This is a genomic window from Sphingomonas sp. LT1P40, assembly GCF_036663835.1.
In the GTDB taxonomy this organism is placed as follows: domain Bacteria; phylum Pseudomonadota; class Alphaproteobacteria; order Sphingomonadales; family Sphingomonadaceae; genus Sphingomonas.
In genome coordinates this window covers 910,402-965,775 of the sequence record NZ_JAXOJT010000002.1, presented here as the reverse complement: position 1 = coordinate 965,775, position 55,374 = coordinate 910,402, and the positions used below count along the sequence as shown (strand labels likewise).

Below are 55,374 nucleotides of genomic sequence, written 5' to 3'. Positions count from 1 at the left end.
GCCGATCGACTATCAGGACGCCTATTATTACGCCGAGCCCAAGGCGAAGCCGAAACTCGGCAGCCTCGACGAAGTCGATCCCGAAATCCTGCGCGTCTATGAAAAACTCGGCATCCCGATCGAGGAGCAGAAGATGCTCGCCGGGGTCGAGGGCGCACGCCGCGTCGCGGTGGACGCCGTGTTCGACAGCGTCAGCGTCGCCACCACATTCCGCGCCGAACTCGAATCCGCCGGCGTCATCTTCCGCTCGATCAGCGAAGCGATCCGCGAATATCCCGACCTCGTCCGCAAATGGCTGGGCAAGATCGTGCCGATGCACGACAACTACTTCGCCGCGCTCAACTGCGCGGTCTTCAGCGACGGCACGTTCGTCTACATTCCAGAGGGCGTCCGCTGCCCGATGGAACTCAGCACCTATTTCCGCATCAATGCCGAAAACACCGGCCAGTTCGAGCGCACGCTGATCGTCGCCGACAAGGGCAGCTATGTCAGCTATCTCGAAGGCTGCACCGCCCCGATGCGCGACGAGAACCAGCTCCACGCCGCCGTGGTCGAACTGGTCGCGATGGACGACGCCGAGATCAAGTACAGCACGGTCCAGAACTGGTATCCCGGCGACGAAAACGGCCTGGGCGGCATCTACAACTTCGTGACCAAGCGCGCCTTGTGCCAGGGCAAGAACAGCAAGGTCAGCTGGACCCAGGTCGAAACCGGTAGCGCGATCACCTGGAAATACCCAAGTTGCGTCCTCGCGGGCGAAAACAGCGTCGGCGAATTCTATTCCGTCGCCGTGACCAACAACCGCCAGCAGGCCGACACCGGCACCAAGATGATCCATCTTGGCAAAAACAGCCGATCAACGATCATCTCCAAGGGGATCAGCGCGGGCCACAGCGACAACACCTATCGCGGCCTCGTCCGCGTCGGCCCCACGGCCGAAAACGTCCGCAACTTCACCCAGTGCGACAGCCTGCTGCTCGGCGACCAGTGCGGCGCCCACACCGTCCCCTATATCGAGGTGCGCAATCCCAGCGCGCAGATCGAGCATGAAGCGACCACGTCAAAGATCAGCGAAGACCAGATGTTTTACGCGATGCAGCGCGGGTTGGATCAAGAGGCCGCCGTCGCGCTGATCGTCAACGGTTTCGCAAAAGAGGTGCTGCAACAGCTTCCAATGGAATTCGCGGTCGAAGCACAGAAGCTGCTGGGGATCAGCCTTGAGGGCAGCGTGGGATGACCGTTCAGTTCCCCCCCGTCACCCCGGCCTTGAGCCGGGGTCCCGCTTCTTCTCACGCGGCGCAAGGCAGCGGGACCCCGGCTCAAGGTCGGGGTGACGAAGGAGCGTTGCGTTGAGCCTTTTCCTTGGTCTCCTACTCGCCTCCCCGCAATCAGCCGCCGCCGCTGAGCCGGAATATGAGGAAGTCGTCGTCACCGCGACCGCGGGCCGGGTCGCGCTGATCTTCGACAAGGGCCGCGACGGGCGGCTGCGCAATTGCCGCGTGTTCGTCTCCAGCGGCGTAAAAACCGTCGATGCCAAGGCGTGCGCCGCTCTCCCCGACTGCATCACCGCCAGCACTGGCGAGCAATATTGCGGCGACGGCAGCGCCGGCGCATCGCTGCTGACGATCGACCCCAAGGTCAAATCGGACACCCCCCCGACATTCGGCCTCGGCAAGCTGCTGACGCCCGAACCACCCAAGACCCCCGCCATCGGCCCGCTCGTCCTGACGCCCAAGGAAGACGCCCCCGACCGCCTAGGCAAACTCCCGCCCCCACCCAAGGACGAAAGCGGCACCCCCGCGATCCGCCTGGGCGACGGAGTGAAAGCGGAGGAGCCACGGTGGTGATTGTTGCCCTCTTAGCGGCTACGGCCATTCCCGTGCAGATTGTGCCGGACGATCGCGCCGAAGAGGTTGTTATCCTCGGACGGAAGCTTGCCGGCTGGCGCGGTTCGGCTCGCATGAAAGACGGTCGCTATACCTGCCGCATTCGCCAATCGAGTGGCGACAAGCAAATCGATGCGATTGGCTGCATGGCAATGGAGCGCTGCATGACGCAGGTCCAGCCAAAGGTTTCGGCTATGCTCGCGACCAATCCATCACGCGAACAGCGCACTGTCCTGTTCGAACCGATCAACCGAGAAATGAGCGGCTGCATGAAGCAAGTTCATGACAGCGAACTCGAACGTCTCGCCGACCGCCGCGCTGCGGCCAGAACGGAATAAAATGCTCCATATCAATAACCTCCACGCCGAAATCGACGGCAAGACCATCCTCAAGGGCCTGACCCTCACCGTGAACGCGGGCGAGGTCCATGCGATCATGGGCCCCAATGGCGCAGGCAAATCGACCCTCGGCTACGTCCTCGGCGGCCGCCCCGGCTATGAAGTCACCCAAGGCTCCGTCAGCTTCGACGGGCGAGACCTGCTCGACCTCCCCCCGCACGAACGCGCCGCCGCCGGCCTGTTCCTCGGCTTCCAGTATCCGGTCGAAATCCCCGGCGTCTCCAACGTCCAGTTTCTGCGCGAAAGTCTCAACAGCCAGCGCCGCGCGCGTGGCGAGAATCCGCTCTCCGGGGGTGAGTTCCTGAAGCTCGCCCGCGCTCAGGCCGCCGCCCTCGAAATGGACGCCGAAATGCTCAAGCGCCCGGTCAATGTCGGCTTTTCCGGCGGTGAGAAGAAGCGCAACGAGATGGTCCAGATGGGCATCCTCCACCCCAAATTCGCGGTGCTGGACGAAACCGATTCCGGCCTCGACATCGACGCCCTGCGCATCGTCGGCGACGGCATCAACCGCATCATGCGCGCCCCCGACAAAGCCGTGCTGCTGATCACCCACTACCAGCGCCTGCTCGATTACGTGAAGCCCGACTTCGTCCACGTCCTCGCCGACGGCCGCATCACTCGCACCGGCGGCCCGGAACTGGCGCTTGAGCTCGAAGCGCAAGGCTATACGCAGGTGGCGGCATAACCGCATGACCACCCTCACCCTCCCCACCACTCGCGAAGAAGCATGGCGCTGGTCCGACATGGCCACGCTGCGCACCGCTGCCGACACCGCGCCTGCCGCGACCGGTATCGACCCGACGAGCCTGTTCCTCGACCTCCCCGGTCCGCGCCTGACCTTCATTGACGGTGCGTTCGAGCCAGCACACAGCCGGCCCGGCCCGGTCCAGCTCACCCGCCTCGAAATGACCGGCACCCACCCGCTCGGAGCACTCGCGCAAGGCGAAGGCTGGGTCCTCAACCTCGACGACCGCGCCGCCACCGATCCGGTCCAGATCGTCCATATCAGCACTGGCGGTGAGAGCCACGTCCCCGCCCGCATCGACCTGGCCGCAGACGCCGTCGCCACCGTCATCGAAACCTATGCCGGTCATGGCTGGAGCAACCGTTTGCTCCACGCCTACCTCGGCAAGGGTGCCCGCCTGATGCGCGCCGTCCGCCTGCTTCAGGACACCGGCTTCGTCTCGATCCGCGACGAAGCCAGCATCGGCGAAGCCGCCAGCTACGTCGCCACCATCCTCGGCTCCGGCAACATGGGCAGCCGCATCGACGGCTTTCTCAGCCTCGACGGCCCCGGTGCCTTCGCTGAAATGGGCGGGGCGCTGCTTACGCGCGGCGATCAGCGTCAGGAATGCGCCGTCGCCGTCCACCATGCCGCGCCGAATGGCAGCAGCCGCCAGATCTGGCGCGCCGTCGCCGCCGACGCCTCCACCGTCAGCCTCGCCGCCCGCGCCGAAGTCGCCCGCCACGCGCAAAAGACCGACGGCGAACAGTCACTGCGCGGCCTGCTGATGAAGCGCACCGCGACGATCAACCTGAAGCCCGAGCTCGAAATCTTCGCCGACGACGTGAAGTGCGCGCACGGCGCGACGGTCGGCGAGCTCGATGCCAAGGCGCTGTTCTACATGCAGTCACGCGGCATCCCCGAGCCGCAGGCCAAGGCGCTGCTGACCCACGCCTTCGTCGCCGACGCGATTGGCCGGATCGGTGACGAGGCCGTGCGCGACGCGTTCATGGCGGATGCGGACACGTGGCTGGGGACAGCACTGTGACCACCACGCTCGACACCCGCCCCCTCGATGTCCTCGCAGACTTCCCCGCAATCCCGGCGGGCTGGGCCTATCTCGACACCGCCGCCACGTCGCAGAAACCACAGCCGGTGATCGACGCGATCACGCGTGGCTATGACACGAGCTACGCCACCGTCCATCGCGGCGTCTATCAGCGCTCCGCCGACATGACGCTGGCCTATGAGGCCGCCCGCCGCCGCGTCGCGCAGTTCATCGGCGGCCAAGAAAACGAGATCGTCTTTGTGCGCGGCGCGACCGAGGGGATCAACCTCGTCGCCGATTGTTGGGCGGCGACGAACCTCAAACCCGGCGACCGCATCCTGCTCAGCCAGCTTGAGCATCACAGCAACATCGTGCCGTGGCAGATGGTGGCTGAACGCGTCGGCGCGCATATCGACGTCATCCCGCTCACGCATGACCACCGCATCGATCTCGACGCGATGGCGGCGATGCTGACGCCGCAACACAAGCTCGTCGCGCTCGCGCATGTCTCCAACGTCCTCGGCTCGGTCCTCGACGCCAAACGCGCGGCGAAGCTGGCGCACGCGGTCGGCGCAAAGATCCTGATCGACGGCTGTCAGGCGGTCCCGCGCCTGCCCGTTAACGTCGTCGATCTCGACTGCGACTTTTACGTCTTTTCGGGCCACAAGCTCTACGGCCCGACCGGCATCGGCGTGCTGTGGGGTCGCTACGACCTGCTCGACGCGATGCCACCATGGCAGGGCGGCGGATCGATGATCGACCGCGTGACCTTTGCCAAAACCACTTACGCCCCCCCGCCGGGCCGGTTCGAAGCGGGCACGCCGCACATCGTCGGCGTCCTCGGCCTCCACGCGGCCATCGACTATGTCGACGGCATCGGCCTCGACCGCATTCACGCCCATGAAACCGCGCTGGTGACACAGACCCGCGACGCGCTGGCAAAACTCAACAGCGTCAGCGTCTTCGGTCCCGCCGACAGCGCCGGGATCGTCAGCTTCGCGGTGGAGGGGGTGCATCCGCACGACGTCGCCACCATATTGGATGAAGGCAATGTCGCGATTCGCGCGGGCCATCATTGCGCGCAACCCTTGATGGACTCGCTGGGCGTCGCGGCCACCGCACGCGCCAGCTTCGGCGTCTATAACGGCGCGGCGGACATCGACGCGTTGGTCAAGGGTATCGAGAGAGTGACGAGGATCTTCGGGTGAACGAGCAAAGCAAGATCGAAGTTGAAACCGTGGACGCGGTCGCAGCGCCGCCGAAAGCGCGGGTCGAAGACGTAAGGGAGACCTTCGAGCGTAAACGCGACTATCTCGACGGCTTCCTGTCACAAAAACCCGCCGAAGCGCCTGTCGGTGGCGCAGGCGGCGCCACACAGGAAGCGATCGTCGATGCCCTGAAGGAAATCTTCGACCCCGAAATCCCGGTCAACATCTACGACCTTGGCCTGATCTACAATGTCGAGGTCACGCCGGACGGCCACGCCGTCGTCACCATGACCCTCACCACCCCGCACTGCCCGGTCGCCGAATCCATGCCCGCCGAAGTCGAACTGCGCGTCGGCGCGGTCCCCGGCGTCGGCCATGCCGAGGTTAATCTGGTCTGGGATCCACCGTGGGATCCGATGAAGATGAGCGACGAAGCCCGCCTCGAACTGGGGATGCTGTGATGAGCGACGTCAAGACCCGCATCCGCCCCGCCGCGATCATCCTGACCGCCACTGCCGAAGCACGCATCGCCGACCTGATGTCACGCGCGCCCGCCGACGCGATCGGCGTCAAGCTCTCCACCCCGCGTCGCGGTTGCTCCGGCCTCGCCTACTCGGTCGATTACGTCAGCGAAGCGGTGGCGATGGACGAACGGATCGAGACCCCCGGCGGCACGTTTTTCGTCGATGGCAGCTCCGTACTGTACCTGATCGGATCGACGATGGACTGGGTCGAGGACGATTTCACCGCCGGTTTCGTGTTCAACAATCCCAACGCCAAGGGCGCGTGCGGCTGTGGCGAGAGCTTCACTGTCTGACGAACCCCCCAAGTCGAACACCGCCCGCAACGCCGCCATCGCCGCAACGGTGCTGCTCGCGCCCGGCGGTTTTATCCTGGGCGGCATCCTGATCGCTCGCGCGCTTCAGAAACGCCGCGCGGAGAAAGAAGATTAGGTAGCGAACAACTGCCCGATATCCCGAAACGCCTTGAACTCCAGCGCATTGCCCGCCGGATCGTAAAAGAACATCGTCGCCTGCTCCCCCGGCTTCCCCTCAAACCGGATATGCGGTTCGATCACGAACTCGGTCCCGGCGTCCCGCACCCGATCGGCCAGCGCGTGCCATTCGTCCCAGCCCAGCACCAGCCCGAAATGTGGCACCGGCACCGCGTCGCCATCCACCGCATTGCGCAGCCTGACCCCCGCGCCTTCACCCTTATGCAGCACCAGCTGATGCCCGCGAAAATCGAAGTCGATCCAATGCCCCGGATCCTCGCGACCCTGCGGACAACCAAGCAGGTCGCCATAAAAAGCGCGCCCCGCCTCCAGATCGTCGACCGGAATCGCCAGATGAAATAACGGCGTCATGCCCAACCCTCCAACACCTGATCCGGCGGCCGATGCCCGTCCGCCCAGAACCGGATGTTCGCGATCACTTTCTCGCCCGTCGCCTGTCGCCCCTCCAGCGTCGCCGATCCCATATGCGGCGTCATCACGACATTGGGCAGCGCCAGCAGCCGCGGGTCGATCTCCGGCTCGAACCGCCACACGTCCAGCCCCGCGCCCGCCAGCCGCCCGGCCTCCAGCGCCTCGACCATCGCGACCTCATCGACAATCCCGCCACGCGACGCGTTGATCAGATAGACATGCGGCCGCATCAACCCGATCCGCCGCGCATCAATCAAGTCGCGGCTATCGTCGTTCAGCGGCGTGTGGATCGTCAAAATGTCGATGTTCGTCAGCATCGCGTCCAGGTTCGGATGCCACTCCGCCCCGAACTCTGCCTCCACCACTTTCGGCAACCGCTGGCGGTTATGGTAATGGATCGACAGCCCGAACGCCCGCGCTCGCCGCGCCACCGCCTGACCGATCCGCCCCATGCCGACGATGCCCAGCGCCTTGCCGCCGATGCGACGCCCCAGCATCCCGCCGGGCGACCAGCCCTTCCACTCGCCCGATCGCACCAGCTTCTCGCCCTCGGCCAGCCGGCGGGGGACCGACACGATCAGCGCCATCGTCAGGTCGGCGGTATCCTCGGTCAGCACGCCGGGGGTGTTGGTGACGACAATCCGCCGCGCCCGCGCCGCCTTCAAATCGATATGGTTCACGCCCGCCCCGAAATTGGCGATCAGCTTCAACCGCTCGCCCGCGCCCGCGATCAGCTCGGCGTCGATCACGTCGGTCACCGTCGGCACCAGCACGTCGCAGTCGGCCAGCGCGGCGGCCAGCGCGGCGCGGTCCATCGGCGCATCGCCCGGGTTGAAGCTCGCGTCGAACAACTCGCCCATCCGCGCTTCCACGTCAGCGGGAAGATCGCGGGTCACGACGACGCGAGGCCGGCCGGTTGTGCGCGTTTGTGCCATGATGGCCCGATTGGCCCCGCCGCCGTCGCCAGTCAACGGTTGATGCGATGCCCTGCCTCAAGGTAAACGGGCCGGATACGAAAAGGGGTCAGGAATGCGAGTGCGGGTTTGGGCCGTGTGTGGCGTGGTGGCGCTGGGCCTGTTGACGACGGGACTGAGCGAGGCATGGGCACAGCGCAAGCCGCCCTATTTCGCGTCGATCGCCGCGACCAAGGCGCGGATGCGCACCGGCCCGGGCCGCAACTACCCGTCCAGCTGGCTGTACCAGCGCGCCGACCTGCCGGTCAAAGTCGTCGAAATCTACAATGACTGGCGCAAGGTCGAGGATCCGGACGGCACACAGGGCTGGATGCAGGTCGCCCTGCTCTCCAGCGCGCGCACCGCTTTGGTCGTCGGCACGATCGTCGAACTGCGCGACACCCCGCGCTTCAACGGCCGCATCAACTGGCGCGCCGCCCCCGGCGTGGTCGGCCGCGTCAGCAAATGCCAGCGCGGCTGGTGCCATTTCGACGTCCGCGGCCGCGGCGGCTATGTGGAGCAGAACCGCATCTGGGGCACCGAGCCGGGCGAGGAATTGCCGTAGGGGTGATGGTGCGATGGTAGCATACTGGACAATTGGCTTGTGCGTTCCCATTTGGAAAAAGCGCCCCGGAAAAGCTTTGGCTGACCGCTACTGACTCGACCGGACTAGCGTGAAACATCGTGCCTAGCTCAGCGGTGGATGCCGTGTCACAGGCGGTGCCTGAGGACTATAGAGTGGGAGGTCACACGATGCCACTGGAGGCGGTCTAGAACGCCAAATGTGGGTCCCCAACCTGCTAACGGGGATCAATCCGTTGTGTAGGACGTAATCCGCTAACCCTAACGGGCTCGCGGCGCGTCGCGGCCTTGGGTAATCGTCATGAGAACCAAGACCACGTTTGCGATCACGGTGCAGATAGATGTTGCGAAATGCCTAGGGGTATTAGCTGCATTTATCAGTTACCTTATGTCGTAACTGCAGGGTGGGCTTCGGCCCGCCCTGTTTGCTTATGCTCGAAAAATAGCTGCTAGCGTCTTCCAATGTTGGATTTCGCCTGCTTTAAACTCGTCGATGCAATCCCGGCGCACCCACTACCCCACACCCTCCATCGCGCCATCGGCGCACGGCTGTCGCGCTTGTGTCGCCTCGCGGTCGCACCAGTGACGCATGACCATCGCGCGCGTGTCGCCCGCATGTCGCGCGACTGTCGCCTCGGTGTCGCGAACCCGGCGCGAACCCGTCGCGTCGCGGGCGTTTCCGCCCGCAAAACCCGCTTTTTCGTCAAGTGCGTCTGGGCAACCGCCTTGCGAATCGCCCCTAGGGCGTATCGACATTCAGTTCAGGTGGAGTCGAAAAGGGTGATTTTCGAGCACCGGAGCGCGTGCTTTCGGCACGTGAGCACCGGAGCCCAAAAACCAATCAGGCAAATCGCGCTTTGCAGACCCGCATGGGCTGAATGTCGATATGCCCTAGTTCAGCAGCTCCACCGCCATAGCCGTCGCCTCACCCCCGCCAATGCACAACGACGCCAGCCCGCGCTTTTGCCCGCTGTTCTGCAGCGCCGCCAGCAACGTCGCCACGATCCGCGCGCCGCTCGCGCCGATCGGATGGCCCAGCGCGCACGCCCCGCCATTCACGTTCAGCACGTCATGCGAGATCGACAAATCACGCATCGCGATCATCGCCACCGCCGCGAACGCTTCGTTCACCTCGAACAGGTCGACATCGCCCAGGCTCCACCCCGCGCGGTCCAGCGCCTTGCGCATCGCGAACACCGGTGCCGTGGTGAAATGCGCGGGCAGATGCGCGTGACCGGCATGCGACACGATCTTCGCAATCGGCGTCAGGCCCAATTTCTCCGCCACCGACAGCCGCGTCAGCACCAGGGCCGCCGCACCATCCGAAATCGACGATGCATTGGCGGCGGTGATCGTCCCGTCCTTGGCAAAGGCGGGCTTCAGCGTCGGGATCTTTGCCGGATCGGCCTTGGACGGCTGCTCGTCGATCGACACCGTGACCACACCCTTGCGCGTCTTGACCTCGACCGGCACGATTTCACGGTCGAACCCGCCCGATGCCTGCGCCTTCTGCGCCCGAATCAGGCTGGCGATCGCGAAGTCGTCCTGCGCCTCCCGCGTGAACTGATATTCGCGCGCCGTTTCCTCGGCAAACGTCCCCATCGCGCGGCCCGGTTCGTAAGCATCCTCCAGCCCGTCGAGGAACATATGGTCGAACAGCCGGTCATGCCCGATCCGCGCCCCGCTGCGGTGGCGCAGCGACAGGTACGGCGCATTGGTCATGCTCTCCAGCCCGCCCGCGACGATCATGTCGGCCGACCCGGCGGCCAGCGCCTCCGCCGCCATGATCGCGGCCATCATGCCCGATCCGCACATCTTGTTGACCGTCGTCGCCTCGACATGGTCGGGCAGCCCGGCCTTGCGCGCCGCCTGCCGCGCTGGCGCCTGGCCCAGCCCGGCGGGCAGGACACAGCCCATATAGATGCGGTCGATCGCCTCACCCTTCAGCCCCGCACGCTCGACCGCGCCGCCCACCGCCGCCGCGCCCAGGTCGGTCGCGGTCGCATCGGACAGCACACCCTGCATGCTGCCCATTGGCGTGCGCGCATAGGAAACGATGACGACGGGGTCAGTGGACATGATGGCCTCTCCGGGAGTTACGCTTGGGCGCGATCTAGGCGCGGGTCAGTGTAAATGCAAAAGAGGCATCCGATGGAATTGCTCGACATCCTGAAATGGTTCGCCTCGATCAGCGGCATCATCGCCGCCTTCATGGTCGCACTCGACCACGGGCGAAAGACCACCGGCTGGGGCTTCGCCCTGTTCGTCGCCTCCAGCATCGCCTGGATCACCGGCGCACTGCTGGACGACGAAACGGCACTTCTGTCCCAGAATCTGGTGCTGTTCGGCATCAACATCTTCGGCGTCTATCGCTACCTCATCCGAAAGAAGGTCGATGCGTGACCCCGTTCAATTCCTCCCCCGGAGGGAGAGGGGGACCAGCGAAGCTGGTGGAGGGGTAGCTCTCCACCAGGCGACGCCGCTTGACGAAACTACTCCTCCGTCATCGCTTCGCGATGCCACCTCCCCGTGCCGGGGAGGAATGAATGCACACCATGCCTGACCTCCTCTGGCCCCTTTGCCTCGCCGTTCTCGGCCTGATCTTCGGCAGCTTCATCGCCACGGTCGCAGTGCGCTGGCCGCAGGGCCGCAGCGCGCTCAAGGGACGATCCGCCTGCGACGCCTGCGACAAGACGCTCGGCGCACACGAACTCGTGCCCTTGCTCAGCTATGCGTTACAGCGCGGGCGCTGCCGGGGCTGCGGCGACAAAATCCATTCCGGGCATCCAGCGGTCGAAATCATCGGTGCATTGGTCGGACTGGCAGCAGGTATGGTCGCCCCCGGCTGGGAAAGCGTGGCGGGCGCAATCTTCGGCTGGCTGCTGCTGACGCTCGCCGCGCTCGACCTGATGGCGTTCTGGTTGCCGAACATCCTCACCGCCGCACTGGCCGCGACTGGCATCGTCGATGGGCTGTTCTTCGAACCCGGCTGGCTCGACCGCATCGCTGGCGGGGTCATCGGGTTCGGACTGCTCTACCTCGTCGCCTTCACCTACCGGCATGTGCGGGGCCGCGACGGGCTGGGCGGCGGCGACCCCAAGATGTTCGGCGGGATCGGGCTGTGGCTGGGCGCATCGATGCTCGCCCCCGTCCTGCTGGTCGCCAGCGTGACCGGGCTGGCGGTCGCACTGGCGCTGCGATTCTCCGGACGCGAAATGAAGATGACAAGCCGCCTGCCACTCGGCACGTTGCTCGCCGTCGCGGCATTTCCGACGTGGCTGTATCAGGCGGGATTATGACCGACATGCGCGACATTCTCGACCGTCAGCGGGCGGCATTCATGGCGGAACTGCCGGTGTCGATCGCGGTGCGCAAGGACCGCCTCACCCGCGCCGTCGCGCTGGTCAAGGACAACGCCACGCGCTTCTGCGACGCGCTGTCCGAGGATTTCGGCCATCGCAGCCCGCAACAGTCGATGATCACCGACATCGCCGCCTCGGTCTCCCCGCTCAAACATGCCATCGCGAAAGTCGATGGCTGGGCAAAGCGCGAGAAAAAGCCGGTGATGTTCCCGCTCGGCCTGCTCGGCGCAAAGGCGTGGGTGGAATATCAGCCAAAGGGCGTGGTCGGCATCATCTCGCCATGGAATTTCCCGGTGAACCTCGTGATGTCCCCGCTGGCGGGCGTGTTCGCGGCGGGCAACCGCGCGATGGTCAAGACCAGCGAATTCACCCCCGCCACCGCGGCGTTGTTCGAGGAACTGGCCCCCAAATACTTCGACCCCACCGAGCTCGCTTTCATCAGCGGCGGGCCGGATGTCGGCAAGGCGTTCGCGTCCTTGCCCTTCGACCACCTCCTCTTCACAGGTGCCACCGCCATCGGCCGTCACATCCTGCACGCCGCCGCCGATAACCTCACGCCGGTCACGTTGGAACTGGGCGGCAAATCGCCCGCGATCGTCGGCCGCTCCGCCAATCTCGCTCAGGCGACCGAGCGGGTGGCGATGGGCAAGATGCTCAACGCCGGCCAGATCTGCATCGCCCCGGATTATCTGATGGTCGCCGCCGAACAGGAAGCCGCCGCCGTCGATGGCATCGTCCGCGCCGCGACCGCGATGTACCCCTCGCTGCTCGCCAACCCGGATTACACCGCGATCATCAACGACCGCCATTTCGAGCGCCTCACCGCCGCGATCGACGATGCCCGCGCCAAGGGTGCGGAGGTGATTTCGGTCAACCCGGCGAACGAGGATTTCGGCGCATCCAACGCCCGCAAACTCCCGCTCCACATCATCCGCAACCCGACCGACGACATGATCGTGATGCAGGAGGAAATCTTCGGCCCCGTCCTGCCGGTGCGCAAATATGACAGCATCGACGGCGCGATCGCCGAAGTGAACCGCCGCGACCGCCCGCTCGCGCTCTATTATTTCGGTGAGGACGACGCCGAACGCCGCCGCGTGCTCGACACCACCATCTCCGGCGGCGTCAGCCTGAACGACACGATCTTTCACGTCAGCATGGAGGAATTACCGTTCGGCGGCGTCGGTCCATCGGGCATGGGCGCCTATCACGGCGAACCCGGCTTCCGTACCTTCAGCCATGCGAAAAGCGTGTTCAAACAGTCGAAGCTCAACGTCGCCAAACTCGGCGGGCTGATGCCGCCCTACGGCCCCAAGACCGACGCGGCGGTCAAACGCCAGCTCGGCTAAAGCCCAGTCAGCCACTCCGCAACCATCGCCCGTCCCGCCGCAACCGCCGCCGCGCCGTGACGGTCATGCTCCGCGCGCAGTTCCGCAACCGTCAGCCCGCCCTGCTCGACATAGTCGTCGGCACCGTCCAGCCACTCCTCGAACCGTGCATCCTCGCCCATCTCAGCATGGAATTGCAGTGCGAGCAGCTCCGGCCCCCGGCGAAACGCCTGATGGTCGTACTTGCCGCTCGACGCCAGCAACTCGACCCCCTCGGGCAGCGGAAACGTGTCGCCATGCCAGTGCAGCACGGGCACCTCCGCGACATGCCGCAATGGCGAATCGGCCCCCGCTGCATTCAGTTCAATCGGCGAGAAGCCAACCTCTTTCACCGGCCCGGGATAGACCTTCGCCCCCATCGCCTGCGCAATCATCTGCGCCCCCAGGCAGACACCCAGCGTCGGCAGGCCCAGCGAAATGCGACTGGCCAACCGGTCGATCTCGCAATCGATCCACGGATGCTCCCGCCGTTCATACACGCCCATCGGACCCCCCATCAGGATCAACAGGTCCGGCGTGTTGAAATTGACGCGGTGGAAATCCGGATCGGTCACGTCGATCCGGTCTAGCGCATAGCCCGCCGCCTCCACCGGCTCGCGGAAACCGGCAATGCCTTCATAGGGGGTGTGGCGGATAATCAGGCCGGTCTTCATATCGCCAACCTAGCGCCGCCTCTCGCAGATGCGAACAAGCGTTGGTTGCGTCGGGTCAAGCCGCAATCACCGCCATTGCGGCCACCAGGTAATGAGAACGCCGTTTCGTTCGCCCTGCGGTATCGCCAGACACTTCGTCGGCTCGTCGTGGGTGCGCGCGACCCGATAGCGCCGCAGCATGCGCCGCACCGTGTCCACCCGCCGTGTCCGCAAATCCGGAGCAGCTTCCGGTCCGAGCGCGCACAAATAGGCGCTCGTATCGCGACGATAGCGTTCCATCGTGCGGAGCGCGGCCAGCACTTGCGCGCGCGCTTGCCGGGTCATCACCGGCGACCCAGCCGGAAAGTCGATAAAGGCGGGCGGGATCAATTCGCTGCGGGCGTCGGCCGCGCTTGGGATGGCAAGCGCCACGACCCCGCATGCCATCGCCGCCGCGCGCATCAGTCGCCGGTCAGGATGCGATCGACCAACTGCTTCACCGTCGGCACGAACCCGTTGGAATAGAACGGGTCGCGCTTGAAATTATACGCGGCATGCCCGGCGAACATCAGATTCTGGTCGGTATCGCCGCCGTGCGCTATGTCCTGCAGCGTCTTCTGGATACAGAAGCTGCGCGGATCGGCAAGGCGACCGGTCGAATTGGTCTCGCTGTCCGCCCAGCTCGAAAAGCTGCACTGGCTCAGACACCCCATGCAGTCGGTCTGATCCTTACGGATCATCTGCTTCTCTTCGGCCCCGACGAAAATCAGCGTGTTGTCGGGTGTCTTAAGCGCATCGGTAAAGCCAAGACCCACCCATTCGCGGGCATGCAGCAGGTCGTTGCGCGTCACCCAGAAATTCTTGCCCTTCACGCCTACGTCGAGCTGGAAGCTGTGATCCCCGGCCTCTTCGCGCGAATAGGCGATCTGACGCGCCGAACGTCCCTCCAGGCTGCGCAGGAACGGGTTGAGCACCGCCGACGAATAGAAACCAGTCGGCGAAAACCGATGGAGCAGCACGTCGCCCTCCTCGATTTCCATCAGCTTGGTCTTCCAGCCCTCGGGAATCGGCGATTCCTGAGTCAGCAGCGGGCGCGTGCCGAACTGGAACGCGATCGTCCCCAGCTCGGGATTATCGATCCAGTCGCTCCAGTCGCGCAGATACCACACGCCACCGGCCATCACGATCGGCACGTCGTCGGAAATGCCACCCTCGCGCATCACGTCACGCAATTCCTTGACGCGGGGATAGGGGTCCTGCGGCGCGCGCGGGTCCTCGGCGTTGGACAGGCCGTTATGCCCACCCGCCAGCCACGGGTCTTCGTAAACGACCGCCGCCAGCCATTCCGCCGCCTTGGAATAGGCCCGCTTCCACAGCGCGCGAAATGCGCGGCCCGAACTGACGATCGGCAGATAGCTGACGCCATAGGACGCTGTGATCTCGGACAGCTTGTACGGCATGCCCGCACCGCACGTGACGCCAGCGACCATGCCGCGCGTCCGCTCAAGCACGCCGTGCAGGATGCGCTGGGCACCGCCCATTTCCCACAGCACGTTGATGTTGATCGCGCCCTTGCCCCCGGCGATCTCGAACGCGCGCTTCACCTGCTCGACCGCGCCGTCGATGGCATAGGCAATCAGCTCTTCGTGCCGCTCACGCCGCGTCAGCGCGCTGTAGATTTGCGGGATGATCTTGCCCTCGGCGTCATAGCTGTCGGCATTGACCGCGCTGACCGTGCCGATGCCCCCGGCGGCGGCCCACGCCCCTGCCGACGCATGGTTGGTTGCCGCCACACCCTTGCCGCCCTCCACCAGCGGCCACACTTCGTGGCCGTTATAGACGATCGGCTTCAAACCCTTGAACAAGACTTCCTCCGGACGAAATTGCGCGTCATTTAGCTACGTTCCGCGCGTCAAGCGAGGATAATCCGCCCTCAGCCCAATACGCCGGGCCGGTTAATAGCTGCGGCATAGAGCGCGGCATAGGCGGCAATCATCGCCTTTTCATCGAACAATTCGCGCGCACGCGCCTGATTCGCCTGGCCCACATAGCGCCGCGCATCGGGATACCCCGCCAGCCGTTCGATCTGGTCGCGCAAATGAACCGGATTCCAGTCGGGCGCGATAAAGCTCTCATTTTCGGGCGCGATCATCCGCGCGACGTCGCCCACCGGCGTCGATGCGATCGGCAGCCCCGCCGCCATCGCCTCCATCACCGAAATCGGCTGCTGCTCGCTCTTCGACGACAATGCATAGATATCGAAGAGGCCGATATAGCGGTGCGCATCGGGTACGAACCCGGCGAGCAGCACCGTCTTTTCCAGCCCCATATTCTCGATCGCGTCAGCAATCGCCTCGCGTTCCGGCCCCTCGCCAACGATGACGAGCTGCGCCCGCGTTTTCATGCCGCCCATCGCGCGGACCAGCATGGGCAAGTCCTTCACCGTCCGCAGCCCCGCCAGCGTACCCACGACGACATGCCCCGGCAGTCGCTTGAAACCGGGAAGCGCGCGGGGGTCCGGCTTCTTGGCATAGGCCGCGACGTCGATGCCATTGGAGATGCGGTGGATGCGCTCAGCAGGCTGCTTCCACGCCTTCACCGCCACCTGCTCCAGCCGATGCGACGGCACCACCAGCGCATGCGCGGCGGGCAGCGCAAGCCGACGATAGACGTTGCGCACGGGGTTCAGCCGCACCGCTTCGTCGGCGTTGAAACCATCCTCATGATGGATCACCGGCGGCATGTTCTTCGGGAATACCCGCCGCGCCATCACCCCGTCGATCGCCCCCCAATTATAGCTGAGGACCAGATCGAACCGCGCCATATATTTGGCGATCGCCTCGTAGCGCGCGACCGATGGTTTGCCGGTCAGCGGCGGCGGGTTCTGCGCGATCTCGTAGCGGATGCCCGGCGCGATGGCCTCGCGCGCGCTGACGGCGTCCGGCACGCCGGACACGACCACATGCTTCGCCCGGTCGCCGAACGCATTCATCAACCGGACGGCACGCGCCTCCTTGCCGCCCAAATCGAAGCTGGAATGAAGGTGTAGGATGTTGAGGGGAGCGGCCATCACTGCCGCATAACCCCTTTACATCGCCCCGATCAATTCCCGCCGATCTTGTTGTAAAGAACCACGATCTGTTCGTTCTGCGCCTTGACTGTCGCCGCATTGGGCCCGGCGGTGATGATCAGCACCCATTGCGGGAGGTCGCAGCGGATGACGGTGGTGGTCTCGCTGCCCGGCGTCACCAGCCAGCTGCTCAGGGTGTCGCCGCCGCTGGCCATCCCCAGCGTCAGGGCGACCGACTTTGCGCGTTCCCGGCACACATCGGTCGAGTGATTGCGCACCGCGCCCTTCGACCAGATATGCGTGCGAACCTGCGCCGCCGCCCCGGTTGCCACGATCAACGCTGCGGCCGACGCCGCGATTCCCCAGATCTTCATGATTCCCCCCTCTTGCTTACACTCGTTCCAACAGCCGCCCGATCGCCATGACCGCTTCCGGTTCGTTCAGGGTGGGCGCGTGCCCGGTTTCGGCAATCGTCAAAAGCTCGCACCCCGTTACCCGTTCGCGCATCGCAGCCGCCGTCGCGCCGGACAATATGTCAGACCGCTCGCCGCGCACCACCAGCAGCGGCTTGCCCTTCAGGCCGTCGAAGGCGCGCCACATATCCGGCCCCGCCTCGTTCCCCGGCACGCGGAACGGCTCGGCGATCTTCATGTCATAGTCGAGGACGATGCGACCCGCGCTGTTAAGCCGGTACAGCCGCTTCGCCATCGCCAGCCAGTCCTCGATATCGTAACCGGGATAGACGTCGGCGTTGCTCTCGGCCACGGCGCGCGCGGCATGCATCCAGGTGGGGTGCCAATTGGCCTTGCCGACATAGCCACGGATGCGCCCCAACCCCGCGCTTTCGATCTCCGGCCCGACATCGTTGAGCACCGCGCCCGCGATCCGGTCCGGGTTGGTCGACGCCATCAGCATCGTCAATATGCCGCCCAGCGAAGTGCCGATCGCCACGAACCGGTTCAGCTTCAACTCACCGATCAGCGCCTCCAGATCCTGAAGATAGGTCAGCGGCACATAGGTCATCGGGTCCTTGGTATAGCCGCTTTCGCCGCGCCCGCGCAGGTCGACCGCAATCACGCGCCGCTCGCCCGCGAAGCGCGCCGCCAGCGCCTCATAGTCACGCGCATTGCGCGTCAGGCCGGGAATGCACAGCAGCGGGACTTGCGCCGCGTCGCCCGGATAATCGCGATAATGGAGCCGCAGCCCGTCGCCCGACCACCAATAGCCGTCGGAAAATTCGGGCAGGTTGCGCGCTGTTGCCATCGCCCCCCATATCGCCGCATGCCCGACTTCCCGCAAGCGCCGTCCTACCGACCCGATCCCGCGGTCCTGAAACTTGGCGGCGATTTCTACGATCCGGTGGCGGCGGCGGACTTTCCGCAGACCGTGCTGCGCTTCCGCAACGATCGCGCGGCTGCTCAAGTCGGCCTCGAAGTGCTGGATGACGCCGCATGGCTCCGCCACTTCGGCCGGTTCGATCCGTTACCGGACAATCTGCCACAACCGCTGGCGATGCGTTATCACGGGCATCAGTTCCGTACCTACAACCCCGATCTGGGCGACGGTCGCGGCTTTACCTTTGCCCAGATGCGCAATTTCGACGGCGACCTGTTCGAGCTCGGCACCAAAGGCTCCGGCCAGACGCCGTGGAGCCGCGCCGGCGACGGTCGGCTGACGCTGAAGGGCGGGGTGCGCGAAATACTGGCGAGCGAGATGCTGGAGGCGCTCGACGTCCCCACCTCACGCAGCTTCTCGCTCATCGAAACCGGCGAGGCGCTGGAGCGCGGCGACGAACCCTCCCCCACGCGCTCGGCGGTGCTGGTGCGCATGAGCCTTGGCCATATCCGCATCGGCACCTTCCAGCGGCTCGCTTACTTCCGTCAGGAGGAAGCGATGCGGCGGCTGGTCGATTACTGCCTCGACGAGATGGTGCTGGTCGAAAAGGACGCTGATCCAGTCGCGCAACTGCTCGAACTGGTCGTTGCCCGCACCGCTAACCTCGCTGCCAGCTACATGGTCGCGGGCTTCGTCCATGGCGTGCTCAACACCGACAACATCAACGTGATGGGCGAGAGTTTCGATTACGGCCCGTGGCGCTTCGCCCCGACGCTCGACCCCGGCTTCACCGCCGCCTATTTCGACCATGCCGGGCTCTACGCCTATGGCCGCCAGCCCGACGCGATCCTGTGGAACGTTGCTCAGCTCGCGGTGGCGCTGCGCACGATCAGCGAAGCACCGCCGCTGATCGAAAAACTGGAAAAGTTCGAGGACAATTACCGCCTGTTCCAGCAATTCCCGCTCCAGCGCCGCCTCGGCATCCTGACTAGGGACCGTAAATCCGATCCGGACCTGGGCTGGCGGTTGAAGGAAGCGATCGATCGCGCGTTGATCGCGACACAGGCGTCCATCGACCGCTTCTACTATGATGCCTATGGCGGTAAATTACCCGAGAGCTACGGCCCGGAATGGCACGATGTTCGCAACCTGCTGGCTGAATACGATCCCATCCCCGAAGGCCGCGGTCATCCCTATTTCAGCGATGGCGAACCCTGTTCGATGCTGATCGACGAGGTCGAGACGATCTGGTCCGCCATCGCCGAACGCGACGATTGGGCACCGCTCCATGCCAAGGTCGCGGCGATCCGCCGACTGGGCGAGGCACTCGACGCGGGCGGCAGATATTGGTGAACTAGAATCGTCTGCCGTCTTGGTGCTAGAGCGACGCTATTCTCAAGGGCTCAGCCAAAAGAAAGAACGAATGCCCGGACCCGAAATTATCTCAACCGAACCTGCCACCGGTGCCGTCCTCTGGCGCCAGCAATCGGGCGATGTCGACATCGAAGTTGCGAAGGCACGCGCCAGCTGGGCCGACTGGGCCGCGCGTCCGCTCGCCTATCGGATTGAGGCGCTGCGGCGCTTTGCGAACGTCGTGCGGCAGAAATCCGACGCCTTTACCGACCTGATCGCGCGCGAGACCGGCAAACCGATCTGGGAAGCGCGGACCGAGGTCGAAACGGTGATCGCCAAGGTCGATATCTCGGTCACCGCCTTTTCCGAACGCACCGGCCAGCGTCGCGTCGATGCGCCGATGAACACGCGCCTCGCGTTGCGGCACAAGCCGCACGGCGTGCTTGCCGTCCTCGGCCCGTATAATTTCCCGGCGCATCTGCCCAACGGCCACATCGTCCCCGCCTTGCTCGCGGGCAATGCAGTGGTGTTCAAACCGTCCGAAAAGACCCCCGCCTCAGGTGCCTTCCTGGTCGAGTGCTTCCACGCCGCCGGCGTCCCCGAAGGCTGTATCCGCCTGCTCATCGGCGGGCCGGACGCGGGCAAGGCACTCGCCGCGCATGACGGGATCGACGGCCTGTTGTTCACCGGTTCGGCGCGCACCGGCATCGCGCTCAACCGCGCCTTCGCGTCGAAGCCAGAGAAGATCCTCGCGCTGGAGATGGGCGGCAACAACCCGATCCTCGTATGGGACACGCCCGACATCTATTCCGCCGCCGTGCTGGTCGTGCAATCGGCCTTCACCAGCGCGGGCCAGCGCTGCACCGCCGCGCGCCGCCTGATCGTCGATCAAAAGCTGTACGATCCGCTGATCGAGGAAGTGAACAAGCTGATCGGTCGCCTCATCATCGGCGAACCCCATGCCGATCCCGCGCCGTTCATGGGGCCGGTGATCGACAACGACACCGCCGATCTGCTGACCGAAAGCTTCCTCGAACTCTCCTTCATGGGCGGCCGTCCGCTCAAGCATATGGAGCGTCCGATCGAGGGGCGCCCGTTCGTCACCCCCGCGATGATCGACATGACCGATGCCAAGGAAAAGCCCGATGTCGAACTGTTCGGCCCGATGCTTCAGGTAATCCGTGCCAAGACGTTCGAAGAGGCGATCGCGGAGGCCAACAACACCCGTTACGGTCTGTCCGCCTCGCTGGTGAGCCAGGATCCCAAGCTCTACGACCAGTTCTGGGCGAACATCCGCGCCGGCATCGTCAACTGGAACCGCCCCACCAACGGCGCGAGTTCGTCGGCCCCGTTCGGCGGCATCGGCTGGTCGGGCAACCACCGCCCCAGCGCGTTCTATGCCGCCGATTATTGCGCCTACCCCGTCGTATCGTCCGAAGCCGAACAGGCGCGCGTGTCGATCGGGATCGGGCTGCGCGACGGCTGAGGAACGCCGCGTAACCATTTGCGACGAAACGCAGGAACTCGAATCGGGCGTGCGTGATTATGTGACCCGTGACCGACAAGCCTTCCGCCAAACCGATACCGCGCCGAGCCCTCCGTCTGCACGAGGAGGCCAGCAACTGCCTGGCCATCGCGGTTCGGCAAACCGACCGCGCCTTTGCTGCCGACCTGATCGACGAAGCGCTGCGGCTGGCCAAGCGGGCACGCGAACTGGCAACCTGACGCGCGCGGACCAGCGGCTGACACATGCTCAATAGTCCGACCTCTATTCAGCACGACATCGGCCCCGTTATGCCACCGGAGCAATCTGGGATCAGGGCCGCGTCGCGGCTCTGGCGCCGCACGTGACGGATGGGGGATTCAAGGGGTCCGTTGCGCGCGGCGCATCGCGCGGTACTCGCCCGGCGTCATGCCATAGCGTTCGCGGAACAGCCGACCGAAATGCGCAGCGTCGCAAAAACCCCAGCGCTCGGCCAGCGCCACCACCGGTTCAATGGTCCCCGCGTCGCCCAGCAAGGCATGAACGCGATCCAGCCGCCGCGTGCGGATACAGGCGGCGATCCCGCCTTCTTCCACAAACAGACGATAGAGGGTCGACCGCGAGACACCGAGCGCACGCGCGATGTTCGCGGCGGTCAGGGTCGCCGAACCCAGCCGCGCGTCGATCATCGCCAGCGCACGCTGTTTCAGCGTCCGGTCGATCGCGCTGCCCGGCACCTCGATCGACCGCCCCTCCATCGCCAGCCCGATGGCGAGCAGGTCGAGCAGCACGCCCGCCATGCGACCGCCCTGATCGACGGGAATATGGGGTGCCAGCAATTGAAGCTGTCGCATCTGCGCGCGCAGCATCGCCGATCCGGCGGGCGACAGGACCGCACCGTGGAGCGCACGAACCGGTCCCAGCGCCGCTTCCGCCACATGGCGCGGCATCAACAGGAGCGATGTCTCCGATGCTTCGGAAAAATGCGCCGATGGTTGGGCGAGGTCGAGAAACAGGCTGCCGCTGCCGTGCGCCGAGAAGCCATCGTCACTGGCATCGCCGTCCGCGCGTCCGGCAAAGCGGACGCTGACCGCCAGCCAGTCGACCCCGTCCGCCCGCGCCATCGCCGCCGTCCGGCTCCAGCTCTGCGAACAGATCGACGAAAAGCCGATCTGCAGCGGCCCCATCGCAAAACCGGCCGCCTGCGCAGCAAACGGCTCGTGCGGGCGCGTGTCGAACAGGCTGCCGAATGTCGAGGGGCGTGAATGCCACGCGTCATAGCGTTCGCGCGCCTCGATATCGCGCGTCGAAAACCGTTGTACGCTGATCGTCTGTTCCGCTGGCATCAGGGAAGGTTTAACCGCAATGCCGTTGATGAACAGTGCTTTATCCATGGCTGTTACGGCGCGACAAGTTCCACTTCCGCCCCCCCAAGCAACCATCGGTTGCTGCGGACGCGCCTGCGGACCATCTGGCATTCATGGCTTCCCTTCTCGATCCCTCGGCGCGTGGGCGCGTCATTCTGGTCGGTGCGGGTCCGGGCGATCCCGGCCTGTTGACCGTGCGCGCCGTCGAAGCGCTGAAAATCGCCGATGTGCTGGTGCATGACGGGCTGGTCGATCCGCGCGTGCTCGATATGGCACCGCAAGCGCATCGCATCTCGGTCGCCAAGCAACGGTCGCGGCATACGCTGTCACAGGATGGCATCAATGCGTTGATCGTCGCGCATGTCCGCACCGGCGCGATCGTCGTGCGGCTGAAGGGCGGCGACCCGTTCATCTTCGGGCGCGGCGGTGAAGAGGTCGAGGCGGTGCGTGCCGCTGGCCTGAAGGTCGAGGTGATCCCGGGCGTCAGCGCGGCGCTGGGCGGCGCGGCCGAAGCCATGCTCCCGCTCACGCACCGCGATTGGTCGAGCGCGGTCAGCTTCGTCGCGGGCCAGTGCAAGGGGTTGAGCGAACAGGACTGGTCCGGCCTTGCGGGCAAGGGCCGCACGCTCGTCATCTACATGGGCGTGAGCACCTGTCCCGATATCGCCGAAAAGCTGATGCGCGATGGCGTCGCCCCGGACATGCCGGTGGCGGTTCTCGAACGCGCCACGCTGGACGGCAGCCGTGCGATGCGCACCCTGCTCGCCGACCTCGGCCCGATGGTCGAGCGCGAAAAGGTGAAGAGCCCGGCGATCATCGTCGTCGGGGAAGTCGTCGCGCTGTCGGATGCCGAGGACAAGCTCGCCAACTGGGCGAAGAAGGCGGAAGCGATGCACGGATTCGACCTGTGAAAATCCTGACCGGAAACGACCTCGCCAGGGGCGACGTGACCTGGTGGACCGGTTCCGGCTGGTCGCGCCATGTCGAGGACGCGGTCGATGTCGCCGAAACGGGTGAGGGCATCGCCCATGCCGAGGAAGGCGCACGCCGCGTCAATGCCCCCTATGTGATCGACGCGACCGCGACCCCCGAAGGCCCGCGCCCCGCGCATATCAAGGACCGCGTTCGCGCGCTCGGCCCCACCGTGCGCCTCGACCTCACGCTAAAACCCGCCGACCCCACCGCCGGCAGCTGGGTGATCTGACATGTACAAATATGACGAATACGACCATTCGATCGTCGCTTCCCGCGTCGAGGAATTCCGCGATCAGGTGACCCGCCGCCTCGCCGGCCAGATCACCGAGGACCAGTTCAAGCCGCTGCGGCTGATGAACGGTCTCTATCTTCAGCTCCACGCCTATATGCTGCGCGTCGCCGTCCCCTATGGCACGCTCGACAGCCGCCAGATGCGCATGCTCGCCCACATCGCGCGCAAATACGACCGCGATTACGGCCATTTCACCACCCGCCAGAACATCCAGTATAATTGGATCAAGCTGGAGGACGCGCCCGACATCCTCGCCGATCTGGCGACGGTCGAGATGCACGCGATCCAGACCTCGGGCAATTGCATCCGCAATATCAGCAGCGACCAGTTTGCCGGCGCTGCGGCGGACGAAATCACCGATCCGCGCCCCTGGGCCGAATTGCTGCGCCAGTGGAGCACCTTCCACCCCGAATTCAGCTACCTACCCCGCAAGTTCAAGATCGCGGTGATCGCGGCGGATGAGGATCGCGCGGCAATGCGGCTGCACGATATCGGCATCCAGATCGTCGAGCAGGACGGTGTGCTGGGCGCGAAAGTGTTCGTCGGGGGTGGCATGGGCCGCACCCCGATGATCGCGCCGGAGATCAAGGGCTTCGTTCCGATCGAAGACCTGCTGAGCTATCTCGAAGCCTGCCTGCGCGTGTACAATCGCTATGGCCGCCGCGACAATATGTACAAGGCGCGGATCAAGATCCTCGTTCACGAAATCGGCGCCGACAGCTATCGTTCACAGGTCGAAACCGAATTCCTCGAGGTCAAGAAGCTCGGCCTCGACCCGCCCAGGGCCGAGTTCGACCGCATCGCCGCGCATTTCGCCGATCCGGCGTTCGAGACCGGCATGTCCGACGATCTCGACCGCAGCGATCCGGACTTCGCCGTCTGGCTCGACCAGAACACCGCCGCGCACAAGACCCCCGGCTACGCCATCGTCAACATCAGCCTGAAGCCCGTCGGCGGCATCCCCGGTGACGCCACGTCGGCACAGATCGACCTGATGGCCGATCTCGCCGAGCGGCACAGCTTCGACGAACTGCGCGTGACGCATTCGCAGAACATCGTCCTGCCGCATGTGAAGAAGGCCGATCTCTACGCGATCTGGCAGCAACTGGCCGATGCCGGTCTGGCCGAAGCCAATATCGACCTTATCAGCGATATCATCGCCTGCCCCGGGCTCGATTATTGCAGCCTCGCCAACGCCCGCTCGATCCCCGTCGCGCAAAAGATCGCGACGCGCTTTTCCGATCTCGGTCGCCAGCGCGAACTGGGCGAGTTGAAGCTCAAGATCAGCGGCTGCATCAACGCCTGTGGCCATCATCACGCCGGACACATCGGCATTCTTGGCGTCGATAAAAAGGGCGTCGAAAACTACCAGTTGTCGCTCGGCGGATCGGGTGCCGAGGATGTCAGCCTCGCCAAGATCACCGGCCCGGGCTTCAGCGAGGACGGCATCGTCGATGCGGTCGAGAAAGCCACCGACGTCTATCTGGCGCAGCGCGCCGAGGGCGAACGCTTCCTCGACACCTATCGCCGTATCGGCATGGAGCCGTTCAAGGAGGCGATTTATGGTTGAGGCCAGCACCAACAACGGTCTGCGCTATCGCGACGACGAGACGCATGACGAACCCGCCGTCACGCTCGACGCGTTTCTGGGCCAGACCAACGCCACCGCCGTCCGCCTCGAATCCAGCGACGACGCCCGCGAGTTGCTGCCGCATCTCGACCGACTGTCGCTGATCGAGGTGAGCTTCCCCAAATTCCGCGACGGTCGCGGCTATTCCGCCGGGCGCATCCTGCGTGAAGCCGGATACACCGGGGAACTGCGCGCGCAGGGCGATGTGCTGGTCGATCAGATTCCGCTGATGCGGCGCTGCGGCTTCGACAGTTTCGCGCCCGAAGCACCGGTGGACGAAGCCGTGCTGGCGGCCTCGCTCGCCCGCTATGACGCGGTCTATCAGATCGCGGCGGACGGCCAGGTTCCCGTGTGGAAACGGCGGCATGGCTAAAGTGTCTGCCCGCAAGATCGACCGGATCGACACGTCACCCCGCTTCGGTGAGCGTGATGCAATCCGGCTGAACAACATGTTCCGCGGCATCCCAACGGTCGAGATGCTGCGCACCGTGTTGGCCGAGCAGATGGTCGGCGACGGCGCCATCGTTTCGTCGTTCGGCGCGGAGTCGGCGGCGTTGCTGCACCTTGTCGCGTCGATCGATCCCTCGGTGCCGGTCCTGTTCCTCGATACGGGCAAGCATTTCGCCGAGACGCTCGCCTATCGCGACCAACTTGCCGCACGGCTCGGCTTGCGCGACCTGCGCATCCTGTCCCCCGATGCCGAAACCATCGCAAAACGCGACGAAACCGGCCTGCGCTGGTCCTACGATCCCGATGGCTGCTGCGAAATCCGCAAGGTGATCCCGCTGGAAAAGGCGATGGCCGGGTTCGACGCCAGCATCACCGGGCGCAAAGCGTTTCAGGCCAGCACCCGCAACGCCCTCCCCCGCTTCGAGGTCGATGCGGCGGGCCGACTGAAGGTCAATCCGCTCGCCGACTGGACCCAGGCCGATATCGAGGCGTATTTCGTGGCGCACGATCTACCGCGCCACCCGCTGGTCGCCGATGGCTATCTCTCGATCGGCTGCGCCCCCTGCACCAGCCGCGTGAAACCCGGCGAAGACCCGCGCTCGGGTCGTTGGGTCGGCTGGGACAAGACCGAATGCGGCATCCACACCCCTGTGACAGACGGCGACCCGAACCTCCCCGTTTTCTGAACGCTCGCGCTACACGGCTGCGATCGGGGACCTTCCGCCGTCCCCGGCGTTGTCTGCGAAACGGTTCGCCATCGGTCAGGCAAAACCCGCCGGAGCCACTGCATGCCCAAGGGACGTCTTCCCCGCCATATCGGCTTCATCCCCGACGGCAATCGACGTTGGGCTGCGGATCACGGCCTCGCGAAACAAGACGGTTATGCCCACGGGATCGAGCCTGGATTGCAACTGTTCGAAGCGTGCAAAAACCGCGGCGTCGAGGAAGTCTCGATCTATTGCTTCACCAAGGACAATACCAAACGTCCGGCGGCGCAAACCCAACGCTTCACTTCCGCCTCAGTCGCTTTCGCCCGAACGATCGCGGATCAGGGCGCGGCGGTGCTGGTCATGGGTGATGCGAACTCGGCAATGTTCCCGCCCGAACTCACATCCTTCCGTGAACGCACCAGCGGCGACATCAAGGTCAACTTGCTGATCAACTATGGCTGGGAATGGGACCTCGCCGGGCTGCGCGACGACGGCCTGCGCTCCGCCCAGATTTCGCGGCTGGACCTGATCGTGCGCTGGGGCGGCGGACGGCGGCTCAGCGGGTTTCTTCCGGTCCAGTCGGTGTATGCCGACTTCTACGTCTGCGACGAGCTATGGCCCGACTTCGAAATCGCCCAGTTCGACGCTGCGCTCGCCTGGTTTGCGCTGCAGGATCAAACGCTGGGCGGCTGAATCACGCGAACAGCGGTGCGACCAGCAGGATCATCATCAAGCTCACGACCATCGCAAAGCTCGCATGGCCAAAACCAACCAACGTTGACCGTTTCAGATGCGCGGCAAACCACCGCGACTGCACGATTCCGTAAACGAGAAGGGTTAGGCCAATGATCGTCAGCCCTGTCGGACCCGCCCACCAAAAACGATGCGCCGTCGTCAGCAGCGTGCCGATGCCAATCAGCAGCGCAAAGGGCGCCGCCGCATAGCATTGCGCATAAAATGCGGGGCGCAACGATTCACGGGTCAGGCGCTTGTGCTGCGCGCGCACCAGCCGCACCGCAAACATCAGCGGGAACAGGCTGAAGGTCACCAGCCGCAGCAGCACCAGACTGGTGTCGTCCTTGACCAGCGCGGCAAGCCCGTGATTGCTTCGCACCAGCGTGCTATCCCCCACGAACGCCAGCTCGAGCGCATGCGACAGCAGCAGGGACACAAGCAGAAACAGCGGCGGCGTCAGCGTATCGGTATATTGCTCCGCCGCGCTCTGGTGCAGCTCGCGATCGGAATAGTCCATCATCTCCAGCGGCCGTTGCAACACCCGCCACAAGGTGAGCGGGTAGAACACTAGCCACGACATCACCTCGTACAGCAATTCGTCGAGCGATTTCAGCAGCCCCATGAAATGCATCGTCGTGAACCTTTAACCCGGCTGTGGTGTTTGTAGGATGGTTATGGGCCGTGCCGATGCGACTCGACAAGGTTCAGACACAGGTTTCTCTTTTTGTGGGAGAATTTACATGGACCATCGCATCTTGCCGACCGCCGCCCTCGTCACCGGGATTGGCGCTTTCGCCCCTGCCGCGCTGGCGCAGGACACACCCTATGACCTGCGCGACATGGCCGGCGCACGCGCCGGACAGGCCGAGGGGGAGATTCAGCGGCGCGGCTACGTCGCGGTTCGCACCCAGACCGGCGACGATCGCAAATGGACGACCTGGTGGAACGCGCAACGCCGCCAGTGCGTGACGATTGCCACCGTCGATGGCCGCTATGAGGCGATCACGACTTCGCCCGAACCCGATTGTCGTCAACAGGCTGGCAATCGCCCTGGCCCCGCTCCCGGACGCCCCGATCGCCCCGGCTGGGACGACGACCGCCCCGTCCGTCCCGATCGTCCGGGCGGTGGCGACCGGCCCGACCGCCCCGGCGATGGCGGCGGCTGGCCCGGCGGACGACCGATCTCGATGGGCCTGATCTGCTTCGGCGAGGGCCAGAAGCCCGGCGTCGCCACCCGCTATGGCTGGCAATGGAATTATCGCACCGATCGCTATGACTTCGGCAACCGCACCGAACTCACCCGCGAACAGTTCGATGCATCGGTGACGATCCAGCTATGGGATAGCGGCGGGCGCATCCGCCTGCCCAGATCGCTGATCCCGCCGATCCATTCGGGCGGCACCAACCGCGACGGCTGGTGGGATCTCAACGACGTGTCCACCGACCGGGGTCAGATCCGCGCGACCTACCGCCTCAACGGCATGAACAAACCTCGCGTTTCGATCGATCGCCGCAGCGGGCGGATCAACATTCAGGGTTTCGCCAGCTACGCCTTCCGCGGATCGTGCGACACGATCGACGGGCGTGATCACCGGCGTTTTTGAGTCATGGGCGGGCCGTGCGGGTCAGTCCCCGTACGGCCCGCTGATATCGCCCGCGTAGTCACTAAACCGCGTGATATTCGCCTCGAACTTCAGCGTCACCTTGCCGGTCGCACCGTGACGCTGCTTGGCGATGATCAGTTCGGCCAGCCCGAAAATCCCAGCCATCTCGTTCTGCCACTTGGCGTGATCCTCGAACAATTTCGCGTCATCGCCTTCGCGCGGAATCTTCGGCTCGCGCGATGCGACGTAATAATCCTCGCGGAACACGAACCACACCATGTCGGCGTCCTGCTCGATCGACCCCGATTCGCGCAGATCCGACAGCATCGGGCGCTTGTCCTCGCGCGATTCGACCGCTCGGCTCAGCTGTGACAGCGCGATCACCGGCACACCGACATCCTTGGCCAGCGTCTTCAGCCCACGGCTGATCTCGGAGATTTCCTGCACGCGATTGCCGTCGCGGCTATTCCCGCTGCCCTGCAACAGCTGAAGGTAATCGACCACGACCAACCCCAACTCGCCATTATGCTTCGACTGCAGCCGCCGCACACGGCTGTGCAGCGCGCCAATCGTCAGGCCCGCCGTATCGTCGATATACAGCGGCAGTGTCTCCAGCTCGGCGGCCGCGCGCGCCAGCTGCGAAAATTCCGCCTGACTGATCTTGCCCATGCGCAGCGACTCAGACGAAATCTTCGACTGCTCGGACAACACGCGCAGCGCCAGCTGATCTGCCGACATTTCCAGGCTGAAGAACGCGACTTTCGCGCCGACCGACTTCTTCGGCTCAATCCCCAAGCTGATATCATCCATGAACCGCCGCGCGGCGTTGAACGCGATGTTGGTCGCCAGCGATGTCTTGCCCATGCCGGGACGTCCGGCGAGGATGATGAGATCGGAGTGGTGCAGGCCGCCGATGCGGGTGTTGATCGATTCGAACCCGGTGGTGATCCCAGCCAGACCCGCGCCCGAGCTCTGCGCCCGCTTCGCCATTTCCAGCGCGATCTTGGTCGCTTCGTTGAACGACTTGACCGTGTTGGCGGTGCCGCCGTCGGCCGCGACCTTGAACAGCGCCTCCTCGGCACGTTCGATCTGTTCGCGCGGGTTGACGTCCTCGCTGGTGTCCAGCGCCTTGTCGACCATCGTGCGGCCAACCGTCACCAGCTCGCGCAGCAACGCCAGATCGTAAATCTGCCGCGCAAATTGCCGCGATCCGATCAGTCCCGCGCCCGATCCGGTCAGCTGCGCGAGATATGCCGGACCGCCCAGCTGAGCCATCCCCTCGTCCTTCTCGAACAACGGGCGCAGCGTCACCGGCGTCGCCAGCATGTCGTTCTTGCGCAGCGTCTTGATCGCCTTGAAGATGCGGCCATGCACCGGCTCGAAGAAGTGCAAATCCTGCAACACTTCGACCAGATCGTCGGCCAGCCGGTTGTCGATCATCATCGCCCCCAGCAGCGCGGCCTCCGCCTCGACATTCTGGGGTAGGCGCGGGGCGGCATCCGCCGGGGCGGAAGGAATCGATGAAACAGTGGCCATGCCCCCTTGTCCCATCCCCGGCGGTTCGGCTCAAGCCGCACTTGCCTGTTTAACCTGTGGACGAACGACCGCTGTGACCGGTAGTGGCGGATCATGGCCGATCCCCGGATCATCGACGTCACGCTGGACGAAGGCACCATCATCTGGCGCTCGGCGGATATCGAGCAGGAGCGGCGGATCGCTATCTTCGACCTGATCGAGGAGAACAGCTTCGCGCCCGAACGCACCTATCCAGACGGCTATGCCGGACCGTACCGCATTGCATTGTCGGTGCAGGAAGGGCGGCTGGGCCTCGATATCAAGCGCGAGGACGAGAGCCTGCTCGAAACCCTGATCCTTGGCCTCGCCCGCTTCCGGCGGCCGATCAGGGACTATTTCGCAATCTGCGACAGCTATTTTCAGGCGATTCGCGCCGCCACCCCGGCGCAGATCGAGACGATCGACATGGCGCGGCGCGGCATCCATGACGAGGCCGCACGGCTGTTGATGGAGCGGCTGGAGGGCAAGATCGCCATCGACTTCGCCACCGCGCGGCGGCTGTTCACGCTCATTTGCGTGCTACATATCAAGGCATGAGACGCTTTCGGATCTGGGCAGGCATCGCGCTCGCACTGGCGCTGGTTGGCGTGTGCGCGTGGCTGTTCGTCGTGGCATGGGCGCCGGGGCGCGCGGATTATGGCGTGCAGGGCATCGACGTATCGGACGAGGATGGCGCAATCGACTGGTTTACCGTCAAGGCGATGGATGTCGATTTTGCCTATGCCCGCGCGACGATCGGCGTCGATGCCCGCGACGCGCTGTTCCACGATTACTGGGCGGGGATGTACGAGGCCGGGGTGCGGCGTGGCGCGATCCACGTCTTCTCGCTGTGTCGACTGGCGAGCGATCAGGCCGATAATTTCGTGGCGACGGTGTCGCGCGATCCCGGGGCGCTGCCGGTAGCGATCGACCTTGATTTTCACGGCGATTGCCCCGCCCGACCCGTGCGCGACGTGGTGCTGGGCGAGATCCGCACGCTTGCGGCGGTAATCGAAACGCATAGCGGCAAGCCGGTTATCCTGCGCATCAGCCCGGATTTCGAGACGCAGTACCAGATCAGCGGCGCGATCCCCCGCCCGCTGTGGAGCACCGGCAATTTCTTCCCGCCCTATTATTTCGCGCGGCCGTGGCGGATGTGGCAGAGCAGCACGCTGCGACGGATCGAGGGGGTCGATCGGCCCGTGAACTGGAATGTGGTGGCACCATGAGCGACGAACAGGCAACAATGCTGATCGTGGCGGCACGGGATGCGGCGCGAAACGCCCATGCGCCCTATTCCAACTTCGCGGTCGGCGCGGCGCTGCTGATGACCGATGGCAGCATCGTCACCGGCACCAATTTCGAGAATGCCAGCTATGGCCTGTCGCTCTGCGCCGAGACGGTCGCGGTCGCGCGCGCCAACGCGGAAGGGAAACTGCGGGAAATCGTCGCGGTCGGCATCGTCGGCGGCATGATGACCGACGGGGTTGCGCATGGGTTCGACCCGATCCGCCCGTGCGGCCGCTGCCGCCAGGTGCTGAACGAAGCGGCACAGATGGGTCGTCGCGATCTGGCGGTGTACTGCGCCGGGGCGCAGGGGGATGCGGTCGAGACGCATCTTCTGTCAGAGCTGTTGCCGCATGCGTTTGGGCCGGGCGATCTGGGGATCGGGTAACGTGATGCGACTTGCGCCGCTCCTGCTCGCGCTTTTCCTCACGGCGTGTTCCGACGAATGCAGGAGAGGTTCGGGATGTGGGGTCAGCGACGGCCCTCTAGCCAGCGATTTTGCGATCAAACCCACACTTGCTGGTGGTGACAAGCTCTCAAATCTGGGAACTGAAGGTTTGCGTGTGCTGATCGCTCCCACGTTCGGCCGCTACGCCTATTATATGTCGCTTCGACGACTGCCGTCCGGATGTCTTCCGCGCGATCGGCGGAAAGGCGACGGTTCCGACGACAGGCGCGCCTGTGGGACGACGCAGGTGGGGGTTCGCCGGACGGATCAGTTCGACCAGAGTGTAGCAACCGCCGCGTTCTTTCTGCCGGTGGAAGAGAGTGATGCGCTGTTCGAGGAGCTGGATACCGACCTGTCCCGGTGGACAGGCCCCAACTGGGGAGGAACCGACGGCACAAGCGTCGATATCGAACGCGTTCGCAATGGCCGCGTGAAATCAATGTCCAGCAACGCTTCTCCGCCGGAAGATAGCGGCAATCCGGCCGCTGCATTGCGTGGCGATTTGCTTCGCATTCTGCTCGCTTATGGCCCGTCGGGTTTCACGCCGCGATCCAGCGATTGGCACGTTCGGCGTGCCGATGAGTTGGACGACCCATGCAATGATCCCGCCCTCGCTCAACCACTCGACCGTGGGTTCGGCGTCGGCAACAGCGATTGCGACGCCAAGGCGCGCTGGCCGCAGTGAACGGGCTTGCCCTCGCCCCCCAATCCGGCGATGCCTTGAGCAGATAAGGGGCACCGATGAGCATTCTTTCCGACCGCTGGATTCGTGAACAGGCACAGCAGCACGCCATGATCGAACCGTTCGTCGAGGCGCAGCGGCGCGAGGGGTGCATCTCCTATGGCTTGTCCTCCTACGGCTATGACGCGCGCGTCGCCGACGAATTCAAGATCTTCACCAACATCGACAGTTCGATCGTCGATCCCAAGAATTTCGATTCGAACAGCTTCGTCGATCGCAAGACCGATGTCTGCGTCATCCCGCCCAACAGCTTCGCGCTGGCCCGCACGGTGGAGTATTTTCGGGTGCCGCGCGACGTGCTGGTGATCTGCCTCGGCAAATCGACCTATGCGCGTTGCGGCATCATCGTGAACGTTACCCCGCTCGAGCCGGAATGGGAGGGGCATGTCACGCTGGAGTTCTCGAACACCACGCCGCTGCCCGCGAAAATCTACGCGAATGAGGGCGCGTGCCAGTTCCTGTTCCTGAAGGGGAACGAACCGTGCGAGACCAGCTATGCCGACCGCGCGGGCAAATATATGGGCCAACGCGGCGTCACGTTGCCGCGACTTTAGAGCATGATCACCTCCGCTAGACCCAACCGTCGCCCCCGGCTTGACCCGGGGCCCGCTTCTTCGAACGGCTCGCTGATAGCAGGACCCCGGGTCAAGCCCGGGGCGACAAAAAATCACTGTGATGTCATACGTTTTAGCGCATCCGGGCGGACCGACGTCCGCCCGTAGCCAATCAGCGCGAAGCCTGACGCGCCGCGTCGAGCTGGCGCAGCCCGCGTCCCGCCACCAGATGCGACGGCGCGACCTGACCATCGGCAACGTCCATCGCCACCGGCTTTTGCGTCATCACGCGGTTGTAAATCGCGCGCGCCTCGGCATGGCGTCCGGTCTTTGAATAGACGGCGGCGAGGTTCAGCAGCACTTCGGTGCGTGCGGGAAAAATCTTCTGCTCGGCGATCAGCTTGCGCTCCGCCGCCGCATAGTCGCCACTCTGGATCGCAACGCTGGCGTTCGGGTCCTCACGAACCTGCGCATGCGCCGCGGGCATCAGGGCGAGCGGCGCGGCCAGAACAATTGAGGCGATAACGGCACGCATGACATCTTCTCCTGTTTGTTACATTTCAATGACACATACGTGTCACTAATGTTTCACACAGGCAAGTGCGTTTGCTGCAATTCATGGCGCGCAGCGCGCGCGGGCGGCGCGCACAAAAAAAGGGGCGGCCAAAGCCACCCCCTAATCGATTTGCGAACCGGAAACCGGATCAGAAGTCGTTGCGATACTGCTCGTTGCCGACAAAGCCCAGCTTGGTCACTGCCGACCGCTTGATGACTGCCAGCACCTCATCGACCTTCTCGTACCGCGCCTGCGGATCGGGCTGGAAGTGCAGCTCCGGCTCAGGGCTGATCTGGACGCTCTGGTCCAGATACTGGCGCAGCGTGACCAGATCGATCTGGTTGCCGTTCCAATAGACCAGGCCAGCCGGATCGACCGTGATCTTGTTCTTTTGCGGCTCCACCGGCGGCGGGGCCTGAGGCTCGGTATTTTGCGGCAGATCGACCTTCACCGCGTGCGTCTGCACGGGGATGGTGATGATCAGCATGATGAGAAGCACGAGCATGACGTCGATCAACGGCGTCGTGTTCATCTCCATCATCGGCTCGCCATCGTCTTTGCCGGCGCTCATTGCCATGACGTCTACTCCTGAACTTCGTTCTTATTGCGCCGGGGCGGTGCCGGGCTTCGGCTGGGAAATGAAGCCCACCTTCACGAACCCGGCATTTTGCATCGTGTAAATCACGCCACCGATGCAGCGATAGGGCGTGTTGATGTCACCGCGAATATGCACTTCCGGAATGTCGTCCGGCGTGATGTTCGTACCCAGACGATCGACCACGGCCTTCAGCTTGTCCGCACCGCGTTTCAGCAATTCACCGCTGGTGATCGGCGTCTGGTTCCAGAACACCTGGCAATTGCTGCCTTCGGGATTGCCGCGAATCGCGAGCAGAACATTCTCCGGCTTCGTCTGGGTCGGCTCGAACGCAACCTTTGGCAGTTCCAGCTCGACCGACTGGATCGCCACGGGAATTGCGATCAGGAAGATGATCAGGAGCACCAGCATCACGTCCACGAGGGGCGTGGTGTTGATGTCGGACATCGGTTTTTCTTCGGCGGACGATCCGCCTACACTCATCGCCATTGGCGCAATCCTATCTTTCGCATCCTGTCTTCGGGCAAGGACCCGGAAGCTGACCGCGCGATGGTGAGGGTCACCACCGCGCGGCCGTCAGCCTGAATTCAGGCCTTGGCAGTGGTTGCGACCGGCGGCTTCGGCGCGGGCGCCTTGCCACCGCGCGCGACCGGACGAACGCGGCCGTCCGAAGCCAGGTAACCCAGCACGTCGTTCGAGAAGCCGCTCATCTGTTCTGCGATCGTCTTGTTACGACGCTGCAGCCAGTTGTAGGCAAGCACCGCCGGAACCGCGACGACGAGGCCGAGCGCGGTCATGATGAGAGCTTCACCGACCGGACCCGCGACGGTACCGATCGAGGCATCGCCCTCTGCACCGATCTTGATGAGCGCGCGGAAAATGCCGACCACGGTACCGAACAGACCGATGAACGGTGCGGTCGAACCGACGGTTGCCAGGAACGACAGGCCGTTGCCCAGCTGCGAGTTGATCGTGCCTTCCGAACGCTGCAGCGAACCGTGCAGCCAGTCATGCGCTTCGACGGGATCGGTCAGCTCCTTATACTGGTCCTGTGCCAGCAGCGCATCGTCGACGATCTGGCGATAGGCCGAGTCCTTCTCGAGCTTCGCCGCGCCTTCGCGCAGGCTGTTCGAGTTCCAGAACGTCGCGCGGACGCGCTTATACTGGTTGAGGATCTTCTGCTGCTCGAACACCTTGGTGAACAGGATGTAGAGCGAGAAGAACATCATGACGGTCAGGATGGTGGCGGTGCCCCATGCGATCACGCCGCCTTCGTTCATGGCATGCAGGATGTCGAAATTGGTGGGCGGCGGTGCGCCGGCAGCAGCTCCGGCGGCGAGAATGGTGGTCAGCATGTGCGGTTCTTTCCCTTACAAGAATTTTCAATTTGCTGGCGCGGCCAGCTTGATGTGTTCGGTTACTCTTGGATCTGCCACCGGAAGCGCAGCGTTTTACGCCCGCCTGAGATGGGGTTGCCTGCTGCATCGAGCGCCGGCGTATACCGACCACGCCGTTCGACCAGACGGCATGTCGCCTGATCGAGTGCCGATGATCCGGACGACGAACTCACCGAGCAAGCTTCGATGCGGCCCGCCGCGTTGATTGTGAACGTGATGCCGACCGAACCCTGATCGCCAGCACGAAGCGCGGCCGGAGGATAGTCGTCATTCGTAACCCACGAGGAAGGATTACCCCTTGGAGCTGCGGCCTTGCTGATCGCTGGCGGCGCTGGCGGAGCCGGCGGCGCAGGCGGATTCGGCGGGGCCGGCGGCGTGGGCGGCTGGCTCGGCGGGATGACGTTGCTCAGGTTGATGTTCGGCGCTGGCGCCGGCACCTGAACAATCGGCTTCTGCACGACCACCGTAGTCGGCGGCGGCGGAACCGGGCTGTCTGGTGGCGGTGGCGGCGGTGGAACCTCCTCCGGCGGGGGCGGTGGCTCTTCGATGTCGAAGACGTCCATTTTCTCCGCTTTTTCCTTGATATATTTGTAAGCGAGGCCGGTTACGAACACGTAACCAGTAATGGCCAGAATTATCGCGACGATCACGATCGCCACGACTCGGCTGCCTCCTACATCACGATCTGCGTAGGCCATTCAGCAACTTAACTCCTTCATTCGGCCGCGCCGTTGCCCGGCACTCTGGCATCTTTATCGGCGTGGCTCGATCAGTGTGAGCCGCATATGCTCACCCGATAGAGGCCCGAGTCCTATCGCGGCGCTTTGCGTGACGCAAACGCTTTGTCGGACGCAATAAACGTATAATTATCATGCTGCAGAAATATTTCTGTATGGCGGCGGGACATTCGCCTACCCTGTCGGGCATGTTCCGGACCCGTTTCATCTCGCTTTTTGCCGCCATTGTCGCGGCTTCCCCCCACTTGTTGACGCCTGTGGCGGCGCAGATCGTTGCCGAGTCCGGGATGGTGCTGCCTGCCTATCCGGCGGTCGCCGATTTAATCCTCGAATCGCCCGTTGTGCTCGATGCGCGCATTCGCAGCGCCGCGCGAATCAAGGGCGCGGAGGCCGCGAACGTGCCAGCGGGGCGCGCGCGTTTCTATGTCGAGGCCGATGTGCTGGCGCTGATTCGCGCCGCCAGTGCGATGCCGACGCGGGTTGGCTATGTCGTCGATGTGCCGCTCGACGCGCGCGGCCGCGTGCCGAAACTGAACAAGCGCCGCGTGCTGCTGTTCGCGCGGCCGGTCGCGGGACAGGCGACGATGGTCCAATTGGCCACGATCGATGCTCAGCGCGACTGGTCGGCCGATCTCGATGCGATGGTGCGCCGCGTGGTGCGGGAAGTGGTGGCGAGCGACGCGCCGCCCGCCGTCACTGGCCTGGGCAACGCCTTCCATGTCCCCGGCACCTTGCCGGGCGAGGGTGAGACCCAGATTTTCGTCCAGACCGCGACCGGCGCGCCGATTTCACTGTCGATCCTGCGCCGCCCGGGCGAACAGCGCCGCTGGGCGGTGGCGCTGGGTGAGATCGTCGATGATGCCGCCGGACCGCCGCCGCGCGACACGCTGCTGTGGTATCGTCTCGCCTGCGGCCTCCCGCGCACGCTGCCGGGAACGAGCTTGTCCTCCGACGATCCCGCCAACGCCGCGATCGCGCGTGAGGATTATCAGTTCGTGATACAGCAACTGGGCGCGTGCCGGAGGTAGTTTGATCCGCTCACGCCGATGCGAACAAACTACTTCCGATACCGCACCAGCGTAATCCCTATCTTCTCGTCCGCCTCCGCGATGGCGAGCTTGACGATCTCGACCTGCACCCTCTGGATGCGCGAATCACCCGTGAACAGCGTGTCGGCGATATGGTCGGCCACCCCCTCGATCAGCGTGAAATGCACCCCCGGCGGCAACGCGCCGCTCGCCGCATGCTTCAAATCGAGATAGCTTTTCGACGCGCTGAGCGGCGTATCCGGCGCGAAATGATCGGGCGGGATCATGTCCACCGTCATCGAGATGCGCAGCGGCTGTGGCAAATGCGTCTCCTCCGAATAGACGCCGGTTAGCACCTGTACCTCGAAATCGCGTACCTGAAGCTGGAGAAGATCGTGCAACGAATATGGCCTTTTGGAAGATCGTCGCGCCAATAGGGTCCGGGCCGCGAAACGGCAATGGCGGTCGGGCCGGGGTTGCGGGGGGATTCAGCTTTGCGACAGCACCGATGACCGCTAAAGGCGCGCGCCCCCGGCATCCACCCGCCGGACGCCGGAGATTTTTGAATTGTTCGATCTGGTCCCCCTTGCCGATGTGCCGCCGGAAGCGGTCGAAGCGCTGCTCGACGCGGCGTTTGGCGCGGATCGTCACGGGCGCACCGCCTATCGTGTGCGCGAAGGGATGGCGGCGATTCCCGCGCTCAGCTTCGCGGCGCTGGAGGACGGCGCGCTGGTCGGCAGCATTCAATGCTGGCCGGTCGCGCTCGACAGCGATGATGGCGCAACCCCGATGGTGATGGTGGGGCCGGTTGCGGTGTCGCCCGCACGGCAGAATGTGGGGATCGGGCGCGCGCTGATGTGGCGATCGATCGAGGTCGCCGACGCAAGCGGCATTCCCGGCGCGGACATCCTCATGCTGATCGGCGATCCCGAATATTACGACCAGTTCGGCTTCGACGCGCAGACGACCGGCCAGTGGCAACTGCCCGGCCCGTTCGAAGCGCGGCGCTTGCTGGCGCGCGGCGCTGCGCCGGATTGCGCCGGAATCGTCGGACCGCGTGCGCGAACCCTTACCGCCGTGGCGAAAAGCGCCTAACGCCACGCAAATGCCTATGACGCCGATCCCCGACCTTGCCAGCCTGTCCCTTGCCGAAATCGCGCGGTTGGCGGACGAACAGAAACTGCCCCCGGTCGCCAGCTGGAACCCCGAACATTGCGGGCACAGCGACATGCGCATCGCGCGCGACGGCACTTGGTTTCACCAGAATTCGCCGATCGGCCGCGCCGCGATGGTGCAGCTGTTCTCGACTATATTACGCCGCGAACCCGATGGGCGGCATGTGTTGGTCACCCCGGTGGAAAAGCTCGACATCGATGTCGAGGATGCCCCGTTCGTCGCGGTCGAGATAAAGATCGAGGGCAGCGGCGAAACGGCGGAAATCGCCTTTCGCCTCAACACCGGCGACCTCGTGCCCGCCGGGCCCGACCATGCGATCCGCTTCGAGGAGCATGACGACGGTCCCCACCCCTATCTCCACGTCCGTGGCGGGCTGGAGGCGCTGATTTCGCGCGCGATCTATTATGAGATCGCCGCACTGGCGCTCGACAATGGATCGAACCCGCCGGGTATCTGGAGCCGGGGCGCGTTTTTTCCGATCCAGCCCGCATGACGGTGTCGGCGTGACGCTGGCCGATCGGTTGCGCACGGCGCTTGATGCGGCGCATGACGACGCGCCGGTGCTGTTGAGCGGCGATTCGCGCGATCTCGACATAGCCGACGACGCCGCGCCGACCCCCGCCGCCGTGCTGGTCGCCATCACCGACCGCCCCGAACCCGGCGTGATCCTCACCCGCCGCACCGATTCGCTGCGCCGCCATGCCGGACAAGTTGCCTTTCCCGGCGGCCGCATCGATCCCGGCGACGCCGGCCCGGTCGCTGCCGCGCTGCGTGAGGCGCATGAGGAGATCGGCCTGTCGCCGGATGCGGTTGAGCTGATCGGAACCGTCGATCGCTATCGCACGGTGACCGGGTTCGAGGTGGTGCCGGTGCTCGGCGTGATCGCCCCCGGCCATGTCTTTACCCCCGAACCGGGCGAGGTCGCCGCCGTATTCGAGGTGCCGCTCGGCTTCGTGCTCGATCCCGCCAACCAGATCGAGGCGAGCGTCGAGTGGCAGGGTCGTAACCGCCATTATTACGAGATCGCATGGGACGGTCATCGGATCTGGGGTGCGACCGCCGCAATGCTGGTCAATCTGTCGCGGCGGCTGCGATGGGCAGCGTAACGCTCCCTGACGCCGACTGGAGGCACTGGCCCGGCCTCGAACGGCTGACGGCGGCGCTCGGTCCCGGCACTGCCCGCTACGTCGGCGGGGCGGTACGCGACACGCTGCTCGACCTGCCCGTATCGGACCTCGATTTGGCGACCGTCCACGCGCCCGAACGGGTTGTCGAACTGCTCGAGCGCGCCGGCATCAAGGCGATTCCGACCGGCATCGCGCACGGCACGATCACCGCCGTCAGCAGCGGGACCGTGGTCGAAGTGACGACCTTGCGCCGCGATCTCACCACCGACGGCCGCCGCGCCACCGTCGCCTTTACCGATGACTGGCGCGAGGACGCCGCACGCCGCGACTTCACCATCAACGCACTCTCCGCCGACCCCGTAACGGGCGAGATATTCGACTATTTCGGCGGGCTGGCGGATCTGGAGGCGCGGCATATCCGCTTCATCGGCGATCCGCTTCAGCGCATTGCCGAGGATCATTTGCGCATCCTGCGCTTCTTCCGCTTCCTCGCGCGCTTCGGGGATCAGGCCGATCCCGACGGGCTGGCAGCCTGCACCGCCCGCGCCAACGACCTGATGGCTCTCTCGCGCGAGCGCATCCGCGACGAAGTGCTCAAGCTGCTGATCGCGCGCGACGCGGTGCGCGTGCTGCGGCTGATGATCGATCGCGGCATATTAAAGCCCGTGCTGCCGGAGATCGACAATGCCGGAATCGACCGGGTCGAACGGCTGGCGGCGCTGGAGAGCAACGCTGGCATCGATACGAGCGCGATCCGCCGTCTCGCCGCCGTGCTGCCGTCCGATTCCGCCGTCAACGAATCGGTCGGCGCGCGCCTGCGGCTGTCAAAGGCCGAGCGCCAGTCGCTTGCCAGCGCGATCCAGCCCGATCTGGCCGGAGGGGCACAGCCGCTCGCCTATCGCATCGGCGTCGATTTCGCCGTCGATCGCCTGTTGCTTGCCGGACGCGAGGCAGACGCCGCCGCAATCTGCGGCTGGACCCCGCCGCGCCTGCCGCTCACCGGCGGCGCGCTGATCGAGCGCGGACTGTCGAAAGGGCCGGAAGTCGCACATGCGCTGCGCCTGATCGAAGACCGCTGGATTGCCGAAGGTTTCCCCAACGCGGCGCGCGCCGGTCAGATCGCCGATGCGGTGGTCGCCGAATTGCTGGCGACCGGCAACAGCGCATAGGCCGCAGCGGATGGCAGCGGCTGGGCATAGAGAAAGCCCTGACCATAGGTGCATCCCAGCGCCGCGAGCGTCTGCGCCAACTCGTTGGTTTCGATCCCTTCCGCCGTCGTCCGCATGCCCAGCGCCTGCGCCAGGCTGAGCACGGCGCGCACGATCGCAATCTTGTCACGGTCGGCAAGCATGCCCGAGACGAAGCTGCGGTCGATCTTGAGCACATCGATCGGCAGCTTCTGGAGGTAGGCGAGGTTGGAATAGCCGGTGCCGAAATCGTCCATCGCCAATGTCGTACCGAGCGCTTTCAACGCGTGCATGGTGCGTGCGATATGGTCCGGGTCGGTGACCAGCGCGCTTTCGGTGAGTTCGAGCACGATGCGCCGCCCCTCCACCCCGTTCGCCGCCAGCGCCGCCTCGACCATCGGCGCGATCTGGTCGCGCTGAAGCTGGATCGCCGACAGATTGACCGCGACATTGACGCCGCAATCGCCCCCGGCCAGTCCATCCCATTCGGCAATGGTCCGCGCCGCCTCATGCATCGCCCAGCGACCCAGCGGTACGATCAGCCCCGATTCTTCGGCAACCGGAATAAAGTCGCAGGGCGAGATGACGGCACCCTGCTCGGTGGTCCAGCGTGCCAGCGCCTCGAACGACGTGATCCTGCCGGTCGCCAGGTCGCAGATCGGCTGGAAGTTGAGCGTAAGCCCGCCATTGTCGATCGCGCGGCGCAATTCGGTCTCGATACTGAACTGCACGCGCGCCAGATCGAAGGCATGCGTCTGATAAACTTCGGTCCGCCCGGTCTTCTTCGCGCGCTTCATCGCGAACTGGGCGTGCCGGATCAGGTCCTCGCCATCGGCGACGCTCGCATCGCCAACCGCGATCCCGATCGAGCAATCGACACGAATCTCGAAATCCGAAAGCCGGAACGGGGTGGTCAGCGCATTCTGTATCCGCTTCGCCACATGCAATGCTTCGGTCGGCCCGTCGTCCAGTGCCAGCTGGATGGCGAATTCATCGCCCCCGGTCCGCGCCAGCACGTCATGCGCGCGCAGCGCCCCCTTTACGCGCCGCGCAACCGAAATCAGCAATTCGTCCCCGGCAAGGCCGCCCATGCAGGAATTGACGCGGCTGAACCGGTTGAGATTGATGACCAGCACTGCATAGCGATCGATGCCCGACCGCTCGATCTCGCTTTCCAGCTGCTCGCCGAACCCGGCGCGATTGGCCAGCCCGGTAAGGCTGTCGGTCAGCATCTCGCGGCGAAGACTCCGCTGCGTGCGCAATTCGGCGGTCTGGTCGATCAGCGTCACTAGGCACCGCCCGCTCGCCTTCTGCGATGCGCGCCGCGCCATTCTGACCCGGAAATAGCGGCAATCGACGGCGTCGCCGACCTCCCAGTCAATCTCGACTTCGGTATCGTCGGACTGGATGAAGGCGGCAATGCGCGTGCCGAGCAGCGTCACCAGCGGCGACTGATCCGCCACCGTGCCCAGCCCGGCGAGGCGAAACGGTCGGTTCACCGTCTCGAACACCAGCCCACCATCTTTCAGTTCGACCACGGCCGCCGGGATCGGGAGCATGTTGAGAATCTGCGCCGTGACACTCGGGCCGAGTATACGTGCATCGTCGACCTCGATCGGCGCCAAGGCAGGTTCGGTTTTGCCCTTGGTTCGGCGGGACAACAGCATCAATTCTGGCGCTACAGCGACTTGGTTAAAGCCGACTAAAGACGAACGACAAAAATGCTTTCGTCAGAAGCGGTTGTCGCGGGGGAATCCCATGGGTGGCAATTGCCCCGCCGCCCCGCGCGCCGCGCGCCAGCGGATCAGATCGGTTTCGGTCCGCGTCCGTCCCTGTCCACCGCCCATCTGCCAGCTCAGCCCATCGGCAAAGCGGAAGGTGACAGCATCCGACAGCCCGCCGTCGCGATAGCGCTGCAACTGCACCCCCTGCCCGCGTGCCAGCTCGGCCAGTTCGGTGATAGGAAACACCAGCAATTTGCGATTGTCGCCGATCGCCGCGACATAATCGTCGTCGGGCTTAACCGGACGCACCAGCTTCAGCACGGCCCCAGCGCGCGGCGTCACCACCTGTTTGCCCTTGCGCGTCTCGGCAATGACATCCTCGCTCTTGACCAGAAAGCCGCGCCCGTCGCTCGCCGCGACCAGCAATTTCGCGGCGGTGCGTGCGGGCAACAGGCTGACGATCCCGGTCGCGCCGTCGAGGTCGATCATCAGCCGCAACGGCTCGCCAAACCCGCGCCCGCCCGGCAATTTATCGCCACCCAGCGTGTAGAATCGCCCATTTTCCGCCGCCAGCAGCAATTTGTCGGTGGTCTGCGCGTGGAACGAAATGAACGCGCCGTCGCCTTCCTTGAACTTCAGCGTCTCGGCTGAAGCCAGATCGACATGCCCCTTCATCGCGCGGATCCAGCCGCGTTGCGACAGGATCACGGTGATCGGCTCGCGTTCGATCATCGCCTCCAGCGGGATTTCGCGCGCCGGGGCCGCCTCCGCCACCAAAGTCCGGCGCGCGCCCAGCGCGGTTTCGGGACCATAACGCGTGCGGATCTTGCCCAGGTCGCGCTTCATCCGCGTGCGCTGGCGCGCATCGCTCGACAGCAACGTCTCCAGCTCGCCTTTTTCCTTTTCCAGCTTATCGCGCTCGTTGCGCAGCTCCATTTCCTCCAGCTTGCGGAGCGCCCGCAGCCGCATGTTCAGGATCGCCTCGCCCTGCCGGTCGCTCAGCCCGAATTCTTCCATCATGATCGGCTTCGGTTCATCCTCGGTGCGGATGATCTGGATCACGCGGTCGAGGTTGAGGAAGGCGATGATATAGCCGTCGAGCAGCTCCATCCGGTCGGCGATCTTCGACAGCCGGTGTTCGCTGCGGCGGCGCAGCACAATGAACTGATGATCGACCCACGCGACAATCGCCTGCCGCAGGCTCATCACGCGCGGCGTGCGCGTGTGGTCGAGCACGTTGAGGTTGAGCGGCACCCGGACTTCCAGATCGCTCAGCCGGAACAGGCTCTCGATCAGCGTCTCCGGGTCGACGGTGCGCGCGCGCGGCTCCAGCACGATGCGGATTTCGGCATCCGATTCGTCGCGCACATCGGCCAGGATCGGCAATTTCTTGTCGTTCACCAAAGCCGCGATTTGCTCGATCAGCTTGCCCTTCTGCACCCCGTACGGGATTTCATTGACGACGATCTGCCAGGTGCCGCGCCCCTGATCCTCCAGCGCCCATTTCGCCCGCACGCGAAACCCGCCGCGCCCGGTGGCATAGGATTCGGCGATCGACGCCGGGCTGTCGACGACGATGCCGCCGGTCGGAAAATCGGGACCGCGCACCAGCTCCAGCACCGCCGCGTCATCCGCCTCGGGCCGGTCGATCAGCAGGATCGCGGCGTCGATGATCTCGGCGGCATTGTGCGGCGGAATGCTTGTCGCCATGCCGACCGCAATCCCCGCCGCGCCATTGGCCAGCAAATTCGGGAACAGCCCGGGAAACAGCTCCGGCTCATTCTCCTCGCCATTATAAGTCGGCTTGAAATCGACGGAGTCCTCGTCGAGCCCTTCCATCAGGTCGATCGCGACCTGCGTCAGCCGCGCCTCGGTATAGCGGTATGCGGCGGCATTATCGCCGTCGATATTGCCGAAATTGCCCTGTCCGTCGACCAGCGGATAGCGCAGCGCAAAGGTCTGCGCCAACCGCACCATCGCGTCATAGACCGACTGATCGCCATGCGGATGATATTTGCCGATGACGTCGCCGACGACGCGCGCACATTTCTTGTAGCCCTGTGACGGGTCCAGCCGCAGCAACCGCATCGCCCACAGCAACCGCCGATGCACCGGCTTCAGCCCGTCGCGCACATCCGGCAACGACCGCGCCGTGATCGTCGACATTGCATAGACCAGATAACGTTCGGACAGCGCGCTATCGAACGGTGCGTCGACGATAGCGTTGAAGGGGTCGGTCAGATCGGTTGCCATGCGGCGGCGATAGCAACGCGACAGGTCGCATGACAAACACCAAACGCCGCGATGGGCACCTGACCGTCATTGTCTGCTGATTTTCGCCCCCGCATGGCATAGGACAAAGCCATGAAGCTCGCCCGCATCCTGCTGACCCTGGCACTGGCCGCGCCGCTGCCTGCGCTTGCCCAGACGGAGGATGAGGGGCGGGCCGAGGATGTCGTACTTTACCCGCCGGGCTATGAAGCGGCGTTGGCGGCGGGCGACCTGACCGCCGTCATCATGATCATTCGCCCCGCCGCCGATGCCTGCGAACGCGACAACAAGGCCACGGGCGCGTGCTTCCTGCTGTTCCTGGGCGCGGCAGCCGCCGATCTGGAATTGACGATGAAAGTCGGCGGTGGTCGTGATTCGGAGGCGGCGCGCAGCGTGCCGCGCGCCTATGATTATCTGCTCCCGATCGTCCGCAAAGACCCCGAAATGTTCGGCATGATCTCGTCATTGAAGGGCAAACTACGCCTGTTCGAGCGGCGCTACAGCGAAGCCGAGGCGCTGTTCCGCGATGCCTATGGCGCGAACGTCGCCATCGTCCCGCGCGATGACAAGGCGATCATCGGCGCGCTCGGCAATCTCGCGGTCGCCATCGCCAAACAGGGGCGGGAGCAGGACGCGATCCCGCTCTATCGCGAGTCGCTGGCGCTCGCCCGCGCCGCAGGCGAGCTGGACATGATCGAAACGATCAAAATCTCGCTCGCCACCAGCCTCAACCACAGCGGCTTCAGGGTCGAGGCGGAAGCGCTGTACCGTGAAACGCTGGCGACGGCGGAAACGAAGTTCGGTGCCGATCATCCGGCGCTTGCCCGCCATCTGTCGAACCTCGCGGTCACGCTCGACGCCATGGGACGACACAAGGAGGCCGAAGCGCTGCATCGCCGTGCGCTGGCGATACGCAGCAAGGCCGATGACTATGACGAAATGCGCATCTCGCGCGACCTTCTCGCCGACAATCTGCTCGCGCAGCGCCGCTATGCCGAGGCCGAAGTTTTTGCGGTCGGGGTGTTCAATGCCACCGGCGGTCGCGATTTGGGCGACCCCGAACGCAGCGGTGCCGCCGAACAGCTCGGAACGATCTGGTCATATATGACCCCGCATTTGCCCGGTGCGCGAACCCTGCTGGCCGACGCCATGCAGGGCCGTATCGTGGAAGCCAGCGACCGGCCCGGCTTCGACGCGGAGTCGCAGTTCACGATGACCAAGGTCAAGCCGATCGCCGCGCGCCGCGTCGCCGTCGCCTGGGCGCTCGCCCACCGCTGAAAGCCGTTTGGATAGTATCCGCCCTCCCGCTCGGCTATAGCATGCTGACATTACAGTGATTTCTCGTCACCCCGGGCTTGACCCGGGGTCCCGCTTCTTCGAGCGGTCGCCATTAGCGGGACCCCGGGTCAAGCCCGGGGCGACGTGGTTGGTTCAAGATGAAGCCATCATGCTCTAGGTCCGGACTCATGCGAACAGCCCTTCTGCTTTCCCTCGCGCTGGCTACCGCCTGTTCCGCGCAGCAATCACCGCCCGTCCCAACCCCGTCCGGCCCGGTCGCAGACGCGCCGCTGATGAAGTGGCCCGACCTGCTGGGCCGCCAACGCCCCGCGCCGGATGCAACGTTCAGCTATGGCCCCGACGCCTATCAAAAGGTCGATGTCTGGCTGCCCAAGGCCAAGAGCGGTCGCATCCCCACCGTGCTGATGGTCCATGGCGGCTGCTGGACCAGCGGGATCGCAGATCGCAGCATCATGAACTGGATCGCCAACGATCTGCGCAAACGCGGCATCGCGGTTTGGAATATCGACTATCGCGGCGTCGATGTCGCGGGCGGCGGTTATCCCGGCACCTTCCGCGATGCTGCCGCAGCGACCGACCTGTTGCGCAGCCATGCCGCGCGGTTGAAGCTCGACACCAGCAACCTCGTCGCGGTCGGCCATTCGGCGGGCGGGCATCTGGCGCTGTGGCTGGCCGGACGGCGCAAGCTGCCCAAGACCAGCCCGCTGGCCGGGGGCGATCCGCTGCGTATCGCGCGCGTCGTCAGCCTTGGCGGGCTGCCCGACCTGAAATTGACCGCCGCCAGCCCCGACAATGGCTGTGGCACCGATGTCGTCGCCAAGCTCACCGGCCCGCCGACCGCGAGCCATCCGGATGTCTATGCCGACACCTCGGTCCCCGGCCTGCTCCCGCTCGGCGTGCGACAGGATCTGGTCAACGGGCGCGAGGATCGCATCATTCCGATGCGCCTTGCCGACGATTATGTCGCAAAGGCACAGGCGGCGGGCGATCGCGTGGCGCAGCACATCGTCCCCCGCACCGGCCATGTCGAGCTGATCGCCCCCGAAAGCGCCGCCTGGGCCGCGACCGTCCGCCTGATCCAGCGCGCACCCCGATGAACCTCGCCGAAGCCCGCGCGCGCGACGCCGCCGATCCGCTGCGCCACCTGCGCGACCGGTTTCTGCTGCCCGACGGCGTAATCTATCTCGACGGCAATTCGCTCGGCCCGCTGCCCCGCGCCACCGTCGCCGCGAACCGCGACCTGATCGACCGGCAATGGGGCGAACGGCTGATCCGCAGCTGGAGCGAAGGCTGGATGGAAGCACCGCAGCGCATCGGCAGCAAGATCGCCCCGCTGATCGGCGCAGATTCGGACGAGGTGATCGTCACCGACTCGACCTCGGTCAACCTCTTCAAGCTGATCGTCGCCGCACTCCAACGTGACCCTGCCCGCAACGTCATCGTCACCGAACTCGGCAATTTCCCGACCGATCTGCACATCGCCGAGGGGGCGGTAAGCTGCATCCTCGGTGCCGAACTGCGCGCGGTTCCGCGTGACGCGCTGGCCGACGCACTCGACGACCGCACCGCCCTCGTCCTGCTCACCCATGTCCATTATAAGTCCGGCCACCGCTTCGACCTCCCCGACTGGACCAGCCGTGCGCACGATTCAGGCGCGCTGATCTGTTGGGACCTCAGCCACAGCACCGGCGCAGTCGCGCTCGACCTCAACGCCGCCAACGCCGATTGTGCGGTCGGTTGCGGCTATAAATATCTGAACGGCGGCCCCGGCGCGCCCGCTTACATTTACGTCGCGCGGCGGCATCAGGCCGCGCTTACCAACCCGATCTCCGGCTGGATGGGCCATGCCGCCCCGTTCGCAATGGAGGATGGCTACCGCCCCGGCACCGGCATGGAACGCTGGCGCGCGGGCACCCCGCCGATGCTGGCGATGAACGCGTTGGAGGCTGGCATAGACCTGTTCGCCGACATCGATCTCGCCCTGCTGGAGGCCAAGAGCGCGGCGCTGTTCGATGCCTTCGCCGCCGCCGGTGACGCGCTCGGCCTCGAATGCGTCGTCCCGCGCGACCCGTCCCAACGCGGCAGCCACATCGCCTTCCGCCACCCCCACGCCCGCGCCATCACCGATGCGCTGATCGAACGCGGTGTGATCGGCGACTTTCGTGAGCCCGACATCATCCGCTTCGGCCTGACCCCGCTATATCTGGGCTATGCCGACATCGTCCGCGCCGCCGAAATCCTGGAAGAGGTCCTGGCCGCACATCGCTGACGCGCTGAGCGCTACAACAACTGCGCCCCGGACTCGCCTTGCACGCGGTATGCGCCCCAGTGGTCGTCGCGCGCGGCAAGCGCAAGCTCGCCGCGCAGCCAGTCCCGAAACGCGCGAATCTTCGGCGCGTGGCGGCGATATTCGGGATAGACCAGCCACAGCCTGATCCGGTCGCGCGCGACATAAGGGTGCACCTGTTCCAGCAGGCCGGCGTCGATCTGCACCTGCCACATCACTGGGTTGAGTATTGCCACCCCCTGCCCCCCGATCGCGGCGTTCCCCTCCAGTATCTGCGAATCGAGCCGGACCCCGGGGGCCGCCATCTCGCCGCTCGGCGTTCCGCCCGCCTGCCGCAACCACCAGCGCCACCAGCTGTCCTCGGGCGAGAGTTGCGGCAGGCGAAACACATCGCCGGGATCGCGCACCGGCGGATAGGCCTTGAGCAAAGCCGGACTGGCAAAGGGTGCGACCGGCACATCCATCAGCAAATGCCAGGCAAGACCGGGACCGGATTGCTCGCTGCCGCGAATGGCGACATCGGCGTCGCCGCGCTCAAGATCGGCCCGGGCATCTTCGACCTTCAGCCGCACGGCGATATCGGGTCGGGCGAGCTGGAACCCGCCGATCCGCGCGGCCAGCCAGTTCGAAGCGAATGTATTGAATGTGCTGATGGTAAGCACGGCGTCGCTCTCATTACGCGCGACCGCAAAGGCTTCGCCCAGCCCGTCGAACGCGCGCGTCACCAGCGGAGCGATCCGTTCGCCCAGCGGGGTCAGCGCGATGCCCCGCCCGCTGCGGCGGAAAAGCACCAGTCCTAGCCGCTCTTCCAGCAATTTCACCTGGTTGCTCACCGCCGCCTGGGTCATCCCCAGCTCTTCGCCGGCACGCGTATAATTGCCCAGGCGCGCCGCCGCCTCGAACACGCGAACAGCGGAAAGTGGCGGTATCAGGCGCATCTCTATCCATAATCACAGATGATGAATGAGGTCGATGCTTTTGTTGGTCCTTCGCGCAGCGGCAGCCCATCTGAAGGTCACCGCCGATCGGATGGCGGATCAGGAGTTCAACCCATGCGCAACGACTATGATGACCGCTTCTGGGCGGAAAACCATCAGGTGTTGAGCGACGGCATCGACCGCGCTTTCCACCGGCTAGGGCGCGCCCTGGCCCGGCTCACGCCACGCGCACGGCGCGCACCTTCCCGTTTCGATACACGCGCCGATGCGCACCCTTCCGGGCGTTAACCATTTCCCCTATCGTACCGCCAGCGAAACGGGGCGGGGAAAAACATGCGAGTCGCAACTGCAATTCTGGCGCTGCTGGCCCTCGCCAGTTGCGACACCGCGACGCAGAGGCCGAAGGCGGGCGATTCGATGAGCGGCGAGGCGGTCGCGGCACTGACCGCCGCCGGTGGTGCGTTCGACTATCGCTATGCCTACAAGCTCCCCGGCAATCATGTGAAGGCGGTGGTCGAGGCGCATGCGGCGGGCTGCGACAAGCTCGGCCCCGCGCGCTGCCGCATCCTGTCGATGCGCTACCGCGTCGATGACGCCAGCAACATCAGCGCGACCCTCACCTTCCGCATCGACCCCGGCGTCGCGCGCAGCTTCGGCGAGGAAGCGACGCGCGTTGTCGTCACCAAGGCCGGGGCGCTGGTCGAAAACGAGATCGCGGGGGCCGACGCCACCGCCGCCGCACGCTCCAACCTGCTCGTCTCCCGGCTGCGCGAGCAACTCGCCAACGCCCGCTCCGCCGCGAACGATCCGGCGCAACAGGCGCGCGCGCAGCGACTGGAGACCGCGCTGGAGGTAATCGGGGAGGTCGAGGCCGGACAGGGCCAGACCTTCGCCACAGCCCCGGTGCTGATGACCTATATCTCCGGCACCCCCGCCCCCGGTCTCAACGGCTCCACCGATGCCAGTTTCAAGGAGGCCGGCAACAAACTGATGGGCTCGATCGCGGGCCTCGCCCAGGTGTTGGCCGGAGTCGGACCCGTATTGCTGTTGCTGGTGGCCGGCGCATTGCTGCTGCGCTTCCTGATTCACGGCACTGGCGGCGGTGCCCCGGCACAAGCGGCAAGCAGCGACGTGCAAGCCTATCGCAACCCGGAGGATGAAGACGCGCCCAATCGCAACATCATCCAGCGCTGGTTTTCGCCAAAGGACGACGAACGAGTCTAAGCGACTGAAATCGCGTCGCCCAATTGTGGCGAAAAAACGGCGGTTGCTTAATACCCCCTGATGTGATGTGTTATCCTCGCACGACGAACCGTGCTTTGGCGGCGATCAGTTGAGCCGCGCGTTGGAGAGATAGCCATGCATTGGAGATCGGGTTCCGCAATTTTTGTCTTGGCCCTTGGTCTTGCCGCCTGTTCGCAAGCCCCACGCGAAGAAAGCGCCAGCCAGCCGACAACCGAAATGGCAGCGGACGTTGCCGAAGCCCCTGCCGGCGTCCGCGTCACCGCCGCCCCCGGCGTCGCCTTCAACTATCGCTACGCCTTCAGCCTTCCCGCCACCCAGATCGCCACCGCCCAGGAAACCCACGCCGCTGCGTGCGAAGCGCTCGGCATCGCCCGCTGCCGCATCACCGGCATGCGTTACCAGCTTCAGGGCGAGGACCGCGTCGAAGCGATGCTCGCCTTCAAGCTCGATCCCGCCCTCGCCCGCAATTTCGGCAAACAGGGCATCGCCGCGATCCAGAAGGCCGAGGGCACGCTGGTCGACGCCGAAATCACCGGCACCGACGCCGGGGCCGAAATCACCCGCCTCGCCACTGACCGCGCCCGCGCACAGGAGGAAATCGCTCGCATCGACAAGGAGTTGGCCCGCACCAACTTGCCCGCCAGCGAGCGCGCCGAACTTCAGCGCCAGCGCGCCGAAATCGCCGGACGCGCAGCCGCCACACAGACCGACACCACCGCCCAGCGCGAATCGCTCGCCAACACGCCGATGACGTTCGACTATCGCTCGGGCCGCGCCATCCGCGGGTTCGACGCCGCCGCCCCGCTGACCAGTTCGCTCGACCTGCTGTCATCCTCCGCACAGGCGACGCTCGCCTTCGTACTCGGCGCACTCGCGGTGCTCGGCCCGCCCGCGCTCGTCCTGCTGCTCGGCCTGCTGCTGTGGCGCCGTCTGCGCCCACGCGTCCGCCGCTTCCAAAAGGACGCAACCGTTCCGAGCGACTGATTGCACCCCCGCGCCCCTTTCGATATAGGCGCGCCCAGAAGCCCCGGCAGCGCGCGGTCCGCCGTCGCGCCGCCGGGGCACCTTGTTTCTGAAGGACAGCCGCAGACATGGCACGTCGTCGCCAAATCTATGAGGGCAAGGCCAAGATCCTCTATGAGGGTCCGGAACCCGGCACGCTGATCCAGTATTTCAAGGACGACGCGACCGCGTTCAATGCCCAGAAAAAGGGTACGATCAGCGGCAAGGGCGTGCTCAACAACCGCATCAGCGAGCATGTGTTCACGCTGCTCGGCCATATCGGCATCCCGACGCACTTCATCCGCCGCCTCAACATGCGCGAGCAGCTGATTCGTCAGGTCGAAATCGTCCCGATTGAAGTCGTCGTGCGCAACGTCGCCGCCGGTTCGCTATCGACGCGCCTCGGGATCGAAGAGGGCACGCAGCTGCCCCGCACGATCGTCGAATATTATTTCAAGGACGACGCGCTCGGCGATCCGATGGTCACCGAGGAGCATATCCTGTGCTTCGGCTGGGCCGCGCAGGACGAACTGCACGACATGGCCGACATGGCGATCCGCGTGAACGATTTCCTGTCGGGCCTGTTCGCCGGGATCAACATCCGGCTGGTCGACTTCAAGCTCGAATTCGGCCGCATCTGGGACAATGACTATGCCCGCATCATCCTGGCGGACGAGATCAGCCCGGACGGGTGCCGGTTGTGGGACATGACCACCAACGAAAAGCTCGACAAGGACCGCTTCCGCCGCGACCTGGGCGGCGAAGTCGAGGCCTATCAGGAAGTTGCACGGCGTTTGGGGCTGTTGCCCGACGATGCGGAGTCGGCGGTGCTGGACCTGGAAACCCATCGCAAGAAGCGGGGGAAGTAGGTCGGAGCTTGGCGGGGGCGTGCGCGCGCCCACCCCCTCGTTACCCCTGCCCCTTCGGTATCCCTACCGCCTTCGTCATCCTTGCCCCCTTCGTCATCCCGGGCTTGACCCGGGATCCCGCTTCTTTGGGAAATCCGTTGTTGGGGAAGCCGCGACCGTTCAACGATTGCCTTCTTCTTAGCCCTCTCCCGCTCTCGCGGGAGAGGGTTGGGTGAGGGCCTTCTTCTTCCTTGCCCGGTCACCCCACCCGACCCCCGTCGGATCAACCCCATCCGTACGAAAGAAGACCCTCCCCAACCTCTCCCGCTTTCGCGGGAGGGGCTAGAAGACCGGCAAACGGATCGTTCCGATTCGGCAGCTTTGGGAATGGCGCAATTAGCGCGGGAACGTCCGATAGTGAGTGGAAAGCGGACTTGCAGCAATCGGTGAACCGGGATGGCAAGGTTGCTCTTGGGCGTGGCGCCCGCGAAGGTTCACTAACTCGCCCAAGCTGTTTGGTCAGCTAGTCAGACCCCCATGCAGACCCTGAACCCGTGATCAGCCACCCTCTCTTTGTGCGTACGAGCGACACCGCCCACATGCCTTTGTACGTCACGGTTTTGCCATCCTGAACGTGGGTAAACGTCGCGGAATAGTTGAGCACCGCACGATCTCCTTGGACGTCAATCCAGAGCGGACTGCCGATTAAAAGTGTTCCCCGCGCGGCCTTTATTCTACGGTTGTTGGCTTCATAATCTCTCATCCAATCCTGACATGTGTGCCAAGCGTAGGGCGGGAAGCCGTCGACTATCGCAACTCGCGGCGCACACGCATCATAGAATGCCTTCATATTCCCGACGTTCATGTCTGCAGCCCATTTATGGACCATAGCGTCCAGGTCGCTAGCTTCAGAAGCCAACGCCGGAACGGTGGAACAGAACATTGCTCCAGCCAGCACCGCTAGCATGCAGGTTTTATCCAGCGTCATTCAGCATCCCCCGTTGTCCAGGCAACGACCCCCAATCGCACGCAGTTCCGATCGGCGTCGAGCTTAACACATCGCAAAGCAAGTCCCAGACATACCTCGCTCCTCTAGACCAACTACCTGCCGCCTTTTGGAAAGTTGGAGCGCCATCGGACGGCGGCTAACGGGTCGTTTCCGGCCCGACCGCTATCAGAACGGCGTCGTCAGCGCCGGAACGACCGGGACTGGCTGGAAAACGGACGTCACGGCCTCGTGCTAATAGGTGGCCCCATCGACCATGCGTCGTGGCAGGTGGCTCCAAACTTCAGAGTCTAGCATCCTGAGATTGACGCCCATACGCGGGTAGGCCGAATCCGTCGGTGTCCAGTGCGTCGTGCAGCCACAGGTGCCGCAGTGCCACAAATCGAGCGCACAATCGCCTTGCCGATAAGCGACGCCAGTTCCAACAACCGTAACAACGTCGGGAGAGCAATAGTGCCAAAGTCCCGCTGTGCGTCGGCATATCGAGCAATTACATTCTGCCGCTTCCACTGGCGTCTCGCGCAGGACAACCCGGACACGACCGCAATGGCAGCTTCCGCGATGTTCGCTCATCTCCACTCCACGATTTGGTTTGCTTATCGAAGTTTGTCGCATTCGAGCCGAACGTCCGCAACTGGATCGTTTCCGGCTAGACCGCTTTTAGCGGCGCGCCGTCACCGTCGAACGGCACGACCTCGGTGGAAAGCAGACATAAAGCGCTGGACTACCTAAAGAAGTCGACCACCTCGCCGCCTACCCATAGTTGCTTAGAAGGCCCATCCGAGGTGAAGCGCACGGTTACGGGTCTGCCTAAATCTGGATCAGTTGGCGCAAGCATTAGGCTTCCTCGGTGCATATAGGCCTTCTCGAAATCTAACCGGTATTGTCCTGTGTAACGATCGCCCTCCATGAAGATCAAGCGGTGGCCGCCGTGGATTGCGCAACGGGAACAGGCTGGCCTAAGCCGGTATCGATTCGAGTATATTCGGAAAGATCGGCCCGACGCCTGCACCTGACCAACATATTTGACGGATAGCCTATCGCGCTGGCAATCAACTGAGCCGGAAAAGCCGCCTACTCGTAAGGCGGAGGCAAGGCCGCCCAGACATTCTGCTGGGGCAGTTGAGTGTGCGGCACCCGCGAGAGCCAGTGTTCCGAATAGCGCCAAAACGGATGACCGCATTTTCATCACCGGAATCTACATCTAGCTGCGGAACGTCCGCAACTGGGTCGTTTCCGGACAGGCCGCTAGTCGCAACGCCGCGCATCCCACCCTCACCCCCGCGTCTTCATCCCCGCGATAATCCCGAAGATAAACGAACAGATCAGTGCGATGGTCACCATCCCGCCGGGGTCGCTCCAGCCGAAATACTCCCGGCCGAACGCCACCAGCACGACGAACATCGTGATCGCCAGAAAGGCCATCGCTGCATACTCCCGCCCCTCGCGCCGCCCTCGGCGCGACTCGGCAGGTTCAGCGTCCCATGACGCCGGTAAACAAAAGGTAGCGAGGCGGTCCCGCAATCCACCGGTTGGCATTTTCCTAATTGGATTTCATCTGCTCTAACCTGTTCGATGGACCCACAAACTTTACTTCTTACACGTCAGACCTGTGGCGCGTTACTGCACGAAGCCGTCGCATTCTCGCCGCGAGTGGCGCGCTCGTGGCGCGTCGCTGCCGCGTTATCGCCGCCTCGGTGGCGTGCTCGCGTCGCAAACCCGCCGCTTCGCGGTCGCATCCGCCGTCAACCCTGT

General features: G+C 64.6%; 64 protein-coding genes (1 of these 64 only partly in view). 40 read left to right on the top strand and 24 right to left on the bottom strand.

Annotated features, from left to right (window positions below; genetic code table 11):
• From sufB to U1702_RS16290, 9 genes are all read left to right on the top strand, one after another.
• Positions 1-1,237: the 3' portion of a Fe-S cluster assembly protein SufB gene (sufB, locus tag U1702_RS16330; protein WP_332726233.1), read on the top strand. It extends 227 nt beyond the left edge of the window; the window shows 1,237 of its 1,464 coding nt (coding positions 228-1,464); its start codon lies beyond the left edge, outside the window; its stop codon occupies positions 1,235-1,237.
• A 112-nt stretch (positions 1,238-1,349) separates the two neighbouring features.
• Positions 1,350-1,847 (top strand): energy transducer TonB, encoded by a 498-nt coding sequence (locus U1702_RS16325; protein ID WP_332726232.1) that lies wholly within the window; start codon positions 1,350-1,352, stop codon positions 1,845-1,847.
• Positions 1,844-2,224: a hypothetical protein gene (locus U1702_RS16320; protein WP_332726231.1), complete on the top strand. Its 381-nt coding sequence runs from the start codon at positions 1,844-1,846 to the stop codon at positions 2,222-2,224. Before U1702_RS16325 ends, U1702_RS16320 begins: the two co-directional genes overlap by 4 nt.
• A 1-nt stretch (position 2,225) precedes the next feature.
• Positions 2,226-2,969 (top strand): Fe-S cluster assembly ATPase SufC, encoded by a 744-nt coding sequence (sufC, locus tag U1702_RS16315; RefSeq protein WP_332726230.1) that lies wholly within the window; start codon positions 2,226-2,228, stop codon positions 2,967-2,969.
• A gap of 4 nt (positions 2,970-2,973) precedes the next feature.
• Positions 2,974-4,056 carry a SufB/SufD family protein gene (locus tag U1702_RS16310; RefSeq protein WP_332726229.1) on the top strand — a complete coding sequence of 361 codons (1,083 nt, stop codon included), beginning with the start codon at positions 2,974-2,976 and terminating at the stop codon, positions 4,054-4,056.
• Positions 4,053-5,264 (top strand): cysteine desulfurase, encoded by a 1,212-nt coding sequence (locus tag U1702_RS16305; protein ID WP_332726228.1) that lies wholly within the window; start codon positions 4,053-4,055, stop codon positions 5,262-5,264. The genes U1702_RS16310 and U1702_RS16305 overlap by 4 nt, the downstream gene beginning before the upstream one ends.
• Entirely contained in the window at positions 5,261-5,725 is a 465-nt protein-coding gene (locus U1702_RS16300) for an SUF system Fe-S cluster assembly protein (protein ID WP_332726227.1), read from the top strand. Before U1702_RS16305 ends, U1702_RS16300 begins: the two co-directional genes overlap by 4 nt.
• A complete protein-coding gene (locus tag U1702_RS16295) occupies positions 5,725-6,081 on the top strand; it encodes a HesB/IscA family protein (protein ID WP_332726226.1) in 357 nt (118 codons plus the stop codon). Before U1702_RS16300 ends, U1702_RS16295 begins: the two co-directional genes overlap by 1 nt.
• Entirely contained in the window at positions 6,059-6,217 is a 159-nt protein-coding gene (locus U1702_RS16290) for a hypothetical protein (RefSeq protein WP_332726225.1), read from the top strand. The genes U1702_RS16295 and U1702_RS16290 overlap by 23 nt, the downstream gene beginning before the upstream one ends.
• Here U1702_RS16290 and U1702_RS16285 read toward each other — a convergent pair.
• Entirely contained in the window at positions 6,214-6,630 is a 417-nt protein-coding gene (locus U1702_RS16285) for a VOC family protein (protein WP_332726224.1), read from the bottom strand. The two genes, U1702_RS16290 and U1702_RS16285, sit on opposite strands and share 4 nt — an antisense overlap.
• Positions 6,627-7,625 (bottom strand): 2-hydroxyacid dehydrogenase, encoded by a 999-nt coding sequence (locus tag U1702_RS16280; protein ID WP_332726223.1) that lies wholly within the window; start codon positions 7,623-7,625, stop codon positions 6,627-6,629. The genes U1702_RS16285 and U1702_RS16280 overlap by 4 nt, the downstream gene beginning before the upstream one ends.
• 94 nt (positions 7,626-7,719) lie before the next feature.
• Between U1702_RS16280 and U1702_RS16275 the strand changes: the two genes are divergently transcribed.
• On the top strand, positions 7,720-8,208 hold the full coding sequence (locus U1702_RS16275) for an SH3 domain-containing protein (protein ID WP_332726222.1): 489 nt from the start codon (positions 7,720-7,722) through the stop codon (positions 8,206-8,208).
• Positions 8,209-9,116: 908 nt separating this feature from the next.
• Here the strand turns inward: U1702_RS16275 and U1702_RS16270 are convergent.
• On the bottom strand, positions 9,117-10,304 hold the full coding sequence (locus tag U1702_RS16270; protein ID WP_332726221.1) for an acetyl-CoA C-acyltransferase: 1,188 nt from the start codon (positions 10,302-10,304) through the stop codon (positions 9,117-9,119).
• Positions 10,305-10,376: 72 nt separating this feature from the next.
• On the opposite strand from U1702_RS16270, the gene U1702_RS16265 reads away from it, so the two are divergent.
• The 3 genes from U1702_RS16265 (at position 10,377) to U1702_RS16255 (ending at position 12,936) form a co-directional block, all read left to right on the top strand.
• Positions 10,377-10,628 (top strand): hypothetical protein, encoded by a 252-nt coding sequence (locus U1702_RS16265; protein WP_332726220.1) that lies wholly within the window; start codon positions 10,377-10,379, stop codon positions 10,626-10,628.
• Positions 10,629-10,780: 152 nt separating this feature from the next.
• Positions 10,781-11,524, top strand: a complete 744-nt coding sequence (locus tag U1702_RS16260) for a prepilin peptidase (protein WP_332726219.1) — start codon at positions 10,781-10,783, stop codon at positions 11,522-11,524.
• A gap of 5 nt (positions 11,525-11,529) precedes the next feature.
• Positions 11,530-12,936: a coniferyl aldehyde dehydrogenase gene (locus U1702_RS16255; protein WP_443026862.1), complete on the top strand. Its 1,407-nt coding sequence runs from the start codon at positions 11,530-11,532 to the stop codon at positions 12,934-12,936.
• Here U1702_RS16255 and U1702_RS16250 read toward each other — a convergent pair.
• From U1702_RS16250 to U1702_RS16225, 6 genes are all read right to left on the bottom strand, one after another.
• Positions 12,933-13,628 (bottom strand): glutamine amidotransferase, encoded by a 696-nt coding sequence (locus U1702_RS16250; protein ID WP_332726217.1) that lies wholly within the window; start codon positions 13,626-13,628, stop codon positions 12,933-12,935. The genes U1702_RS16255 and U1702_RS16250 overlap by 4 nt on opposite strands.
• Positions 13,629-13,694: 66 nt before the next feature.
• Positions 13,695-13,997 carry a hypothetical protein gene (locus U1702_RS16245; RefSeq protein WP_332726216.1) on the bottom strand — a complete coding sequence of 101 codons (303 nt, stop codon included), beginning with the start codon at positions 13,995-13,997 and terminating at the stop codon, positions 13,695-13,697.
• Between the two features lie 71 nt (positions 13,998-14,068).
• Positions 14,069-15,472 (bottom strand): NAD(P)H-dependent flavin oxidoreductase, encoded by a 1,404-nt coding sequence (locus tag U1702_RS16240; RefSeq protein WP_332726215.1) that lies wholly within the window; start codon positions 15,470-15,472, stop codon positions 14,069-14,071.
• Between the two features lie 68 nt (positions 15,473-15,540).
• A complete protein-coding gene (locus U1702_RS16235; RefSeq protein ID WP_332726214.1) occupies positions 15,541-16,677 on the bottom strand; it encodes a glycosyltransferase in 1,137 nt (378 codons plus the stop codon).
• A 32-nt stretch (positions 16,678-16,709) separates the two neighbouring features.
• The gene (locus U1702_RS16230; protein ID WP_332726213.1) at positions 16,710-17,051 is read right to left on the bottom strand and encodes a hypothetical protein; all 342 of its coding nucleotides are present in this window, start codon (positions 17,049-17,051) and stop codon (positions 16,710-16,712) included.
• Positions 17,052-17,067: 16 nt separating this feature from the next.
• Positions 17,068-17,940 (bottom strand): alpha/beta fold hydrolase, encoded by an 873-nt coding sequence (locus U1702_RS16225; RefSeq protein WP_443026855.1) that lies wholly within the window; start codon positions 17,938-17,940, stop codon positions 17,068-17,070.
• Positions 17,941-17,958: 18 nt separating this feature from the next.
• Here U1702_RS16225 and U1702_RS16220 point away from each other — a divergent pair, with 18 nt between their 5' ends.
• The 3 genes from U1702_RS16220 (at position 17,959) to U1702_RS16210 (ending at position 21,090) form a co-directional block, all read left to right on the top strand.
• Positions 17,959-19,365, top strand: coding sequence for a protein adenylyltransferase SelO family protein (locus U1702_RS16220; protein ID WP_332726212.1), 1,407 nt, complete (start codon positions 17,959-17,961; stop codon positions 19,363-19,365).
• Positions 19,366-19,435: 70 nt separating this feature from the next.
• On the top strand, positions 19,436-20,851 hold the full coding sequence (gene astD, locus U1702_RS16215; protein WP_332726211.1) for a succinylglutamate-semialdehyde dehydrogenase: 1,416 nt from the start codon (positions 19,436-19,438) through the stop codon (positions 20,849-20,851).
• A gap of 68 nt (positions 20,852-20,919) precedes the next feature.
• Positions 20,920-21,090 carry a hypothetical protein gene (locus tag U1702_RS16210; RefSeq protein WP_332726210.1) on the top strand — a complete coding sequence of 57 codons (171 nt, stop codon included), beginning with the start codon at positions 20,920-20,922 and terminating at the stop codon, positions 21,088-21,090.
• 138 nt (positions 21,091-21,228) lie between these two features.
• On the opposite strand, the gene U1702_RS16205 is transcribed toward U1702_RS16210, so the two are convergent.
• On the bottom strand, positions 21,229-22,242 hold the full coding sequence (locus U1702_RS16205) for a helix-turn-helix domain-containing protein (protein ID WP_332726209.1): 1,014 nt from the start codon (positions 22,240-22,242) through the stop codon (positions 21,229-21,231).
• Between the two features lie 86 nt (positions 22,243-22,328).
• Between U1702_RS16205 and cobA the strand changes: the two genes are divergently transcribed.
• The 6 genes from cobA (at position 22,329) to U1702_RS16175 (ending at position 26,965) form a co-directional block, all read left to right on the top strand.
• Entirely contained in the window at positions 22,329-23,126 is a 798-nt protein-coding gene (gene cobA, locus U1702_RS16200; protein ID WP_332726208.1) for a uroporphyrinogen-III C-methyltransferase, read from the top strand.
• Positions 23,123-23,419, top strand: coding sequence for a DUF2849 domain-containing protein (locus tag U1702_RS16195; RefSeq protein ID WP_332726207.1), 297 nt, complete (start codon positions 23,123-23,125; stop codon positions 23,417-23,419). The genes cobA and U1702_RS16195 overlap by 4 nt, the downstream gene beginning before the upstream one ends.
• Before the next feature lies 1 nt (position 23,420).
• Positions 23,421-25,052 carry a nitrite/sulfite reductase gene (locus U1702_RS16190; protein WP_332726206.1) on the top strand — a complete coding sequence of 544 codons (1,632 nt, stop codon included), beginning with the start codon at positions 23,421-23,423 and terminating at the stop codon, positions 25,050-25,052.
• The gene (locus U1702_RS16185; RefSeq protein WP_332726205.1) at positions 25,045-25,485 is read left to right on the top strand and encodes a DUF934 domain-containing protein; all 441 of its coding nucleotides are present in this window, start codon (positions 25,045-25,047) and stop codon (positions 25,483-25,485) included. Before U1702_RS16190 ends, U1702_RS16185 begins: the two co-directional genes overlap by 8 nt.
• Positions 25,478-26,248, top strand: coding sequence for a phosphoadenylyl-sulfate reductase (locus U1702_RS16180; RefSeq protein ID WP_332726204.1), 771 nt, complete (start codon positions 25,478-25,480; stop codon positions 26,246-26,248). Before U1702_RS16185 ends, U1702_RS16180 begins: the two co-directional genes overlap by 8 nt.
• Positions 26,249-26,350: 102 nt before the next feature.
• Positions 26,351-26,965, top strand: a complete 615-nt coding sequence (locus U1702_RS16175) for an undecaprenyl diphosphate synthase family protein (RefSeq protein WP_332726203.1) — start codon at positions 26,351-26,353, stop codon at positions 26,963-26,965.
• Between the two features lies 1 nt (position 26,966).
• Here U1702_RS16175 and U1702_RS16170 read toward each other — a convergent pair whose 3' ends face one another.
• Entirely contained in the window at positions 26,967-27,638 is a 672-nt protein-coding gene (locus U1702_RS16170; RefSeq protein ID WP_332726202.1) for a hypothetical protein, read from the bottom strand.
• A 109-nt stretch (positions 27,639-27,747) separates the two neighbouring features.
• On the opposite strand from U1702_RS16170, the gene U1702_RS16165 reads away from it, so the two are divergent.
• Entirely contained in the window at positions 27,748-28,611 is an 864-nt protein-coding gene (locus U1702_RS16165) for a hypothetical protein (RefSeq protein WP_332726201.1), read from the top strand.
• 21 nt (positions 28,612-28,632) lie between these two features.
• Here the strand turns inward: U1702_RS16165 and U1702_RS16160 are convergent, their stop codons facing one another.
• On the bottom strand, positions 28,633-30,147 hold the full coding sequence (locus U1702_RS16160; RefSeq protein ID WP_332726200.1) for a replicative DNA helicase: 1,515 nt from the start codon (positions 30,145-30,147) through the stop codon (positions 28,633-28,635).
• Positions 30,148-30,240: 93 nt separating this feature from the next.
• On the opposite strand from U1702_RS16160, the gene U1702_RS16155 reads away from it, so the two are divergent.
• From U1702_RS16155 to dcd, 5 genes are read left to right on the top strand one after another with little or no spacing between them, the layout of a single operon-like run.
• Positions 30,241-30,723, top strand: coding sequence for a UPF0262 family protein (locus U1702_RS16155; protein WP_332726199.1), 483 nt, complete (start codon positions 30,241-30,243; stop codon positions 30,721-30,723).
• Positions 30,720-31,394, top strand: coding sequence for a GH25 family lysozyme (locus tag U1702_RS16150; protein WP_332726198.1), 675 nt, complete (start codon positions 30,720-30,722; stop codon positions 31,392-31,394). Before U1702_RS16155 ends, U1702_RS16150 begins: the two co-directional genes overlap by 4 nt.
• Positions 31,391-31,840: a cytidine deaminase gene (locus U1702_RS16145; protein ID WP_332726197.1), complete on the top strand. Its 450-nt coding sequence runs from the start codon at positions 31,391-31,393 to the stop codon at positions 31,838-31,840. Before U1702_RS16150 ends, U1702_RS16145 begins: the two co-directional genes overlap by 4 nt.
• A 1-nt stretch (position 31,841) precedes the next feature.
• Positions 31,842-32,585 carry a hypothetical protein gene (locus U1702_RS16140; RefSeq protein WP_332726196.1) on the top strand — a complete coding sequence of 248 codons (744 nt, stop codon included), beginning with the start codon at positions 31,842-31,844 and terminating at the stop codon, positions 32,583-32,585.
• A gap of 56 nt (positions 32,586-32,641) precedes the next feature.
• On the top strand, positions 32,642-33,196 hold the full coding sequence (gene dcd / locus U1702_RS16135; protein WP_332726195.1) for a dCTP deaminase: 555 nt from the start codon (positions 32,642-32,644) through the stop codon (positions 33,194-33,196).
• 172 nt (positions 33,197-33,368) lie between these two features.
• Here the strand turns inward: dcd and U1702_RS16130 are convergent, their stop codons facing one another.
• From U1702_RS16130 to U1702_RS16110, 5 genes are all read right to left on the bottom strand, one after another.
• Positions 33,369-33,731: a tetratricopeptide repeat protein gene (locus U1702_RS16130; RefSeq protein ID WP_332726194.1), complete on the bottom strand. Its 363-nt coding sequence runs from the start codon at positions 33,729-33,731 to the stop codon at positions 33,369-33,371.
• A 169-nt stretch (positions 33,732-33,900) separates the two neighbouring features.
• Positions 33,901-34,329, bottom strand: a complete 429-nt coding sequence (locus U1702_RS16125) for an ExbD/TolR family protein (RefSeq protein WP_332726193.1) — start codon at positions 34,327-34,329, stop codon at positions 33,901-33,903.
• 24 nt (positions 34,330-34,353) lie between these two features.
• The gene (locus tag U1702_RS16120; RefSeq protein WP_332726192.1) at positions 34,354-34,836 is read right to left on the bottom strand and encodes an ExbD/TolR family protein; all 483 of its coding nucleotides are present in this window, start codon (positions 34,834-34,836) and stop codon (positions 34,354-34,356) included.
• A 98-nt stretch (positions 34,837-34,934) separates the two neighbouring features.
• Complete coding sequence (locus U1702_RS16115; protein WP_332726191.1) at positions 34,935-35,702, bottom strand: MotA/TolQ/ExbB proton channel family protein; 768 nt, start codon at positions 35,700-35,702, stop codon at positions 34,935-34,937.
• Positions 35,703-35,764: 62 nt separating this feature from the next.
• Positions 35,765-36,403: a TonB family protein gene (locus U1702_RS16110; RefSeq protein WP_332726190.1), complete on the bottom strand. Its 639-nt coding sequence runs from the start codon at positions 36,401-36,403 to the stop codon at positions 35,765-35,767.
• Between the two features lie 323 nt (positions 36,404-36,726).
• On the opposite strand from U1702_RS16110, the gene U1702_RS16105 reads away from it, so the two are divergent.
• Positions 36,727-37,509: a hypothetical protein gene (locus tag U1702_RS16105; RefSeq protein WP_332726189.1), complete on the top strand. Its 783-nt coding sequence runs from the start codon at positions 36,727-36,729 to the stop codon at positions 37,507-37,509.
• Positions 37,510-37,538: 29 nt separating this feature from the next.
• Here U1702_RS16105 and U1702_RS16100 read toward each other — a convergent pair whose 3' ends face one another.
• Positions 37,539-37,910, bottom strand: a complete 372-nt coding sequence (locus U1702_RS16100; RefSeq protein ID WP_332726188.1) for a dihydroneopterin aldolase — start codon at positions 37,908-37,910, stop codon at positions 37,539-37,541.
• 166 nt (positions 37,911-38,076) lie between these two features.
• On the opposite strand from U1702_RS16100, the gene U1702_RS16095 reads away from it, so the two are divergent.
• The 4 genes from U1702_RS16095 to U1702_RS16080 are packed head-to-tail and all read left to right on the top strand — an operon-like array spanning position 38,077 to position 40,981.
• Positions 38,077-38,604 carry a GNAT family N-acetyltransferase gene (locus U1702_RS16095; protein WP_332726187.1) on the top strand — a complete coding sequence of 176 codons (528 nt, stop codon included), beginning with the start codon at positions 38,077-38,079 and terminating at the stop codon, positions 38,602-38,604.
• Between the two features lie 10 nt (positions 38,605-38,614).
• Complete coding sequence (locus U1702_RS16090; RefSeq protein ID WP_332726186.1) at positions 38,615-39,178, top strand: DUF1285 domain-containing protein; 564 nt, start codon at positions 38,615-38,617, stop codon at positions 39,176-39,178.
• Positions 39,179-39,188: 10 nt separating this feature from the next.
• Positions 39,189-39,791: a CoA pyrophosphatase gene (locus U1702_RS16085; protein WP_332726185.1), complete on the top strand. Its 603-nt coding sequence runs from the start codon at positions 39,189-39,191 to the stop codon at positions 39,789-39,791.
• On the top strand, positions 39,779-40,981 hold the full coding sequence (locus tag U1702_RS16080; protein WP_332726184.1) for a CCA tRNA nucleotidyltransferase: 1,203 nt from the start codon (positions 39,779-39,781) through the stop codon (positions 40,979-40,981). Before U1702_RS16085 ends, U1702_RS16080 begins: the two co-directional genes overlap by 13 nt.
• Here the strand turns inward: U1702_RS16080 and U1702_RS16075 are convergent.
• Both U1702_RS16075 and parC read right to left on the bottom strand, forming a co-directional pair.
• Entirely contained in the window at positions 40,927-42,558 is a 1,632-nt protein-coding gene (locus U1702_RS16075; protein ID WP_332726409.1) for a putative bifunctional diguanylate cyclase/phosphodiesterase, read from the bottom strand. The two genes, U1702_RS16080 and U1702_RS16075, sit on opposite strands and share 55 nt — an antisense overlap.
• Positions 42,559-42,729: 171 nt before the next feature.
• A complete protein-coding gene (parC, locus tag U1702_RS16070) occupies positions 42,730-44,976 on the bottom strand; it encodes a DNA topoisomerase IV subunit A (RefSeq protein WP_332726183.1) in 2,247 nt (748 codons plus the stop codon).
• A 111-nt stretch (positions 44,977-45,087) separates the two neighbouring features.
• Here parC and U1702_RS16065 point away from each other — a divergent pair, with 111 nt between their 5' ends.
• The 3 genes from U1702_RS16065 to kynU all read left to right on the top strand — a co-directional run bounded on the left by U1702_RS16065 (position 45,088) and on the right by kynU (position 48,562).
• Positions 45,088-46,272: a tetratricopeptide repeat protein gene (locus U1702_RS16065; RefSeq protein ID WP_332726182.1), complete on the top strand. Its 1,185-nt coding sequence runs from the start codon at positions 45,088-45,090 to the stop codon at positions 46,270-46,272.
• A gap of 293 nt (positions 46,273-46,565) precedes the next feature.
• Positions 46,566-47,390, top strand: a complete 825-nt coding sequence (locus U1702_RS16060) for an alpha/beta hydrolase (protein ID WP_332726181.1) — start codon at positions 46,566-46,568, stop codon at positions 47,388-47,390.
• The gene (gene kynU, locus U1702_RS16055) at positions 47,387-48,562 is read left to right on the top strand and encodes a kynureninase (protein ID WP_332726180.1); all 1,176 of its coding nucleotides are present in this window, start codon (positions 47,387-47,389) and stop codon (positions 48,560-48,562) included. The genes U1702_RS16060 and kynU overlap by 4 nt, the downstream gene beginning before the upstream one ends.
• A gap of 11 nt (positions 48,563-48,573) precedes the next feature.
• On the opposite strand, the gene U1702_RS16050 is transcribed toward kynU, so the two are convergent.
• Positions 48,574-49,518 carry a LysR substrate-binding domain-containing protein gene (locus U1702_RS16050; protein WP_332726179.1) on the bottom strand — a complete coding sequence of 315 codons (945 nt, stop codon included), beginning with the start codon at positions 49,516-49,518 and terminating at the stop codon, positions 48,574-48,576.
• 114 nt (positions 49,519-49,632) lie between these two features.
• Between U1702_RS16050 and U1702_RS16045 the strand changes: the two genes are divergently transcribed.
• The 4 genes from U1702_RS16045 (at position 49,633) to purC (ending at position 52,634) form a co-directional block, all read left to right on the top strand.
• Positions 49,633-49,806 carry a hypothetical protein gene (locus U1702_RS16045; RefSeq protein WP_332726178.1) on the top strand — a complete coding sequence of 58 codons (174 nt, stop codon included), beginning with the start codon at positions 49,633-49,635 and terminating at the stop codon, positions 49,804-49,806.
• Positions 49,807-49,851: 45 nt separating this feature from the next.
• Positions 49,852-50,742: a hypothetical protein gene (locus U1702_RS16040; RefSeq protein ID WP_332726177.1), complete on the top strand. Its 891-nt coding sequence runs from the start codon at positions 49,852-49,854 to the stop codon at positions 50,740-50,742.
• A 168-nt stretch (positions 50,743-50,910) separates the two neighbouring features.
• Positions 50,911-51,747 carry a hypothetical protein gene (locus tag U1702_RS16035; RefSeq protein WP_332726176.1) on the top strand — a complete coding sequence of 279 codons (837 nt, stop codon included), beginning with the start codon at positions 50,911-50,913 and terminating at the stop codon, positions 51,745-51,747.
• A 107-nt stretch (positions 51,748-51,854) separates the two neighbouring features.
• Positions 51,855-52,634, top strand: coding sequence for a phosphoribosylaminoimidazolesuccinocarboxamide synthase (purC, locus tag U1702_RS16030; RefSeq protein WP_332726175.1), 780 nt, complete (start codon positions 51,855-51,857; stop codon positions 52,632-52,634).
• A 502-nt stretch (positions 52,635-53,136) separates the two neighbouring features.
• On the opposite strand, the gene U1702_RS16025 is transcribed toward purC, so the two are convergent.
• From U1702_RS16025 to U1702_RS16020, 3 genes are all read right to left on the bottom strand, one after another.
• Positions 53,137-53,601, bottom strand: coding sequence for a hypothetical protein (locus U1702_RS16025; protein ID WP_332726174.1), 465 nt, complete (start codon positions 53,599-53,601; stop codon positions 53,137-53,139).
• 252 nt (positions 53,602-53,853) lie between these two features.
• Positions 53,854-54,192: a GFA family protein gene (locus U1702_RS17135; RefSeq protein WP_443026854.1), complete on the bottom strand. Its 339-nt coding sequence runs from the start codon at positions 54,190-54,192 to the stop codon at positions 53,854-53,856.
• Positions 54,193-54,894: 702 nt separating this feature from the next.
• Positions 54,895-55,044 (bottom strand): hypothetical protein, encoded by a 150-nt coding sequence (locus tag U1702_RS16020; RefSeq protein ID WP_332726173.1) that lies wholly within the window; start codon positions 55,042-55,044, stop codon positions 54,895-54,897.
• Between the last annotated feature and the right edge of the window lie 330 nt (positions 55,045-55,374).

Coding starts and splice junctions, on each gene's coding strand:
- dcd (WP_332726195.1), top strand. CDS start 32,642: ATGAGCATTCTTTCCGACCGCTGGATTCGTGAACAGGCACAGCAGCAC.
- U1702_RS16065 (WP_332726182.1), top strand. CDS start 45,088: ATGAAGCTCGCCCGCATCCTGCTGACCCTGGCACTGGCCGCGCCGCTG.
- U1702_RS16270 (WP_332726221.1), bottom strand. CDS start 10,304: ATGTCCACTGACCCCGTCGTCATCGTTTCCTATGCGCGCACGCCAATG.
- U1702_RS16075 (WP_332726409.1), bottom strand. CDS start 42,558: ATGCTCCCGATCCCGGCGGCCGTGGTCGAACTGAAAGATGGTGGGCTG.
- U1702_RS16230 (WP_332726213.1), bottom strand. CDS start 17,051: ATGAAGATCTGGGGAATCGCGGCGTCGGCCGCAGCGTTGATCGTGGCA.
- U1702_RS16165 (WP_332726201.1), top strand. CDS start 27,748: ATGGACCATCGCATCTTGCCGACCGCCGCCCTCGTCACCGGGATTGGC.
- kynU (WP_332726180.1), top strand. CDS start 47,387: ATGAACCTCGCCGAAGCCCGCGCGCGCGACGCCGCCGATCCGCTGCGC.
- astD (WP_332726211.1), top strand. CDS start 19,436: ATGCCCGGACCCGAAATTATCTCAACCGAACCTGCCACCGGTGCCGTC.
- U1702_RS16265 (WP_332726220.1), top strand. CDS start 10,377: ATGGAATTGCTCGACATCCTGAAATGGTTCGCCTCGATCAGCGGCATC.
- U1702_RS17135 (WP_443026854.1), bottom strand. CDS start 54,192: ATGAGCGAACATCGCGGAAGCTGCCATTGCGGTCGTGTCCGGGTTGTC.
- U1702_RS16310 (WP_332726229.1), top strand. CDS start 2,974: ATGACCACCCTCACCCTCCCCACCACTCGCGAAGAAGCATGGCGCTGG.
- U1702_RS16280 (WP_332726223.1), bottom strand. CDS start 7,625: ATGGCACAAACGCGCACAACCGGCCGGCCTCGCGTCGTCGTGACCCGC.
- U1702_RS16225 (WP_443026855.1), bottom strand. CDS start 17,940: ATGGCAACAGCGCGCAACCTGCCCGAATTTTCCGACGGCTATTGGTGG.
- U1702_RS16145 (WP_332726197.1), top strand. CDS start 31,391: ATGAGCGACGAACAGGCAACAATGCTGATCGTGGCGGCACGGGATGCG.
- U1702_RS16050 (WP_332726179.1), bottom strand. CDS start 49,518: ATGCGCCTGATACCGCCACTTTCCGCTGTTCGCGTGTTCGAGGCGGCG.
- U1702_RS16285 (WP_332726224.1), bottom strand. CDS start 6,630: ATGACGCCGTTATTTCATCTGGCGATTCCGGTCGACGATCTGGAGGCG.
- U1702_RS16115 (WP_332726191.1), bottom strand. CDS start 35,702: ATGCTGACCACCATTCTCGCCGCCGGAGCTGCTGCCGGCGCACCGCCG.
- U1702_RS16260 (WP_332726219.1), top strand. CDS start 10,781: ATGCCTGACCTCCTCTGGCCCCTTTGCCTCGCCGTTCTCGGCCTGATC.
- U1702_RS16130 (WP_332726194.1), bottom strand. CDS start 33,731: ATGCGTGCCGTTATCGCCTCAATTGTTCTGGCCGCGCCGCTCGCCCTG.
- U1702_RS16120 (WP_332726192.1), bottom strand. CDS start 34,836: ATGGCGATGAGTGTAGGCGGATCGTCCGCCGAAGAAAAACCGATGTCC.
- U1702_RS16255 (WP_443026862.1), top strand. CDS start 11,530: ATGCGCGACATTCTCGACCGTCAGCGGGCGGCATTCATGGCGGAACTG.
- U1702_RS16275 (WP_332726222.1), top strand. CDS start 7,720: ATGCGAGTGCGGGTTTGGGCCGTGTGTGGCGTGGTGGCGCTGGGCCTG.
- U1702_RS16190 (WP_332726206.1), top strand. CDS start 23,421: ATGTACAAATATGACGAATACGACCATTCGATCGTCGCTTCCCGCGTC.
- U1702_RS16045 (WP_332726178.1), top strand. CDS start 49,633: ATGCGCAACGACTATGATGACCGCTTCTGGGCGGAAAACCATCAGGTG.
- U1702_RS16235 (WP_332726214.1), bottom strand. CDS start 16,677: ATGGCCGCTCCCCTCAACATCCTACACCTTCATTCCAGCTTCGATTTG.
- purC (WP_332726175.1), top strand. CDS start 51,855: ATGGCACGTCGTCGCCAAATCTATGAGGGCAAGGCCAAGATCCTCTAT.
- sufC (WP_332726230.1), top strand. CDS start 2,226: ATGCTCCATATCAATAACCTCCACGCCGAAATCGACGGCAAGACCATC.
- U1702_RS16250 (WP_332726217.1), bottom strand. CDS start 13,628: ATGAAGACCGGCCTGATTATCCGCCACACCCCCTATGAAGGCATTGCC.
- U1702_RS16020 (WP_332726173.1), bottom strand. CDS start 55,044: ATGGCCTTTCTGGCGATCACGATGTTCGTCGTGCTGGTGGCGTTCGGC.
- U1702_RS16080 (WP_332726184.1), top strand. CDS start 39,779: ATGGGCAGCGTAACGCTCCCTGACGCCGACTGGAGGCACTGGCCCGGC.
- U1702_RS16040 (WP_332726177.1), top strand. CDS start 49,852: ATGCGAGTCGCAACTGCAATTCTGGCGCTGCTGGCCCTCGCCAGTTGC.
- U1702_RS16180 (WP_332726204.1), top strand. CDS start 25,478: ATGGCTAAAGTGTCTGCCCGCAAGATCGACCGGATCGACACGTCACCC.
- U1702_RS16175 (WP_332726203.1), top strand. CDS start 26,351: ATGCCCAAGGGACGTCTTCCCCGCCATATCGGCTTCATCCCCGACGGC.
- U1702_RS16170 (WP_332726202.1), bottom strand. CDS start 27,638: ATGCATTTCATGGGGCTGCTGAAATCGCTCGACGAATTGCTGTACGAG.
- U1702_RS16220 (WP_332726212.1), top strand. CDS start 17,959: ATGCCCGACTTCCCGCAAGCGCCGTCCTACCGACCCGATCCCGCGGTC.
- U1702_RS16160 (WP_332726200.1), bottom strand. CDS start 30,147: ATGGCCACTGTTTCATCGATTCCTTCCGCCCCGGCGGATGCCGCCCCG.
- U1702_RS16060 (WP_332726181.1), top strand. CDS start 46,566: ATGAAGTGGCCCGACCTGCTGGGCCGCCAACGCCCCGCGCCGGATGCA.
- U1702_RS16090 (WP_332726186.1), top strand. CDS start 38,615: ATGCCTATGACGCCGATCCCCGACCTTGCCAGCCTGTCCCTTGCCGAA.
- U1702_RS16185 (WP_332726205.1), top strand. CDS start 25,045: ATGGTTGAGGCCAGCACCAACAACGGTCTGCGCTATCGCGACGACGAG.
- U1702_RS16155 (WP_332726199.1), top strand. CDS start 30,241: ATGGCCGATCCCCGGATCATCGACGTCACGCTGGACGAAGGCACCATC.
- U1702_RS16295 (WP_332726226.1), top strand. CDS start 5,725: ATGAGCGACGTCAAGACCCGCATCCGCCCCGCCGCGATCATCCTGACC.
- U1702_RS16025 (WP_332726174.1), bottom strand. CDS start 53,601: ATGACGCTGGATAAAACCTGCATGCTAGCGGTGCTGGCTGGAGCAATG.
- U1702_RS16205 (WP_332726209.1), bottom strand. CDS start 22,242: ATGGATAAAGCACTGTTCATCAACGGCATTGCGGTTAAACCTTCCCTG.
- U1702_RS16150 (WP_332726198.1), top strand. CDS start 30,720: ATGAGACGCTTTCGGATCTGGGCAGGCATCGCGCTCGCACTGGCGCTG.
- cobA (WP_332726208.1), top strand. CDS start 22,329: ATGGCTTCCCTTCTCGATCCCTCGGCGCGTGGGCGCGTCATTCTGGTC.
- parC (WP_332726183.1), bottom strand. CDS start 44,976: ATGGCAACCGATCTGACCGACCCCTTCAACGCTATCGTCGACGCACCG.
- U1702_RS16125 (WP_332726193.1), bottom strand. CDS start 34,329: ATGGCAATGAGCGCCGGCAAAGACGATGGCGAGCCGATGATGGAGATG.